This window comes from Zobellia galactanivorans, assembly GCF_000973105.1.
GTDB lineage: Bacteria > Bacteroidota > Bacteroidia > Flavobacteriales > Flavobacteriaceae > Zobellia > Zobellia galactanivorans.
The window spans coordinates 1,515,983-1,573,137 of sequence record NC_015844.1 but is presented as its reverse complement, the minus strand read 5'-3'; the positions used below and the strand labels follow the sequence as shown (position 1 = coordinate 1,573,137).

Sequence of the window (57,155 nt, the reverse complement as noted above, 5' to 3'; positions counted from 1 at the left end):
GGTAGATTGGCCGCAGCCCCTGAAAGATTCACAGATCAACTGGATCGGTAGAAGTGAAGGTGCCGAGGTGGAGTTCGCCTTAAAAGGGTCGGAACATAAGATAGCCGTATTTACGACCCGTCCCGATACTATTTTTGGGGTGAGTTTTATGACCTTGGCCCCAGAGCACGAACTGGTCACCAAGATAACCACGCCCGAACAGAAGGCGGAGGTGGAGGCCTATATAGAAGCTACGGCCAAACGTAGCGAACGGGAACGTATGGCCGATGTAAAGACCATTTCAGGTGCTTTTACCGGAGCCTATGCCGAGCATCCGTTTACCAAAGAGCCGATTCCGGTTTGGATCGGTGACTATGTGTTGGCCGGATATGGTACGGGAGCCGTAATGTCGGTGCCTTGTGGGGATCAAAGGGACTACGATTTTGCGAAGCATTTCAATATTCCTATCCCTAATATTTTTGAAGGGGTCGATATATCAGAGGAAGCCTTTGCCGATAAGGCGACCACCGTTATTGCCAATTCCGACTTTTTGAACGGCTTGGGCTATAAGGAGGCTACTTCAAAGGCTATTGCCGAATTGGAAAAATTGGGTGTGGGAAAAGGTAAGGTCAACTACCGTCTGCGCGATGCCGTTTTTAGCCGTCAGCGCTATTGGGGCGAGCCTTTTCCTGTGTATTATGTAGATGGAATGCCACAGATGATCGCTCCTGAACATTTACCTATAAAATTACCGGAGGTCGATAAATATTTACCTACCGAAACCGGAGAGCCGCCTTTGGGCAATGCTACCGTTTGGGCTTGGGATACAGGGAAAAATGAAGTTGTAGCCAATGATAAGATTGATAATAAAACTGTTTTTCCTCTTGAGTTAAACACTATGCCAGGTTGGGCGGGAAGCTCACAGTACTTTAATAGGTACATGGACCCGCATAACGAGAACGAGATCTTCTCTAAGGAAGCCATAGAATACTGGCAAGATGTGGACTTGTACATTGGGGGAAGCGAGCATGCTACGGGGCATTTGCTATATAGTCGTTTCTGGCAGAAGTTTATGTTCGATCTAGGTTTGGTGCCTAAAGATGAATTTGCTAAAAAGTTGATCAACCAGGGGATGATTACGGGGACGAGTGCTTTTGTGTATGAATTGTTAGGTACTTTGGGCTTGCCAAAGGTTTATTTGTCTTTAAAAGTTAAAAATGATAATAAATTTGAGGTAATAAATAAAGCCTTAAAGGTTGTACATGAAAAATATGGCCCTAATTCGGAGTTTAAGGCTTTGACATTAGGTATTAGGCCAATTAGAGTTGATGTTTCTTTTGTAAACGCTTCAGATGAATTGAATCTAGAGTTATTCAGGAATTGGCGAGAAGAATATGGGGAAGCTGTTTTTATTGGAGAAAATGGGGAGGTGATTGATGGAGATAATGATAAATACATTGTTGGCCGCGAAGTAGAGAAAATGTCCAAGTCCAAATACAACGTGGTCAACCCCGATGCCATTTGTGAGGAGTACGGAGCCGATTCATTGCGTCTGTACGAAATGTTCTTAGGGCCCTTGGAGCAATCCAAGCCATGGAACACTGCGGGTATCACGGGGGTGCACAGTTTCTTGAAAAAACTATGGCGTTTGTACCATTCGGGTCCGGAAGGTGCCTTTGAGGTGTCGGAAGCAGAACCGTCAAAAGACAGTTACAAGACCCTGCACAAGACCATTAAAAAAGTTGAGGGAGATATTGAGAACTTTAGTTTCAATACCTCGGTATCTACCTTTATGATCGCAGTAAACGAATTGAGTTCGCAGAAATGTAACAGCCGTGCGGTATTGGAGCCCTTGGCAATTTTAGTATCGCCCTACGCGCCCCATATTGCCGAGGAGCTTTGGAGCAAGTTGGGCCATGAGGGTTCGATCGCTACGGTATCTTTTCCGAAATTCGAAGAAAAATACCTGGTGGAAAGCAGTAAGGAATACCCGGTTTCCTTTAACGGAAAAATGCGTTTTAAACTTGAGCTCCCGCTAGACTTGAGCAAAGATGAAATTGAGGCGGCGGTAATGGCCCATGAAAAAACGCAACAGCAATTGCAAGGGCGTACGCCTAAAAAAGTGATCGTGGTGCCCGGTAAAATTGTTAACATCGTAGGCTAAGCTATACGGCCATCAACTTGGTATAATATGGACTATATTGAAATTCTCGGGTTGGTGGCCGCTATTTTGACCACGGCCGGCTATGTACCCCAGGTCTACAAAACTTGGGTAGACAAATCTACCAAAGACATTTCGCTTACGACCTATCTGGTGCTATTTGTAGGGGTGGTCCTGTGGCTGGTATACGGTTTGATGATCAGTAGCCTGCCTGTTACCTTGGCCAATGCCGTAACGGCCTGCCTCCTTTTTTTAATGCTGGTTTTAAAGTTCAAGTACAAATAAGCCAAAGACATTTTGGCAGAATCTATCTCGTAAAACCTTGTCAATTTCTTTTGGCGGGGTTTTTGCTTTTGCTAAGGTAACGGATTGCAGAGGGTCTGCCTTCGTCTGGATTATGAAAAGCCGCACTTCGCCTTCACGGGAAGTGAGCCGGTATATGAAATGAAGAGTTTTTGATTATCTTTAAATTTAATTTTAAAAAGGAATATAGTTATGATGGGATATTATATTTTGATAGGAGCCATAGCTTTAGTAAGCTGGTTGGTGAGCAGTAAGCTCAAGAGCAAGTTTAAGTATTATTCCAAAGTGCATTTGAGCAATGGAATGAGCGGTGCCGAAATAGCCGAAAAAATGTTGGCCGACCATGGTATTCGCGATGTTAAGGTTGTTTCTACCGCCGGTATGCTTACCGATCATTACAACCCAAAGAACAAAACGGTAAATCTAAGTGAAGGTGTGTATAACCAAAGAAATGCGGCTTCTGCTGCGGTAGCGGCCCATGAATGCGGACACGCCGTACAACATGCACAGGCGTATGAATGGTTGACCATGCGTTCTAAATTGGTGCCTGTAGTAAGCGTTACCTCAGGAATGTCTATGTGGGTCGTTTTTGGCGGTCTGATGCTAGGTGCTGCCGCAGGTGTCGGTCTTGGGTACTGGATCGCGGTTGCCGGATTGGTTATGATGGGCATGGCCACCCTGTTCAGTTTTATCACCCTACCTGTAGAATACGATGCCAGTAACCGGGCCTTGGCTTGGTTGAAAGCAAAGAACATAGTAACCCCGCAAGAATACAAGGGCTCAGAGGATGCCTTAAAGTGGGCTGCGCGAACCTACTTGGTAGCGGCTATCGGTTCTTTGGCTACCTTGGTCTATTGGGGAATGCAAGTACTTGGAGGAAGGGATTAATTCAAGAAACCATAAGCATATAAAAAAGGCTGTCTAAATATTTAGACAGCCTTTTTCTTGAGTTAGTCTAAGTGTTATGCTGCATTGATACGTTCATCGATCAGTTTTAAGGCGATACCGTCGCGGCCCATCAGTTCAAATAGGTCTAAGATGTCGCGTATTGACTTTTCCTCTTCCAATTGTTCGGTAATGAACCACTGCATGAAGTTTTCAACGCCAAAATCGCTGTTCTTCCTGGCTGTGGCAACTATTCGATTGATCGATTTGCTTACTTCTATTTCTTGGGTCAAGGCCGTTTCGAAAACTTCCTCCAAGGAAGAGAAATCATGGTTGATATTTGTTACTTCGGGTGAAATGGCATTTCCGCCACAATCGTTGACGAACTTGAAAATCTTCATCATATGCTCCCTTTCCTCGGCCGCTTGTTGGTACATAAAGTCCGCGCTGCCCGTATAACCCCGTTGATCGCACCAAGAGGCCATGGCCAAATAAGAGGCAGATGCTTTTCCCTCCATTTGTATTTGGGCGTTAAGCATATCCATGCTTTCCACCTTTATACTCATCTGTTGTCTCGCTATATCTTTCATTGTCTTTTTCTTTATCTGTCTAACGTAAAGTTATCACAAAAGCGTGTACAGAGCTAGTGGGTTAACCAATTTATAACTGGTTTTAGACTGGTTAAAAATAGGAAGGTTTAAATTTTGGAGGTAAGGGAGGGCGTTTGGGCGGCAATACCGAGCACAAAAAATACATCGCTAAGTAAGGCCTTGAGGTCGAGAATTTCCAAGGTGTTCAATACGAAAAGGTGTTCTCTGTTGCAAAGGGTCAGGATCTCTATTCCATGGGGGTTGATTTCCTCGTCAAAGTGATGTTCAATGGTAATGCCCCACACTTTTTGACGCAGCGATAAGAGCTGGCAAAACGATAAACGCACCAACTTCTGACCGAGGTCTATATAAAAACATCTTTCCTTATCCGATTGGAAAAATGAGTAGTATTGTGATGAATGAATGCGTACCATTGAGGACAAAAATAATCCTTATTTAGATTTAATACAAATATTAGATCTGAATTTGTCGATCAATTTGCTGGGCCAAGGAAATAAAGGTTTCCGTACGCGATACCCCTTCTATCTGTTGAATTTCCTTGTTCAGCACGTGCATCAGGTGTTCGTTGTCTTTACAGAGCACTTTTATGAGAATAGACCAATTGCCCGTGGTATAGTGGCATTCCAGTACTTCGGGAATCTTTTCGAGTTGTTTTACGGCAACAGGGTTGCTCATGGCCTTGTCGAGGTATATGCCTATATAGGCCATGGTGGTGTAGCCCATGACCTTGGGGTTGATTATAAATTTTGAACCGGCCAGTAATCCCGATGCCTCTAATTTTCTAAGGCGTTGGTGAATGGCCGCCCCAGATATACCAATGTTTCGGGCAATTTCCAGAATGGGCTTTCTGGCATCTTCCATCAAGTACCTTAGAATCTTTTTGTCGATACCGTCAATTTTTACTTTATCGTTACTTGGTTTCATATCAGGGTTTCAATTTGATGGTAAAAGTAGCTATTATTGTTTGAATTTCATACCGCTAGTAAATGCCGTTTTGGATAAAGCCTAAATGAATATGCTTAATCTTCATTGGACACGGAATCAGGATTATAGCCTAGGTATGGTACTTTGTATTCCTTAAAATGGATCCCATATGATTTAAGTTCTTCTAATATGGGTTGGTACACTTCTTTTTTGATGGGTATTTGTATGCCGGGGGTGCTTATCTTTTTGTTCAGGATGGCCAAGGTGGCGATGGCTACGGGTAGTCCTACCGTCTTGGCCATGGCCGTATGGATTCGGTTCTCGCCAATGACGACCATATTGGCATCGATTTGGTATTTGTGGCCTTGAAGTTCGTAACCTATTTTATGGTACATAACGATCATGTCCTTATCATCGTCGTTGAGGTTCCAGCTCTTTTCCAGTATGTATTGAAGAATCTGGGCCGGGGTGGCATGTTTTAACGGAATGGACTTTTGGTCGTTAAAAAGGTCGAGCTCCAAGAGCTTTTCCCACATAATGTCGTCTTGGTCGATTTTAAGGTAATGCCTAAGTTTTAGTTCTACCGAATCTGTTGGGGAATACGGCAGAAATAGGTTGGTGAACTCGCGGTAAGACATGTCCTCGGAGTTCTCAATGGTATAACTGTCGTCGGTCATGCCCAGTTGTACGAACATGTTCCAGGCTTTTGAAAACCCCACCCGGCGCATCGTACCCCGATAGAGGGTGAGCACATCTTGCAGGCCGTAGGCTTCCCTGTAATTTAAAGAGTTTCGATTGGCGTAGCCTTCAAAACGGCCATAGCCTTCAATGTCGAAAAATTCGGTGCGCCGGAACAGTTTATGGTAGGGAAGATATTTGTAGGTGCCTTCCTGAATAAACTTTGCCGCACCACCTTGACCTGCAAGGACAACGTTTCGCGGATTCCAGGTGAATTTGTAATTCCATAGGTTGTCGTCACTTTCAGGAGCGACCAATCCCCCGCAAAACGACTCAAAAAGCAGTATTTTTCCGCCTTTGTCCCTGATCCTGTCAATGATCTGCATGGCACTCATATGGTCGATACCGGGATCGAGGCCTATTTCATTCATAAATACCAGTCCCCTCTTCTTTACCTCTGCCTCCAAGTCCTTTAGGCTATCGCTTACATAGGAAGCCGTAACCAAGTGCTTGTTCAATGCCAAACAATCGACGGCAACCTTACTGTGCAAGAATGCGGGAAGCATAGAGACCACAATGTCGCTTTCGTCTATGGCTTTCTTTCTTGCGGCTTCGTTCTGTATGTCGAGTTGAATTACCGTACAGTTTTTATGGTCTTTGACGGCTTTGGAAATGGACTCTGGATTGAGGTCGCCAATGGTAAGGTGAAGTTGCTCTTCATTAGATTTTTCGAGAAAATAATCCAGAAGATAGGAGGTAGATTTCCCTGCTCCGATAACAAGTATATTTCGCGACATTTAGTTTTGTACTTTTAATAGGTATAACGAGAGACTAAGGTAGTGATTGTTATATTTATAAAAAAATACATCATATAAGTTATGAACAAAACAATATTTCTAACAGGAATCGTCCTAGGGGCTATGGCTGTCATTTTGGGTGCTTTTGGTGCTCATGGCTTGGAAAAATTAGTAGATGCCGATGCGATTCAAACTTTTGAGACCGGGGTAAGATACCAAATGTACCATGCCTTGCTGTTGTTGGTTTTAGGTAATATGCAAGCATTGCCCGAAGCTAGTAAAAAGTTGGTTTTCTATTTTGTGTTGGTGGGAATTTTTTGTTTTTCTTTCTCTATTTACCTCTTGGCTATGAACAGTCTGACCGATTTTGATTTTAGGGTAATCGGTCTGGTAACCCCATTGGGCGGTACCTTGCTTATTGTAGGTTGGGGCCTATTTGGATATCGGGTATATAAATATTTGTGCTAATAAATTCTCATTTTAAGGCATGTAAAGTTATTATTTTGATAATTTTATACCCGAAAACAAACTCTGAATTAACAATTCACAAAAAATGAGAAAATCTATTTCTTTAAAATCGTACGGTATCACGCACGATAATCTGCATTATCAGCTGTCTCCTTCAGAGCTACATGCCATTGCTCTTGAGAAGAAGATGGGAAAGGAAGCCTCTTCTGGGGCCTTGGCGGTAAATACCGGGGAATTTACCGGTAGGTCACCTAAGGATCGGTTTATCGTAAAAGATAAGATTACCGAAAAAAAAGTATGGTGGGGCGATATCAACCTTCCCTTTGAGCCCTCTAAGTTCGATGCGCTTTATGACAAGGTGATTGCCTATCTGAATGAAAGGGAGTTGTACGTGCGCGATTGTTACGCCTGTGCCGATCCTAATTATCGAATTGATATTAGGGTCATCAATGAGCATCCTTGGGCAAATCAATTTGCCTATAATATGTTCATCAGGCCTACGGAAGAGGAATTGAGAAATTTTGACCCGGAGTGGACGGTGATAAATGCCCCGGGCTTTAGGGCCGATGCCGAAATCGATGGTACGCGACAACACAATTTCGCAATTTTGAACTTCACCCGAAAAATTGTGCTTATCGGGGGTACGGGCTACACTGGCGAAATTAAAAAAGGGATTTTCTCAGCGCTGAACTTTATACTTCCTGTAGAGAAGAAAACCTTGCCGATGCACTGCTCGGCAAATGTGGGTAAAGATGGTGATACGGCTATATTCTTTGGCCTTTCGGGTACTGGAAAAACGACTTTGTCTACCGATGCCTCACGAAAACTTATTGGTGACGATGAGCACGGTTGGAACAATGAGAATGCCGTTTTTAATTTTGAGGGTGGTTGCTATGCCAAGGTCATCAACCTTTCGCAAGAGAACGAACCCGAAATCTTCGGTGCTATCAAAAAAGGCGCCATTTTAGAGAATGTGGTCATGGATGAGGCCGGTAATGTCGATTTTGCCGATACTTCCATAACACAAAACACAAGGGTGAGTTATCCTATCTGCCATATTGAGAACGTGCAACGACCTTCCATGGGTAAGAATCCTAAGAATATATTCTTCCTTACGGCCGATGCCTTTGGTGTATTGCCTCCCATATCGAAATTGACCCCGAGCCAAGCGGCCTATCATTTCATTTCGGGCTATACCGCCAAGGTTGCGGGCACCGAAGCTGGGGTAGTCGAGCCTGTTCCTTCTTTTTCCGCCTGTTTCGGAGCACCGTTTATGCCCTTGCATCCGGCCAAATACGCCGAAATGCTAAGTAGGAAAATGAAAGAAGCCGGGGTGAACGTTTGGCTGGTCAATACAGGGTGGACCGGAGGTCCTTACGGAGTAGGTACGCGTATGAAGCTAAAGTATACCCGGGCTATGATCAATGCCGTGCTCAATGGGGACTTGGGGCTATATACCTATGATGATTACCATATCCATTCGGTGTTTGGTGTTGCACAGCCAAGGGAATGCCCAGGAGTACCTACCAGTGTATTGAGTCCGCGTACGACATGGAACGATGATGAAGCCTATTATACTACGGCCTTTAAGTTGACGAATGCCTTTAGGGAGAACTTTAAGAAGTTTGAAGCCTATGCGAGCGAGGAAATCCGAAGGGGTGGACCGCAGCGCTATGCGTTTTAAATGTCGACCGAAAGACTGGAAATATAGAAAACCCTCTGTTCTTGAACAGGGGGTTTTTTATATGTTTTTGAATCAAGAAGTCTTATTTCTTGTTTACCGTAGTAATGTACTTTTGAAGTGCCATGGTCATAGACGGTGTTTCAGGCGTTGGAGCCTTGATGTCTATGCGTAGGCCGGCTTGGGTAGCGGCATCTATGGTCGAGTTGCCGAATACGGCAATGCGCGTATCGTTTTGCTCAAAATCCGGAAAATTCTGTAGCAAGGATTCAATACCCGAAGGGCTAAAGAATACCAAGATATCATAGTATACATCGCGAAGGTCCGATAAGTCGCTTATCACGGTCTTGTAAAAAATACCACGCTTCCATTCAATGTCCAATCCGTCCAAAATTTCTGGAATGATGGGTTTGAGGGCATCAGATGAAGGTAAAAGGAATTTTTCGCCTTTGTACTTTTTGAACAAAGGAACCAAATCGGCAAAATTTCGCTTGCCGACATAGATTTTACGCTTCCGGTATACTACATATTTTTGTAAATAGTACGCTACGGCTTCCGACTGGCAAAAATACTTCATGGAGTCGGGTACCTTAAAGCGCATTTCTTCGGCAATGCGGAAGAAATGGTCAACGGCGTTGCGGCTGGTCAAGATGATAGCCGTATAGTTTTTCAAATCTATTTTTTGCTGGCGCACATCTTTAGCATCCACACCCTCAACATGAATAAAAGGCCTAAAGTCTACTTTGACTTTTTCCTTGTCAATCAGTTTCGAATACGGTGAGTTTTCCATCTTCGGTTCTGGTTGCGAGACCAAAATCGTTTTTACTTTCATATAAACCTATTGTTTAAGATAACTGCCAATGATAACAAATGGGGAAATTTCGAGAGCGCAAAGGTACAAAATAAAATAGAAAAAGTAGTTGGTGATGAATTTTTGATGATTCCTTAATACTGTAACCCACCCGATTACATTGATTAAGAGGACCAACAATATGGCGATATACACCACGGTTTTCGAGCCCTGCGCAACGTAGGCCAATATAACGTTGGCCAAAAACATGATAATACCACTATAATTTAGGTATGATAATTTTTTAAAAATAAGTTCACCTATGGTCTTTATGGAGCCAAAAATGAAGCCGTTACCTAGCTGTAAGATAATTTTTACGACAATAAACCCAAAAAGACACGCTAAAATAATAGGATATATAAACGGGTAAATGTCTTCGGTGCTTTCCCTTAAAACCTGTCTAGCCAAGAAAATGAACAAGGCAAAGTTGATGACCTGAAAAATGGTAAAAAAGATATGAAACCAGTTCATCAGTTTTTCTTTTTTGCCATACATGAAAATGTACTTGTTGTTGAAGGGCAGTATAATAAAATTCAAGAACCGACTATAGAACAGGCGCTTTGCCAAGACCAAGAATAAGATACTGCCGATAAGTATTATCGTAATCCAGTCGGCTGTTCCCGCGGTGCGTAGTATCGGTTCCATTTATTTGATTTTGGTGTTTTTTCCGTTGATGCCGTAATTCATGCCGTTCTCCATAATACCTATTCTAACGTATTTTGGGTCTTTTAATTTTTTGGGCTCTGGAAATTTAAAGGTGTAGGTGATCGTATCCTTCGCCCCAATGCTCGTTATGTTCGGGTCATTGGGTTTTGGGCTAATGGGCAGGCGGTCAATGACGATCTTGAAATCGGTCATATACGCTACATTAAAGCGCAATTTGCTCAGGTCGATTTCAAAATCGTAGGGATTGTACAGTTGAAAGGTCTGTTCTTTTTCAAGGTTGAAATCGATAGGTCCATCGAGCAAGGTTTTTAGCTTTCTGAACGATTCAAAGTTGTCGATGTATCTGCCGTAGATTTTACTGCCGTTACTTTTTGTGAAAGTAAGGTCGGCATTCGAGGCACGGCCAGAAAGGTAAAGTACTTTTTGGTGCTGCACCTTCGATTCGGAATCGTCTATGGAATATTGGTTTCGGCGATAGCTTTCGTTGTTGAGCGAGTAGGTAGTGTTGCCGGAATAAAAGGCGAACATAGGGGCTTTTCTATAAGAGTTCTCAAAGACCAAGGGCATGTCGCCTACGGCTGCCCGTACATCTTCGGCCAAGGCTATGTTCCCATGGGTTTCATAATAAATGGGCGACATGGGTTCGTATACCAGTCCTACCCTGAGGTATAAGATCAGGGCGATGTTTGTCAGCCCCATTCTATAGATCCATTTTTTCGCCACCTCATTTTCCATCATAAAACGGAATACGATTATGACAAGCGGAATGGATATGACAATGATCCATTGGGTCTGTATTCTTCGGTTAAAGCTTGAGATAAAGAAGAAAATAAGTACCCCGTAAACGAGAAATAATAAGGCCCTTGTAAATTTATCGTTGGCCTTGGTCTTAAAAAGGGCCCAATACACCCATGGAAAGGTGAGGCCGAAGAGCGCCAATAAGTTTACAAAATAGCCGAGGGTGTATTTATTAAAATTATAGGGGTCGTTGGGGCGGTCGAAAAGATGGTAGTTTATGGTAACGAACTCGTTTTCGTAAAGCCAGATGAAATGGGGGGTGTAACATAACAGCGCAATGAATACCGAGAGCCATGCATATTTGTTGAAGACCAGTTTTAGGTTAGACAACAGAATGAAGATGATGACCAGGGCGGCGTGGTATTTACTGTACATCAAGCCTGCCATGGCGATGCCCATAGCAATGCCCCATAATAATCTGGGCTTTTCCAGGAATTTTTTATAGAGGAAGAGCAAGAGTGCCGTAAAGAACAACAATGGGGTGTCGGGCAGTGTAAAAAAACCATAGGCGTTCAAGAGCGTCATCGAGTAGGCGAGTACAAAATAATGCACTACATATTGGTTTTTTTTCGGGTGGTCTATGGTGTTCCACAAAATCAGCAATGTGGCGGTAGACAGTACACAGCTCATAAAACGAACCCCAAGCTCGCCATCAAAGAAAAAGCTGCTGATCTTAATGAGCAGGGCCACTAGGGGCGGGTGGTCAAAATAGCCCCAAGACATCTTTTTTGCAAAATGCCAATAATAGGCCTCATCAAAAATGAGCGGTGTAAAATACGACTGAAGCAGGTTGATCAGAAAACCAATTCCTAGTATAATTAAAAATAATCGGGGTAGTTTAGACTTCATTCTTGGTCGGGATCTCGGGTTTAGGCTTGGCCTGTCACCATTAACAACGCTCAAAATTACAAATTCTGATAGATAGCCAACCTTTAAAAATATCACAATTCGATAGTTGTCATTTTTCGGTGACTTTTAAAATGCTATTTTTGTCAAAACTCAATCGTATCCGTGTCAGATAGTCTAGTTATAATCCCCACCTACAATGAGATAGAGAATATAGAAGCTATAATTCGAGCTGTCTTTGTCCTCAATAAGAAATTTCATGTTTTGATAGTTGATGACAACTCTCCCGATGGGACATCTGCAAAGGTAGAGGAGTTGCAGCAAGAATTTCCGGAACAACTCTTCCTGGAAGTACGTAAAGAGAAATCGGGTTTGGGTACGGCCTACATTCATGGGTTCAAATGGGCCATTGAAAGGAAGTACGATTATATTTTTGAGATGGATGCCGATTTTTCACACAATCCCGAAGACCTGTTAAGGTTGTACAGGGCTTGTGCCAATGGAGCCGATGTGGTGGTAGGTTCCCGATATAAAAAAGGGGTGAACGTGGTCGATTGGCCGCTTCAACGTGTCTTGCTGTCGTATGGGGCCTCGTTTTATGTGAAGATGATTACCGGAATGCGCGTTCACGATCCGACGGCTGGTTTTGTGGTCTATAGGCGTCATGTCTTAGAAAATATCAATTTAGATTCCGTTCGCTTTGTAGGTTATGCTTTTCAGATAGAAATGAAATTCAGGGCCTATCTAAAGAATTATAAGATAGAAGAGGTTTCCATTATTTTTAGGGATAGGGTCAGGGGAAAATCGAAAATGTCGGGATCTATAATAAAAGAGGCCATCTTTGGCGTTTTTATGATGAAAATACGGAGCATGTTTCAAAAATCTAGGTTTTAGTATGGGAAAAATGTTGATAAAGAATGCCAGAATCGTAAACGAAAACTCGATTTTTGAAGGAGACCTTTTGATAAAGGGCGACTTGATAGAGAAGATAGCCGCCAATATCTCAGATGATACTGCCGAAGTAATCGATGTTCAGGGCAGGTACCTTTTGCCGGGGGTAATCGACGACCAGGTGCATTTTAGGGAGCCGGGCCTCACCCATAAGGGCGACATTGCCTCAGAAAGTAGGGCGGCGGTAGCCGGAGGGATTACCACTTATATGGAACAGCCCAATACCACACCTCAGACGACAACCATTGAAAAGCTCGAAGAGAAATTTGAAATGGGCGCCCGGTCTAGCTTTGCCAATTATTCTTTTCTTTTTGGGGGTACCAATGACAACCTGGAAGAGTTAAAGCGATTGGATAAAAATGCCTGCTCGGGAGTGAAACTCTTTTTGGGGTCTTCAACAGGTAATATGCTGGTCGATGACGAGGAGGTTATAGAGAAGATTTTCAAGAACACCGAAATGGTGATTTCCGCCCATTGCGAAGATGAGGGGACTATAAAAAGAAACCTCGCCGAGTATAAGGCGAAGTACGGAGATGACATTCCCGTAAAATACCATCCTAAGATCCGTAGTGTCGAAGCGTGCTACCTTTCGTCTTCGAAAGCCATAGCACTGGCCGAAAAAACCGGGACGAGACTGCATGTATTTCATTTGTCTACCGGAAAGGAAACGGATCTTTTTAGAAACGATATCCCGCTAGAGCAGAAAAAGATAACGGCCGAAGTATGTGTGCACCACCTTTGGTTTTCCGAGGAGGATTATGACACCAAGGGCACCTTGATCAAGTGGAATCCGGCCGTAAAGGCCGCAGAGGATAGAGACCGCTTGTGGAAGGCCTTGCTGGACGACCGTATAGATGTGATCGCTACTGACCACGCCCCACATTTGTTGGGCGAAAAAGATAATGTATATACCAAAGCCCCTTCGGGCGGTCCCTTGGTGCAACATGCGCTTCCCGCCCTGTTGGAAAAGGTTCGGGAAAAGGTGATTTCACTGGAAAAGGTAGTACAGAAAATGAGTCATAACCCGGCCATACTTTTTCAGATTGAGAAACGAGGTTTTATCAGGGAAGGGTATTTTGCCGATTTGGTAGTGGTGGATCTAAATGCGCCTTATCAAGTGACCAAGGAGAACATCGCTTACAAGTGTAAATGGTCGCCTTTTGAAGGCACTACGTTTAAGTCGACCGTTACGCATACCTTTGTAAACGGTCATTTGGCCTATGAAAATGGAAATTTCTCTGCCGAACGCAGGGCAAAGCGACTAACCTTCAATAGATAATATGAGATTTTTAACGATAGCCTTGATGTTTTTGGTTTTGGTCTCGTGCAACGAAACACTTTTAGAGAAGCCGGAAAACCTCATTCCTCAAGAAAAAATGGTTGAGATACTCCAAGACCTGGCTATTGTCAATGCCGCCAAGACGACCAATTTGGAAGTGCTTAGGGAAAACGGCATTGAGCCCATGGACTATATCTTTAAAAAATACGACATTGACAGTCTGCAATTCGTGGAAAGCGACCGTTACTACGCTTCACTTCCCGTAGAGTACGAAAAAATCTATAAAAAGGTAGAGACCAACCTTGAGAAAAAAAGCAAGGAACTGGAAGAGCAAAAAAAACTGAACGACAGTATTCGGGTGGCCAAGGAAAAACTCGAAAGGGAAAAAGCAAAGGCCAAAAAGGCTAAAGACACTCTTCGGTAAACCGCTTACAGCAAAACGATATAGCTTCGTCTAGGGCTTCGAACTCAAAACCAAGGTCGGTCTTGATTTTTTGGTTGTCGTATATTTCCCTATTTTTTAAGGAGCGGATGGAGTTTTTTGTAATCCGGCGCCCATTTTGAAGGAAGAGGTTTTTAAGCCAGTCGAACCACCTTCCGACTTCAAGTTGCCAATATTTTAATGGGGTAGTGGGGGGCTTGATACCCAGTTCAGATGTAATCTTTGTAAGGATTTCTTTAAACGTCAGGTTCTCGGCCACGGCAATATAGCGTTCATTGCTGATTTCGGAACCCATTAACGCCACCATCATTTTAACTACATCGTAAACGGTTATAAAGCCGGTTCCCCCAGGGGGGTAAAAACGATATCCTTTTTGGGCGACGGTAAAAAGGTCGCCACTGCCACTGTTCCAAAAGCCCGGGCCGATAATTACCCCCGGATTTACCATTACTACCGATAGTCCTTCCTGTGAGCCGCGCCAAACCTCCATTTCCGCAGCCTGTTTTGTGAGTCCGTATACATTGGCCTCTCTTGATGTCCACGGGTTTTCTTCGTTGGCCATGGCATTGCCCATGCTTTTGCCGATAGCCCCGATCGTACTGGTGTAGCACAGTTTTTTGATTTTGTGGGCAATACAGAGGTTGACCACATTGGCCGTGCCCTCGGTATTTATTTTTTCGAGGATGTCGAATTTTTTAGGGTCGAAGGAAATAAGGGCAGCGGTATGGTAGACTTGGCTGACCTGGTCAAAGGCGCTTTCAAGGGCGGGAATGTCGGTAATATCGGCCTCGACCCATTCTATTTTATTGAAAAGGGCTTGGGCATCGTCGGTATAATAGCCAAAGACCTTGGCTACGCGCTCAAGATTACTGCCTTTCCTATATATGGCTCGAACGGAATCACCGTTCTGCACCAATTTCAATAAAAGATGTGAGCCTACTAACCCCGTTCCGCCCGTTACCAATACCATGCCTCAAAGTTAGCAAATCGCCGGGAATAATTTCCGCTATTATTCGGGGGTTGGGCGATGATTTACTTTTATATTTGTAGCTCAATTTTCAGAACAGAACGAACATGACTTCAAACTTTGTAGAAGAATTAAAATGGAGAGGCATGTTGCACGATGCGATGCCCGGAACGGAAGAACACCTGATGAATGAAATGCAATCGGCCTATGTAGGTATAGACCCGACCGCAGATTCATTGCACATCGGTCATTTGGTAGGGGTGATGATGCTCCGCCATTTTCAGTTGGCCGGCCATAAGCCTTATGCCCTTATTGGCGGTGCCACGGGCATGATCGGGGATCCTTCCGGAAAATCGGCAGAGCGTAATCTGTTGGATGAAGCTACCCTTCGGCATAATCAAGAAGCCATAAAAGGGCAGTTGTCGCGATTTTTAGATTTTGATGGCGATGCCGAGAATGCCGCCATTTTGGTCAATAATTACGACTGGATGAAAGACTTTACCTTCTTGGATTTTATCAGGGATGTTGGAAAACACATTACCGTAAACTATATGATGGCCAAGGATTCCGTAAAAAAACGACTTTCGGCCGAATCTAAAGAAGGAATGTCCTTTACCGAGTTCACTTATCAGATGGTACAGGGCTACGATTTTCTATACCTCTATCAAAATTATAATTGCACCTTGCAAATGGGAGGTAGTGATCAGTGGGGAAACATTACTACAGGTACTGAGCTGATCCGAAGAATAGGAAATGGAAAAGGCTATGCCTTGACCTGTCCGTTGATTACCAAGGCCGATGGAACCAAGTTCGGTAAGACCGAAGGCGGTAATATTTGGTTGGATGCGGAGCGGACCTCCCCCTATAAGTTTTATCAATATTGGTTGAATACCTCAGATGTCGATGCCGAGAAATACATCAAAATATTTACTTTTCTGAGTAAGGACGAAATAGAGGCATTGATAAAGGAGCATCAAGAAGCCCCACATATGAGGGTCTTGCAGAAGCGCTTGGCAGAAGAGATTACCGTAATGGTGCATTCACAGGAAGATTTGGGGAATGCCCAAAAAGCAAGTAATATCCTTTTTGGAAAGTCGACTTCGGAAGACCTTAAAAACTTGGACGAAAAGACTTTTTTAGATGTTTTTGACGGTGTGCCACAGGCTGAAATTTCGAAGTCTGAGCTCACTCCCGGATTGGATATGATCGGGGCTTTGGCCGATAAGACCGGATTCTTGACTTCCAACAGTGAAGCCCGTAGGGAGCTGAAACAGAATTCCATTTCCGTAAACAAGGAAAAAGTAAAGGCCGATTACCAGATTGGCGAAAACGATCTGATCAATGGCAAATTTGTACTCTTGCAACGAGGCAAAAAGAACTATTTTGTTTTGGTAGTGAACTGATCGGGCGATGTTAATTGCCGGATAATTAGAATAAAAGGGGTTTAAAGGCGTTATCGAACAGTAACGTTTTTAAACCCTTTATTTGATGCGTATTTTTATATTGGTTCTCGCCGTTTTTGTAACGCTCGTTTCTTGTGATAAGTTAGATGAACTCACCAAGTTCGATCTAGAATATAAAAGTCAGGTAACCATTCCTTCTACGGCGGGTGTAGACCTTCCGTTCGACATGTTCACACCGGACATGGAAACCAATTCAGATTCGCAGTTTGAGGTAAACGATACCCGTAAAGACCTTATCGAGGAAATTAAACTGACCCGGTTACAGCTGGTAATCACATCACCTGACGATAGTGATTTTAGTTTTCTTGAGTCCTTGGTCGTTTATATTTCAGCAGAGGGCCTTGATGAGATTAAAATAGCTTCAAAAGAGGTTGTCGATGAAAATGTAGGCGATGTTTTAGATGTAGATGTACTTGATGTAGACTTAAAAGAATATATTAAAAAAGACAAGTTCAACCTTCGTTTAAAAACGGTGACGGATGAATTGATCAGTACGGATCATGAAATTGACGTGAATTCTACTTTCTTTGTAGATGCCAAGATCCTGGGGCTTTAAAGCACCATTAGATTGCATCCCCTTACATCGGAATGATCAAACCTACCGAGCACCTCAAAGCTACCGTTTGTATAGGTTTTGCCTAGGTCTTGCGTTGCGATAAAGGCGCAAGAATCTATATTGGCCAAATCGATGACATTTATGCCTCCCGTTTTTTGATGGCCTTGATAGGTCAATGGATCCTCAGTATCGCGTATTAGTATTTTCATCCAAGGTGGGGTCTCAAAAATACCGTTTCCCTTAGAGTAGCCCTGTGACAGTAGTTCGGTCATTCCGTATTCGGAATGTATGGACTGAACACCGAATCCTTTTTTTAGGATGTGGTGCAATTCTTCGCGGATCAATTCTTTTCTGCGCCCTTTCATCCCTCCAGTTTCCATAACAATGGTATGGTTTAGCCGAAGCGAGTGGCTCTCTGTCATATCGAGAAGGGCAAAAGACACTCCTATCAATAGAACTTTCTGCCCGCTGGCATCTAGGGCGATCAATTTTTCTCGAAGACCATCAAGGTCGTGAAGGTAGAAGCCGCTGTCGGGGTGTTTGCTCTTTTGGATCATGTCGTCTACCATGTAGATGAGCGAAGATCCCTCTCGTTCGAGATAAGAAGGTAGTAGGGCCAATACGCAATAGTCTTCTATGTTTCCATAAAACAGGCTAAAAGCTTTTCGGAAACTCTGCTCGTAAAGGGCGATGCGGTTTACAATATGCGTGCTGGTCTGGCTTCCGGTGGTACCACTACTTGTAAAAATGGCTTCCGGGTGTTTTTTCCCGGAAATGATTTCCTTCGATTTAAAGAAGGAAATGGGGAGGAAGGGAATTTCGCTTATATCCCCGACGTTCTCGGTAGATTTTCCCAAATACGAACAAAATTCACGATACACCTCATTTTGGTCATATTGATGCCTAAAGACTTTGAGGGCCTGTACATCAAATTCACCTTTTGATTCGATATTGAAGATTTGCTTACCGTCCATAATTGAAAATACTTTGGCAAAAGTAGCGATATCCTTTGCCGTATAAAATAAACGATATGGGTAAAAGTGGATAATTTTGTTTACAAAGGCTACTCGCTTAAAACCAACTTCCTTAAATGTTAATTATTTTAACGAATACAGAAAATTATGTTAATGTTTTCTAAATACCTAGGGGGCTGGGGTTAAAGATTTTGTAGCCGTTTTTATACCTGTACCTTTACCGAAATAGTTAAAAAATAGCATTTTGCTGTTTTTTTTTAAAATGATAATATGAGTCAAGTTAAAGAGAACGATAAAGTAAAGGTACATTATACAGGCAAGTTGGCCACTGGAGAGGTTTTTGACAGCTCTGTGGAAAGGGGAGAGCCTATTGAGTTCACCCTAGGTCAAGGCCAGTTGATACCAGGTTTTGAAAAAGGACTTATTGATATGAAGGTCAATGAGAAGAAAACCGTTAATATTCCTAAGGAGGAGGCTTACGGTTTGCCTAGAACCGAGTTGATACAAGAAGTGCCTAAAAGTCAATTGCCTCAAGATATTGAGCCAAAAGTGGGAATGGGACTTGTTTCTCAGACGCAAAGTGGGCAAGAGATCAATTTGGTCGTAACCGATGTAAAGGAAGAGACTATTGTAGTGGATGGGAACCATCCATTGGCCGGTAAAGATTTGGTATTCGATATAGAAGTGATCGAAATCTTGTAAGCCGTACATTATCCCTTAATTTAGGGTAATGCAAAAACATAATACTTGTTTTTTTAATTAGATTGAAGAGCTCCTGAAAGGGAGCTTTTTCTTTGGGATTATTTTATCACCAACTTTCTGTTGCTCGTCTTTTTGTTTTCGGTTACTTGCAAAACGTAGACGCCAGGGACCAAGCCGGATATGTTCAGGTTACTTCTTGATATTTTTTCAGAGAGTACAATTTCCCCGAACACGTCGTAGACCCTTACCTGTTTTAAATGGTTGTCTCTGGTTATGACATTGACAACATCGGTGAAGGCCGGATTGGGGTATATTTTAAAGCCTGGGATTTCTTCGCTTTTCTGATTTTGAAAATCGAAAGCATCTTGGGCGGACGCACCAAGGGTGAATACACACATAAGTATGAAGTAGGTTATACGCATAGATTATTGATTTGGGATCAACGGTCCAAAGGTAGCTAATGAAGGTTGTAGGTCGGCTAAAATGTTGTGAAAATAGACGAACTGTATGGAAAACGGTATAGGGTGGTCCGTTCGTCGTAATTTTGGGACCGTTTATCGAAAGGGGCTCCGTTGGTTTGTCAAACGAAAAAAATAGGGTAATAAGCGCAGGCAAGGCTAATTCGAGTGAAATCGATTGTAATTACTTTACGATCAACTTTCTTGTCGCTACTTTGTTGTTTTGGTAAACGCGTAGGACGTATACGCCGGCATCAAGCTCGGAAAGATTGAGTTCGGTACCGTTAATCTGTGTTTGTAGCACCTGGGTGCCTAACACATCATATATGGCAATCTGCTTGGGCGTACTTTCTGAGGTGCTAATATATACCTTGCCGCTCGTGACGGGGTTGGGATAAAGTTTAAACCCTTTAATATCACCATTACCTTTGGCGTCTTGGCCATAGGAAAAGGAGATACATAAGAAAGTAATTACCAAGTAAAAGTGCTTCATATGATTATGTGAGCAAATAGTATACCACAAATATACGAAATCTTTAGTTTGATCGTTGTTCGATTTTATATTTTGTAGGAATATATGTATGAATGGTGGTGTCCAAAGTATTGCTTATGTATTCTTTTTAAGAAACAGCTTCCTTTTTTTTGGACGAGTATATAGGTTTTATCTTAAAAGGAGCCTATTGGAGCATTCCGAATAATTGACCTTTGGTTTTGCAGGATTTTTGTTGAAAATATAAAACCCCGCATTTGCGGGGTTTTTCATGATATTATGGTAGGGCCTTAAAAAGAAAGGCTATATCCTAAAGAGAATGATACACCCGGATCTCTGTAAGAGTAACGGTTCGTAATTCCTCCGAAAGATTCATAAAGACTTTCACGATCATCACCAAGAATGTTGTTCGCTTTAAAACTTACTTTAGAGCGTTGCTCTTCTCCAAAGGCCTTAGAAATATTAAAATTCAAACTATTGAAAGGTTGCGTATAAACGTCAGCATTTTGACCAAAACCAATAACTTGTAACGTTTTTCCCTGAACGTTAAAAAATGCTCCGGTTTCAAATCCAGTTTCCCTGTTATTATAGTTTAGACCCACATTTACTAAGTAAGGAGATTGCCCTTGAAGCTCTCTCGTTTCTTCAATTGTTTCACCATCTCTAGCAAAAGCAAGTCTAGTTTCATATTCCTGGTTCTCACCTTTTGCCATTTCAATTTTAGAATCAATAACAGAGACATTTAAGTTTATGCTTAAGTTACTAAGTGACTCAGAAATAAATCCAAAATTCTTACGCGCTTCAAGTTCTAATCCAAATATATCGGCAGAAGGGGCATTACGAGGCGTAATCTGATTAGGTGCTACGTTACTGTAAGCAACTATCTCAATAGGATCTTTTAGTTTTTTATAAAAGCTACTGAAAGCCAACATCTGAGCCCTGTCTCCAAAAACCTCATACCTGAAGTCAAAATTGTCAACATAAGTAGGAACCAAATCTAAATTACCAATGAAAAGTGTACCCGTTAAAAGATCTGTAATTTGAACTACCGAAAGTTCTTTAAAACTTGGACGAGCCGTAGTTCTTGAGTATGAAACTCTAAAGTTCATATTTTCCTTAAATCCGTAAATTAAATTTGCAGAAGGAAAGAAATCAAGTTCGTCTATGGTTTTTTCATTATCATAGATTTCACTGCCTGTATTGTTTTGACCTGTAAAATACGTTGTAAACTGCTCAGCTCTTAAGCCTAGTATAGCACGGAATTTCTCCGAAAATTTAAATTCATTGGAAAGATATGCCGCAATGGTATTCTGTTCTGCATCGTAGTTGTTAGCTGGCTGAAAGTTACCGCTAAAATAGGATCCAGAATTATTATCCAAGCTCCATATATTTTCATCTGCCAAAATTAAATCCGGGTCACCGTTTAGGTCCGCTGTTGTAAAATCAAAGAAACGAATTCTATAGTTTTGAATATCATACTCTCTTTGCTTGTAACTGTAAAGGCCACCAAATTTCAACATAGACTTGTTGCCGAACATTTCATAACTCTTAGAAAAATCAATTTTTCCTACAGCATTGGTTTCTTCAAGATTTCTCCAAAGACGTTGAGGAAAGCCAGCATCAGGACTTATAGAGAAACCATTAGGTTCAACAATAAAAGTACTCAACCTTATATCCTTATCATGAACTTTGGCCAAAGTGGGTGACAAACTCCATTCTGTAACAAACGAAGCATCCTCAGACGTATGTTTGCCAGAAAGCAATAAGTTAGTTACCGAACTCTGTGTATATTCAAGGTTATCCTTAACTACCTCAATAGAATTGGAAATTTGTGTTTCTTGATCATAAAGTGCCGCTCTTGACTCTCCATTTTGAATGTGAAGAAAGTTTAAACGGTACTTAGATTTGCCCGTTTTATAAGACAAGCCCGTTAAAATAGATGCCAATATGTTATTAGAACCTATATCCCCTTCTTGCCTTCTGTCAAAACGTAGTTCGTTAACATCACTTTCAGGGTTTTTTTGGTAGATACCGTTTTCAAAGCCCTCGTAGAAAGTAGTGGTGTTTTTATAATCTAAAGATGCAATAAAACCAAGTTTGTTATCGCCTACGTCAAATTGATTTCCGTAACTAAAACCTAGGCTAAAATCGGGTTTCGAATTTTGCCGTTCCGTGGCCATAGTTTTTTCAAAAGAACGTGTAATGCCCTCTAAATTTTCATTCTCCGAAGAAGATGGGCTTGGAATAACCGCCTGTTTAGAAATAGGCAACTCTCTTGTGCCATCATCAAAACCAAGGAAATCGGTTCCACCACCTTCGTAGGATAAATAATTATCTTTAAAGTGCATATTGTTATTATAACCCACAGAAGCAGAAAAAGACATCTGTTTCTGAGCAGGAAAATCTTTGGTAACCACGTTTACCACACCCCCGGTAAAATCTGCAGGTAATTCTGCTGCGGCAGATTTTAAAACGATTACATTTTCTAGAATGTTGGTAGGAAATATATCCATCTGAACTGTGTTTTTATCCGGATCCAAGCCAGGTATATCCATTCCATTTAAAATAGATTTGGTATAACGGTCTCCCAACCCTCTCACAATTACATACTTCCCCTCTTGTACCGATACTCCTGGCACACTTTTAATGGCTGAGGCAATATTACTTGCACCCGTAGTTTTTATAGCCTCCAATGATAACCCATCCATAAGGTTAACTGAATTTTTTTGAAGGTTTAAAACCGAGGCTTCCGTGTTTTTGCTAACCGTAGTGGTAACCACTACCTCATCTAACTGAGCGGAAGCTGGCTGAAGTGTTACATTTACTTCAGTAGCCTTACCAGCTTCAACAACTACATCGGTAATTTCTTTTGATGTGTAACCAATATATGAAAACGAAACTGTGTATGTGCCGGGCTCCACCTCCAAGGCATACACCCCATCAAAATCAGAGGAGCTTCCTATGGTTGTTCCCTTTATCAGGATATTGGCAAATGGGAGGACATCGTTAAACTCACCGTCCATCATTTTCCCTGATATGGTCCCGGTTTGAGCAAAACACCATTGTGCGAAAACAAGGGTAGTTGCAAAGAGTATTTTTTTCAGCATTTTATGTTAATTTATATAGTGCTCAATTATGAACAAAATAGTCCAAAGGCTTAAAATCAAAGCCTTTGGACATTTTTCTTTTTATATTCTTCTAGTGCGTTGCAACTACTCTAATTCACCAGCAGACCATGCCCATGAAAAAGCAGATAGATCAGCACCAACACCTTCAGAAGCATCAGCTGCAGCTGCGATACCATCAGCGTTGTCAGTAAATTTAGTTTCGTCTCCTCCTGCAATATCATCACCAGCTAAAACATCAGCAACAGCAGTGCCTTCAGGAAGAACCATTTCCCAGTTAGAGAAAGTGATACGACCATCAGTAAGCTCTTTAGCAGTATCGGCATCAGCAATATTTACTGTAGAACCTGCAGAGAAACCATAGGCCAAAACATTGTTAAGGTTAACGAGTGTTCCGTCTCTTAGATCCGCATACTTGCTAGTACTTCCGTTTCCTATAAGTGTAATACCTGTCATGGTGAACGCCGTAGCTTCTGTAGCAGCACTACCTGCAGGACCATCAAGCTCAAGACCTGAACCAGATTCACCTTCCATTATAACTACACCGTTAGTAAGAGTTCCGGACCAAGCTTCATCAGTATCAAAACCGTCATCACTTTGTGCCCATACTACAGCATTTGTAACATTTACAGACCCACCGAACCACTCGATACCGTCATCATCGTTAGCAACTACTTCAATATTTTCTACAACCGTACCAGAACCAACACCACCTAGGGTTAATCCGTTGATTTCGTTATCCGGTGCAATTGTAACACCACCGTGACGTATAGATACATATTTAAGAACACCAGAGTTATCTGCTGCATCGGTACCACCGTACTGTCCGTAAGATTCATCAACAGGCAAACCTTCTACCTGTGCAGTTTGAAGGTCTCCGTTTACGGAGATTGGTGCTTTACCAAGAACGATAACACCACCCCAACGGCCTTTAGTGGCAGTGGTAAGTGTGCTTGCAGTTTCTCCTTGAACGATTCCATCTTCTACTGTAGTAAAAATAATCGGTTTATCAGAAGTACCTTCGGCCATAATCATTCCTCCTTGATCCACTACAAGTGCAGAGGCAAGAGTTTCTTCACCAAGCTCACCTTTAATAATAGTTCCTGGCTCAATTGTAAGAGTGACACCTTCGTCTACTACAACTTTACCGTCTAAGATATAAATGTTATCAGCTGTCCAAGTTTCGTCTGAAGTAAGAATACCTGATTTTGTAATTGTAGTTCCTTGAGGCGTAACAGCAATAGCTTGTTCACTAGCAGCTAAAGTCCATGCAAATGCATCTAAATCAGCACCTGTAGTTCCTGTTCCAACAGCCGTAGCGTTATCAGTAAATTTAGTTTCGTCTCCTTCTGCAATATCATCACCAGCTAAAACATCTGCAATAGTGCTTCCTTCTGGCAATACCATTTCCCAGTTAGAGAAAGTGATACGACCATCAGTAAGCTCTTTAGCAGTATCGGCATCAGCGATATTTACAGTAGAACCTTCAGAGAAACCATAGGCCAAAACATTGTTAAGGTTAACGAGTGTTCCGTCTCTTAGATCCGCATACTTGCTAGTACTTCCGTTTCCTATAAGTGTAATACCTGTCATTGTGAAAGCGGTACTTTCAGTAGCAGCACTACCTGCAGGACCGTCAAGCTCAAGACCTGAACCAGATTCACCTTCCATTATAACTACACCGTTAGTAAGAGTTCCGGACCAAGCTTCATCAGTATCAAAACCATCATCACTTTGTGCCCATACCAAAGCATTTGTAACGTTTACAGATCCACCGAACCACTCGATACCGTCATCATCGTTAGCTATTACCTCAATATTTTCTATAACCGTACCGGAACCAACACCACCTAGGGTTAATCCGTTGATTTCGTTATCCGGTGCAATTGTAACACCACCGTGACGTATAGATACATATTTAAGAACACCTGAATTATCAGCTGTATCAGTACCACCGTACTGTCCGTAAGATTCATCAACAGGCAAACCTTCTACCTGTGCAGTTTGAAGGTCTCCGTTTACAGAGATTGGTGCTTTACCCAAGATGATAACACCACCCCAACGGCCCTTAGTAGCTGTAGTAAGAGTTCCTGTAGTTTCACCTTGTTTAATGCCATCTTCAATAGAAGTAAATATAATAGGTTGGCTAGCAGTACCTTCTGCCATAATCTTCCCACCTTGATCCACTACAAGTGCAGAGGCAAGAGTTTCTTCACCAAGCTCACCTTTAATAATAGTTCCTGGCTCAATTGTAAGGGTAACACCTTCGTCAACCACCACTTTGCCATCCAATATATAGATATTTTCGGCTTCCCAGGTTTCGTCCTCCGTAATAATACCCGTTTTAGTTATTTCCTCACCCTCTGGATCAGGATTGGGATTAGGGGTTGGACCACCGTCGTCGCTACTACAAGAAGAAATAATGGCGAGTGACGCAAAGGCCAATAAAGAGAAAAGAGATTTTTTCATTTCGTTACTATTTAGTTTCATTATAAATGTTTGAGTGTTATTTAGTTCTACTCAATTATTAAACAAGGCAAATAACGCTACGTGAGGTAAAAGTCGAGTTATGTGCATGTTAAAACTTTATTGCGATAAGGTTAGCCTAACGTTACTATATTAAATCAACGTTAAGAGACCCCGGAATGTCGGTATTATATTTACTTTTGACGAAATAACCATCTTTACACACCTTATGAAAAAGAAAGACATTAAGATATTATTGGTAGACGACGAGCCGGACATTCTAGAAATTGTCGGGTACAATCTTACTACCGAAGGCTATCAAGTCTTTACGGCCAAGAATGGAGTTGAAGGCGTAGCCATGGCAAAGAAGAAGCAGCCCCATTTGATAATACTGGATGTGATGATGCCCGAGATGGACGGTATAGAGGCTTGTGAGACTATTAGAAACACGGCCGGACTGGAGAACTCTATCATAACTTTTCTTACGGCACGCGGCGAAGACTATTCGCAAGTGGCCGGTTTTGATGCCGGGGCCGATGATTATATTACCAAGCCCATTAGACCGAAAGTTCTGGTCAGTAAGGTGAAGGCCCTTTTAAGAAGGTTAAAGGAAGAAAGTGCCCCGCAGGATGATATTGTTAAGGTGGGCAATATTGTAATCAATAGGGAAGAATACAAAATAATGAACGATGGCCAAGAAATCGTTCTGCCTAGAAAAGAATTTGAACTTTTGGCCCTGTTGACTTCAAAACCCAATAAGGTTTTTAAAAGGGAAGTTATACTAGATAGGGTCTGGGGCAATGAAGTCGTGGTCGGTGGACGTACGATCGACGTGCATATTAGAAAGCTTCGTGAGAAAATCGGAGAGCATCATTTCAAGACCGTAAAAGGTGTAGGCTACAAGTTTGTGCTCTAATAAAATCTACATCGTTAAGTAATACGTCTTTTTTATAGTAATTTTGGGCCGTTCTCCCCTTGATTGGGTTTTGAATGCCGAAAAATGCCCTGAAATGACGTATAAAGGTTCCGTAGCGAATATTAAACACTTTTTTTATGCCTCCTAGATTAAGAAGGTCATACCGCTTTGCGCTACGGTCTTCTTTTATGATTACCGTAATCTTTGTTTTGCTGTTGGCGCTGTTTTTGCTCCTTTTCAATGCTTTTAATTGGGTAGTCATTATCGTTACCTCCTTTTTGTTGTTTCCTATTAGCTTTACCGTTTTACAGGTGCGGATAGAAAAGTTTATCTACCGCCGGATAAAGAAAATATACGATGATGTGGCTATGTTGGAAACGTCTTCGATTGTCTCTGGTCCCATTACTACCGACATGAAAACCCTTACCGAGGAAATCGGGAAATTTGCCAAAGACAAACGTATAGAGATCGATACCCTTAAAATTAGGGAAGAGTACCGAAAAGATTTTCTCGGCAACGTATCGCACGAGCTTAAAACACCGCTGTTTACCGTTCAAGGGTATATAGAAACCCTATTGGACGGGGCCATAGACGATAAAAATGTACGCCGAAAGTACCTTCAAAGGGCCAGTAAGGGGGTGGATCGACTTATCTATATCGTGAAAGACCTTGACCTTATTACCAAGTTGGAGGTAGGCGACCTTAATCTGAAGAGGGAGCCTTTTGATATTATTGAGCTCATTCAAAATGTCTTCGATCTTTTGGAAATGAAATCGGCCAAAAAGAAGATCATACTTACTTTTGATATGGAGTATGACGAGCCTATTATAGTATTCGCCGATAAGGAAAAAATACAGCAAGTAGTAACCAATTTTCTTGTAAACTCCATAAAATACGGACATACCAACGGTACTACCGAGGTAAGTGTGGAAAACCTGATCAAGAACAAGGTAATCGTTAGGGTAACCGATAACGGAGAAGGTATTCCGAAACAACACATACCCCGCCTTTTTGAACGTTTCTATAGGGTGGATAAAAGCGGTAGCCGCAGCGAAGGAGGTTCTGGTCTAGGCCTTGCTATTGTAAAGCATATCGTTGAGGCGCACGGGGAAAAGATATATGTGGAAAGTGAAATGGGTGTAGGTTCGGAATTTTCTTTTACTTTGGAAAAAGCAAAAGAGAAACAGCTGGCCAAAGCCTCACCAAAAATTTAATTTTATACCATTGGGAAGTAAAAACAAACTGAAACGCTTTAAGGAGAACGAGACTTTTCCAAATGTCATTCAACCAAGCAGGGAAGCCGTAAAACAAGGTTTCGGGTTAAGGGGCAAGTGGAACGATTTTTTTAAGAACGACAATCCTATTGTGTTGGAGCTGGGCTGTGGTAAGGGCGAATATACCGTAGGCTTGGCCAAGCAAGACCCCAATAAGAATTTTATAGGTATCGATATCAAGGGGGCAAGGTTGTGGCGTGGGGCCAAGACGGCACTCGAGGATGATCTCAAGAACGTAGCCTTCCTAAGAACACAAATCGAACTGGTAGACGAACTCTTTGCCAAGGATGAGGTTTCCGAAATCTGGATAACCTTTCCTGATCCCCAAATAAAGTACAAGCGTACAAAACATCGAATGACCAACGAAAGTTTCTTGGCCAAATACAGGAAAATATTACTTCCTGACGGCCTAATGCACCTAAAGACCGATAGTGAGTTTATGCACGGTTATACTTTGGGGCTTTTGCATGGTTTAGGACTGACAGTGAATTACGCCAACCATGACGTATACAAAAATGAAGGAAGCCCAAAAGAGGTTTTGGAACTTCAAACTTTCTACGAAAAACAGTATCTTGAAAAAGGGAAACCCATAACCTATATCCAATTTAAGATCCACTAGGCATGTTGCATCTTTTGCTACTTTTTTTTGCTACTTTTTCGGCGGCCTTTATAGCGACGGTACCACCGGGGCTGTTGAATATGAATGCGGCAAAGGTGAGTGTGGAAAAAGGCAAGCTGAACGGAATTATTTTTGGCTTAGGGGTGGCTACCGTAGTCATTCTTCAGGCTACCGTTGCGGTCTATATTTCAAGGTTTTTACATAAAAATCCCGAAGTAATAGACGTGCTCTTGAGAATTGCCCTTGGGGTCTTCGGTTTTTTTATGGTGTATTTTTTTATCGCAGGGCGCAAAAACAAAAAGAAGGCCCCGAAAATTGTCAAGGTCAGCAAGAAGAACAGTTTTTTTAAGGGAATGTTGTTGGCCGCATTGAATCTGTTGACCATACCCTATTATAGCGGACTCAATATCATGTGGAACGCCTCCGGCTGGATCAAATTTCAGGCTTGGGATATCCTTGTATTTATTTTGGCGGCAGGTAGCGGAACCTTTACGGTACTTTATATGTACGCGGTGTACTTCAATAAACTTGAGCATAAATCGAACCGATTTTCAAAGAATAGTAACTATATTATCAGCGCGCTCATGTTGGTCTTATTGATTATAACTATTTTAAGAATCGTGTTTCGGTAATGAATTCTGACAATAAAAATTTCTTTCAGAAAGTATACGAAGTGGCCCGGCTTATACCCGAGGGGCGCGTGACTTCCTACGGGGCCATTGCCAAATATCTAGGGGCCGCCCGTAGTGCACGAATGGTCGGTTGGGCCATGAACGGAGCCGGTAGTATGCCGGAAATACCCGCTCACAGGGTAGTCAATAAAATCGGGTTGCTTACAGGAAAACACCATTTTGACGGTACCAACCTTATGCAACAATTGCTCGAAAATGAAGGGATAACCGTAGTCGACAACCAAATTATCGACTTTGAAAAGCACTTTTGGGATCCCTTTAAGGAGTTGGGTGGCCCGGCTTAAACTTAGTTGAAGGTGGGTGCCTTTTCCTCCATAACTTTATTAAATATCCTAGTTTTTCAAAAATTAGGACAAATTGAAAAAAGCGGATTCTTTTCCATCCCAATCCTGCCAATACCCTAAGTTAAAAAATCGCCTCTCCCCCTAAATAAACAAACCTTAATCAGGAATACCTATCGGCCTATATTACATTTCAATACAAACACTTTAGTTTCTTGCCCTTATGACCTATCTTTGTTCTTTAGAATGAGTTTATATAATGAAGATTGATAAAAAGGAAGTTTTAAAGGCACTAGAGAACATTACCGTACCCGGTGAGGGGCAAAATATGGTAGAAAGCGGTGCGGTTAAGAATATTCAAATTTTTGGTGATGAGGTCGAGGTAGATATTACCATTGGTAATCCTAGCCTGCAGGCACGTAAAAAGACCGAAGTGGAAATCTTGAAGGTCATACACCAGAAGGTGTACGAAAAGGCCAAGATCAAGGTAAACATAAAGGTAGATGCCCCGGCAAAGCCAAAAACGAACGAAATAAAGGGGAAGCCCATACCCGGTATACAGAACATTATTGCAGTCGCCTCGGGTAAAGGAGGGGTAGGTAAATCTACCGTCACGGCCAATTTAGCGGTGACCTTGGCAAAAATGGGCTTTAAGGTAGGGGTTTTAGATGCCGATATTTATGGGCCTTCGATGCCTATTATGTTCGACGTGGCCCTTGAGAAACCCTTGGCGGTCAATGTTGATGGTAAATCAAAAATGAAACCGGTAGAGAGCTACGGCGTAAAGCTGTTGTCTATTGGATTTTTTACCCAGCCCGACCAAGCGGTCATCTGGCGTGGTCCTATGGCGGCTAAAGCCTTGAATCAAATGATATTCGATGCACATTGGGGCGATCTTGACTTTATGCTGATCGACCTTCCGCCCGGAACCGGGGATATCCACTTGAGCATCATGCAGGCCATGCCCGTAACCGGTGCCGTAGTGGTGAGTACGCCGCAGAACGTGGCCCTGGCCGATGCCAGAAAAGGTGTGGCCATGTTTCAACAAGATTCTATAAACGTTCCCGTATTGGGAATTGTAGAGAATATGGCTTATTTTACACCTGAGGAGCTTCCCGATAATAAGTACTATATTTTTGGTAAGGAAGGGGCAAAAAATCTGTCTGAAGATTTAGGCGTGCCTTTCTTAGGGGAAATACCCTTGGTACAGAGTATACGCGAAGCAGGTGATATAGGAAGACCGGCGGCTATGCAAACGGCCACGGCCGTAGAGGAAGCCTTTGAAGAGTTGACCAAGAACGTGGTTCAAGAGGTTGTGGGCAGAAATAAGAGCCTGCCTCCAACGGAAGCAATTAAGATAACAACAATGGCGGGCTGTTCCGCTGTTAAGAAAAAGTAATATGACATCGGAAGAACTAAGGCAGAATGTAGAAAAAGCGCTTGAAGAAATTCGCCCTTTTTTACAAAGTGACGGCGGAGATATATCGTTAATCTCTATAGATAACGAAAATTCCGTAAAAGTAAAGCTCGAAGGGGCGTGTGTAGGGTGTAGTGTCAATCAAATGACTTTGAAGAGCGGTGTTGAAATGACCATTAAAAAATATGCCCCGCAAATCGAAGAGGTGATAAATGTCGCCTAAGAGGCTGATCTTTGTCATATTCTTACCCGTCTTTTAATCTTAATTTCGTCCGAACTTTAATGTAAAACTCAATGATCAAAACAGACATATTGATTATTGGAGCTGGCCCAACTGGGCTTTTTGCCGTTTTTGAGGCAGGCCTGTTACAGCTCAAATGTCATTTAATCGATGCGCTACCTCAAGCAGGTGGACAATGTTCCGAGATTTATCCAAAAAAACCGATTTACGATATACCTGGTTTTCCAGAAGTATTGGCTGGCGATCTGGTCAACAACCTAATGGAGCAGATCAAGCCCTTTGAGCCTGGTTTTACCTTGGGAGAAAGGGCACAGACCATCGAAAAATTGGAAGATGGTACCTTTATCGTAACAACGAACAAAGGAACTAAACACCATGCCCCCATTGTGGCTATTGCAGGTGGACTCGGTAGTTTTGAACCCCGAAAACCATTACTTGAAAACCTGAAAAAATACGAAGATAACGGTGTGGCCTATATCATAAAAGATCCCGAGGTATACCGCGATAAAAGGGTGGTTATTGCAGGAGGAGGCGATTCCGCACTTGACTGGAGTATCTTTTTGGCCGATGTGGCCTCAGAAGTTACGCTTGTACATCGTAGAAACGAGTTTAGGGGAGCACTTGATTCGGTGGAAAAAGTACAGCAGCTTAAGAATGAAGGTAAAGTCAACCTGATTACGCCCGCGGAGATAACGGGTCTTATAGGGGAAGATAAACTGGAAGCCGTTACTATTAGAAAAACAACAGATCCGAGTGAGGATGTTACCTTGGAAGTTGATAATTTTGTACCCTTGTTCGGACTTTCTCCCAAATTGGGACCGATTGCCGATTGGGGTCTTGAAATCGAGCGGAATGCCATAAAGGTAGATACCTTCGATTATCAGACTAACGTACCGGGAATTTATGCCATTGGCGATGTAAACACGTACCCCGGGAAGTTGAAACTGATTCTTTGTGGCTTTCATGAAGCGACCCTCATGTGTCAAAGTGCTTATCAGCGTATTTATCCTGATAAGAAGTACGTAATGAAATATACGACCGTTGGCGGGGTAACCGGTTTTGACGGTAGTAAGAAGGAAGCGCCAAAGGCGGTTGTTAAAAGTATAAATTAAGGACTTAGGTGTTAGGTGTTAGGAAAATATAACTAGCGTAACTGAAATAATGGCTGTTAAAAAATTTGAGGATTTATTGGTGTGGCAAAAAGCACAAGATTTTGCTGTAGCGATTTATCAAAATTTTTCCGATTCTAGAGATTACTCCTTTAAAGACCAAATCCTAAGAGCTTCCATATCTATTTCCAATAATATAGCTGAAGGTCTTGACCGAAGTACGAACCCTGATTTCATTAGTTTTTTATATTTTGCAACAAGCTCAAATAGTGAGGTAAGGTCAATGCTATATTTATCAAAAAGACTGAATTTTTTTTGGACTCTGAAGAGACATCCAAATTTATTGAACAATCAAACGAAATTTCTAAAATGCTTTTCGGGCTCATACAATCAATGACCCGAAGCAAATCAACTAACTCCTAACTACTTACTACTAATTCCCTTATCAATGAGTGATATAAAAATAAAAATTACCGACCGAGATGGTGTTACCCATGAGGTCGACGCCCCAACCGATATGAACATGAACCTTATGGAGGTGGTTCGCTCGTACGAATTGGCCCCAGAGGGAACCATTGGTATCTGTGGCGGTATGGCCATGTGTGCTTCTTGTCAATGCTACGTACAGTCTGACCATCAGCTTCCTGAGAAATCGGATGACGAAGATGCTATGTTGGCCGAAGCTTTCAATGTGGAAGACAACAGTCGTTTGGGCTGTCAGATCCATATGACTCCTGATTTGGATGGCTTGGTAGTGGAATTGGCTCCTGAGAGTTAAATCCTTGCCTGATACGTAAATAGGTTAAAGTACCTGCCTTCTTTGGCAATCAGCTCGTCGTGAGTGCCTTCTTCGGCAATTCTACCGTTTTCTATAACCAAAATCTGGTTGGCCTTGCGAATCGTGCTCAGCCTATGGGCGATCACAAAGGTGGTTCGGCCTTCGGTCAAGGTGGCCAAACTTTTTTGGATTAAGGCTTCACTTTCGGTGTCTAAATTAGAGGTAGCTTCATCTAGTATCAAGATTTTAGGGTCGGCCAAAACGGCTCGGGCTATGGCAATACGTTGGCGTTGCCCGCCCGAAAGTTTAACGCCCCGCTCCCCGATCAAAGTGTCGAGTCCGTCTTCGAACCTATCGGTAAACTCGTTGACATAAGCAGCCTCCACCGCTTGTTGTAATTGCTCTTCCGTAGCATTGGGACGTGGGAAAAGAATATTCTCGCGTATGGTGCCCTCAAAAAGAAAATCGTCTTGTAAGACTACGCCGAGATGCTGTCTAAAACTGTTTAGGTTCACTTGCGCCAGGTCTTTTCCGTCAATGGTGATTTTACCCGATTGGGGATTAAGGAAAGTAGCGGCCAAGCCTGCTATGGTAGATTTTCCAGAGCCTGAGCTTCCTACCAAGGCGACCACGTTACCTGGTTTTACCTCAAAACTGATGTTGTGCAAGACTTCCTTGTCTTCTTCATAGGCAAAGGAAACATCATCGAAAACAATATTTCCCTGAATTTCATCGAGAACAATGGTGCGGTTTTCTTCATCGGATTCCGGTACCATGTTCATAAGCTCTTCGGTACGGTCTAAACCGGCCAAGGCCTCGGTAAGTTGGCTGCCGATGTTGCTCATTTGGACTATAGGGGCCACCATCAGACCCAATAAAAAGGTAAAGGTCAAGAATTCGCCTATGGTCAGCTCGTCCATCATGATCTTATAGCCGCCAATACCCATTATACCTGTTGTGGCAATACCTAAAAGAAAGGTGGAAGAACTGGTCATAAAGGCCGTGGCGGTCAAACTCTTTTTTACGTTCTGAAAAAGTCGGTCGACCCCCTTTTCGAAAATTTTGTTTTCTTGTTCTTCGGCGTTGAAACCTTTAATTACACGTACACCGCCCAAAGTTTCGGTGAGTCTGCCAGTTACCTCGGCATTTATCTTTCCGCGATTTCTAAAAATAGGACGAATGATCTTAAAGGCCTTTAGGGCAATCAGCGCGAAAATGGCCAAGGGTACCAAGGTAAAGATGGTCATGGTCCAACTGATGCGTAAAAGTAATATAAGTGATACTACGGCCGTGATGCTACCCCCTACGAGTTGCACCAGACCTGTGCCGATCAAGTTTCGAACACCCTCGACATCGCTCATGATACGTGATACCAAGGCACCTGATTTGGCGTTGTCGAAAAAACTAATAGGAAGGGAGAGTACTTTTTTCTGCACCTGCGCCCTGAGTTCTGAAATCAAGAATTGGGCCTGTACACTTAATATCTTGGTCAATAAGAAAGAGGTGACCGCCTGCACCAGTATAGCCAATGCTACCGCCCCAACCAGTAATTTTAAGAAGTCAAGGTCTTTGTTGGGTATAATGTCGTCCATTAAATATTTTAAGGACATAGGGGCTACAAAACTTGCGGCCTTACTGATGACAATAAGCACCAGGCCAATAAATACGAGGTTTCGTCTTGGCCAGATTATGGTCTTGAACGCGGTAAGGATGCTAACTTTTTTTTCTGACATAAAGTGCTGGTTAATATAGGTGCAAGTTACTTTAAATCTAAAGAATCAAAGGCTTTCCCCTTGTCGTTTTAAAATTGATCCATATTCTGATAAAGGGTTTATATTTGAAGTAGGTATTATACAAAGCATGCGCAAAAAAGCCTTTACACTTGTTTTTTTACTGGGTTATCTATTTGCTGCCGCACAACAACAATATTACGAACTACGTGATTTTGTTACCGATAGCGCACAAATATTTACCGCTGCCCAAGTTTTCGACCTGAACCAAAAGCTTGTTGATTTTGAAAGGGAAACTACCAATCAATTGGTGGTCGTTACCATCGATAAACTCGATTTTGAAACGATAGAAACCTATGCGAATGGCCTTTTTAACCAAAATGGCATAGGCCAAAGCGGGAAGGATAACGGACTTCTGGTTTTGTTCTCAAAATTCGATAGGGAAGTGCGTATAGAGGTGGGCTATGGTTTGGAGCCCTATATAACCGATGCCGTGGCTTCGCGAATAATACGGAATACAATGATTCCCAATTTTAAAGACGAACGTTACTACGAGGGAATCGATGCTGCGGTAAATCAAATGATCAACTTTTTGAACGATCCCGAGGCCTTGGCCGAATTTAAAAGCGATATTGCGGCAAGTGAACGTAAGGCCAAAACCTTCGAAAACATCTTTTTGGGGGTATTCGCGCTCCTTTTTGTAGGGGTCGGGGGCTTTTCCTTCTTTAGGGGATATCGGACGTTAATTGAGGTGTTTAGAGGTGTTTTTACGGGAAAGTTGGGGGTTTTGCCTGGTTTCGTTATGCTGATTTCGGCTTCGTTCTTTTCGTTGTTGGGACTGGTATTTATTCTTGCCCCGCTCGGAGTAGTCTATAATATCTATACCTCCGAGAGCTATATAGGGTACAACATAGCGAGGCTTATAGACGACCCGTACCTAGGGTTATGGGGATTGCTGCCTTTTTGGGGTATAGCCATATGCATTGCCTTAATCAAACTAAAATTGGGAGGTAAGGAAGATCTAAAACTATCATGGATAAAAAGTGACAAAGCCTATGTGGGAAGAACATTTTCTTCCTCGGGTACACATTCGTTTAGTTCGGGCGGAAGTTCCGGTTCGTTCTCGGGCGGGGGCGGAGGCTCCGGAGGCGGTGGGGCTAGTGGAAGCTGGTAAAATTAATTGAAAAAGGTTAACTTCAGACTTCATAAAACCATTTCAATGAACCGCATTCCGTATTTTTTTGCTTTTTTACTGATTCTTGCCTGTAAGCCCGAAACCACTGGTACTTCGGAAGAGGAACAATGGAAGGCCAGGGCCGAAAATGTCGAAATTATCAGGGACGACTTTGGGGTGCCCCATATTTACGGCAAAACGGATGCCGACGCCGTTTTTGGACTATTGTATGCCCAATGCGAAGACGATTTTAACCGGGTGGAACAAAATTATATATGGGCCACGGGTAGATTGGCCGAGGTAGAAGGGGAGGAAGCCATTTATAGTGATCTAAGGGCCAAATTGTTTATGACGGAGGAAGAGGCGAAGGCGAATTATAAAAAAAGTCCCAAATGGTTACAAGAGCTTTGTGATGCCTTTGCGGATGGCATAAATTATTATTTGTACACCCATCCAGAGGTAAAACCCAAATTACTGGATCGCTTTGAGCCTTGGATGCCCATGTACTTTAGCGAAGGAAGTATTGGTGGGGACATTGAAAGAATAGCTGCCAAAAAAATAAAGGCTTTTTACGACAGTGGGATGGAGCTGCCGGAAATGGAGCTTTTGGAAATGAAGAAAAAAAAGGAAATGGAAGAACCCCAAGGTTCTAATGGTATTGCCCTTTCCGGAAAATTAACGCAATCGGGCAATACCATGTTGCTGATCAACCCACATACTTCCTTCTATTTCAGGGGCGAGGTGCATGTGGTAAGCGAAGAGGGATTAAATGCCTATGGTGCGGTTACCTGGGGGCAGTTTTTTGTGTATCAAGGATTCAATGAAAAGACCGGCTGGATGCATACTTCTACCTATACCGATGTGATGGACGAGTTTAAGGAAACCATTGTAAAAAAAGAGGATAAGCTGTTATATCAATACGGGGAAGAACTGCGCGAAGTAGAATCATACGAAATTGTTTTAAAGTATAAGGATGGTGATTCGTTAAAGGAAAAATCCTTCCCGGCTTACCGTACCCACCACGGCCCCATCACCCATTTGGTAGATGGTCAATGGACGGCCTCGGCCATGATGTGGGAACCGGTCAAGGCCTTGGAGCAATCCTATATCAGGACCAAGCAAGAGGGGTATAAAGGCTTTAGGGATATGATGGATATCCGAACCAACTCCTCCAACAATACAGTTTATGCCGATGCAGAGGGCAATATTGCTTACTTCCATGGTAATTTTGTTCCTAAACGTGATGTGCAGTTTAACTATTCTGAGCCCGTAGATGGCAGCGACCCTAGAACCGATTGGCAAGGGTTGCACACGGTAGACGAGAATATTTCGGTGTTAAATCCGGTAAACGGTTGGATCCAAAACTGTAATTCCACCCCGTTTACCTCGGCAGCGGAGTTTAGCCCTAAAAAAGAGGACTACCCATATTACATGTCCCGTGATCAAGAGAATTTTAGGGGGGTGCATGCCATAGCATTATTGACCGATAGAAAAGGCTACACTTTGGATAGTTTGATCCAATTGGCACACGACCCCTATTTGCCCGCTTTTAAAGCCTTGATTCCCGGACTGGTAAAAGCATACGACGCCCATCCAAAACCAAATTTGAAAGAAGCCATTGAAGTGTTACGGGGATGGGATTATAGAACATCGAAAACCTCCGAAGCTATGACCTTGGCCCATTTTTATGGCACTATTAGTTACCAAAAGGCAAAGAGGCCGAAAGGACTTAATAGTATGGAGTTGATAGAGTTTTGGGGAAGCGATTCGCCCGATACCGAAAAGCTGGGTTTGTTCGAAGAAGTAGTGGGCAATTTAGAAACCGATTTCGGTTCATGGAAAATTCCATGGGGGGAAATCAATAGGTATCAAAGATTGAACGGCGATATAAAACAAGCCTTCAACGATAGTTTGCCCAGTGTGGGAGTTGGCTTTGCTTCCGGTACTTGGGGGGCTTTGGCGGCCTTTGGTGCTAGATATACGGCGCCGGGCGCCAAAAAGATATACGGCACAAGGGGCAATAGCTTTGTGGCGGCCGTTGAGTTTGGCGATAAGGTAAAGGCAAAAACTATTTTGGCAGGTGGACAAAGTGGAAATCCAAAATCGCCCCATTTTGACGACCAGACCGAAAAATACATCAATATCGATTGGAAGGATGCGGCCTATTATCGCGAAGATGTATTAAAACACTCGGTAAAAATCTATACCCCGGGTGCCGGCGAATAGCGTTACTCCTTGGTAATGATCAAGGTAGCCTTTGATCCCTCCGATAGCAACCATTTATTGGCATAGATAAGTTCGCCCTTGTCATCATAGACATTGATCTGAGCGGTGTTCGGGGGAGAGGAGCCAACGTTAAGGGCTTCAAAATCGATACGATTGAATCCTTTTTTTAAATCGACGTTTACGCCTTTAAAAGAGCTGGTTAAAAGAATGTTGGGATCTACGACATCGCCGTTGACATATATTTTTACACGGTCGCCGTCTACAAATTCATGGTCGCGGCATACGATACCGACAAACTTTCCATTGTTCTTGACATCGCCCAAATACATATCGGCAAAGTGTTGTTTAGAACCTTCCTTGGGTTGTCTTGGCCCTACTTTTGGGTCGATTTTCATACCGGCACCGGCCTGTACCAGTTCGCGGTCATCGATCATTTTGACGGGATTGCGCTTCGCAAAATCAAAATCCACTTGGGGTTGGTCGTCTACAACGGATGGAATTTTTAAGGAAGTACCTTGATTGGGTTTTGCGTTATCATCGATTTTGTTGGCCGTATCGATTTTTAAATCTTTCTTTTGGGGAATATCGGTTTGGGCCATTCCCGAAACGGAAAACAGCATTACAGTGAATAACAGTGCCGAATAGTTTTTGATCATCGAATAAAAAAAATCCAAGATAAAGATAACAAATACCTTGCCATGGGGGCTTAAGGCAATGTTAAAACGCTAGTTTCGAGAAAATCGTATCGGCAATCAGGCGTTGTCCGGCTTTATTCGGGTGAATAGGGTCTTTGTCGTAACATGGGTCTTGGCCGTAAAGTACATCGCGGATGTTTATGCGTGCATTGGCATAGGGGTGTTGCATTTCGAGTATGATACGGGTAAACTCTTTTAAGACTTCTTCGTCATATTTTGGATAGGGATTCTTGTAACCGAAGGATGTGGCTTCAGGGTCTTTTCTAGGGGCTATGGCGAGGGCCAAGGGAGGAGGGGTGATCAATATGGTCTTGATATCTCGTTGCCGCATCTTTTCAAGAAAGGAATATACCCCTATTTTAAAGCTGTTGAAGAGGGTTTCCGAAGGTTTGCCGTATATACCGTCGTTCATGCCGTAACAGAAGAGGGCAACGTCTATGTCGTTATTGTCAAGGGCTTGGTCGAGCCGTTCAAAAAGATAAGGTCTTGGTCCAGGATGGTCTTTTTCCGTAAGGCCGGTTACGGTTTCACTGTTTTTTCCGAGGTTTATAAATTTCAGGTTTAGTTCGGGCCTTTCCTCATTGAATTTTTCCTGAAGCATTTCTACATACCCGTTACCTTGGGCAAAGGTAATGCTATCGCCAAAGCATCCTACGACCTGGTTTTTTTCGAATTTGAACCGATTGCGGTTGAAACAGCCAAAAAGCGTGGTTCCGGCCAGGGCCAATACCGATCTATTAATGAATTTTCTTCTGTTCATGTTACTGAAATCTGCCATTGAGGTCTGATCGTTTTAAATAAAAATGTCCAATACAAGCACTCCTATTAGTCCCATTACACCTACCGTTGTTTCCATAACGGTCCATGTTTTTAAAGTATCTTTCACCGATAGGTTGAAATATTCCTTGTAAAGCCAAAAACCGCTATCGTTCACATGCGAGAGCATTAGACTGCCCGATCCGATAGCGAGTACCATCAGCTCCGGACTCACGTTTGTATTGGCGATCAATGGTAAAACAATGCCGGCGGCAGTTAAGCCCGCTACGGTTGCCGAGCCTACACAGACCCTAATAACGGTAGTGATCAACCATGCCAAGACCAGTGGTGAAATAGTGGAGCCCTTGAGCATTTCGCCAATATACTCACTAACGCCACTGTCTATGAGTACTTGCTTTAAGGCACCGGCACCTGCTATGATCAAAAGTACCATGGTTATGCCAGAAACGGCACTTGACACCGAATCCATCACATCTTTCATTTTTTTACCACGAGCCAGTCCTAATGTATATATGGCCACCAAGACCGAAATGAGCATGGCGATTACGGGATTCCCCAAAACATCGGTCGCTTTTCTAAATATATTTTCCTCAGGAAGTAATAGGGCTATTACCGAAGCAAATCCAATAAGGATAACGGGAAGCAATGCCGTCAACATACTGGTTGAAGTACTGGGCATTTCCTCATCGGTCAAAATTCTCGGGTTTAAGAACTCCTTTAGCGGGGTGGCCTCCACATTTTTGATAAAGCGCGATAAAATAGGGCCTGCAACAACAATGGCGGGTATGGCCACAAGAATACCGTAGAGTAGTGTTTTGCCTATATCGGCTTTAAAAATGACCGCAATGCCCGTAGGGGCGGGATGGGGAGGAAGGTAGCCGTGGGTAACCGAAAGTGAGGCCAACATGGGAAGACCTACATATATCAAGGGTAAGCCTGTGGCCGCGGCAACCGTAAAAACCAATGGGATCAATATAACAAAACCCACCGTATAGAACATGGGGATGCCCACGATAAAACCAGTGAGCACTACGGCCCATTGAATGTGTTTTTTTCCGAATTTCTCTACTAATTGGGTGGTTATACGCTGTGCGGCACCGCTATCGGCCACTAATTTTCCCAACATGGCGCCAAGGCCCAAGATGAGGATAAGGTAGCCTAAGGTATTGCCTATGCCCGTTTGTATAGATTGGCTTACCGTTTCAAAATCTAAGCCCTGGGCAACCCCGACCAAAAGGGATACGATGATAAAGGAAATAAAAGCGTTGAGTTTGAAATGGGCGATAAGGATAAACAGAATAAGAATTCCGGCGGTAACAATAACAATTGGCATGGGTTAGATAGGTATTAAGGCTTCTAAGATACTAAAATAGATGATGACAAGTAAAGATGGTGGGCATTACCCCAAAAGGCGATACTAAACTTTATTGGTGTCAATTTTACGAATAGCTCTTAGACAAGCGTTCTAACACCTCAATAGCATTTGCGCCATCCTTAATATCTACAAAAATATGGTCATGGTAATAGGCGGCTATGACGTTACAGCTAATATTGTGTTTGGCCAGTTCCGAAGAAAATAGGGCGGTAAGTCCGACCCCTTCTAGCGATGAATGTATCGATAGGGTAATCCAAGATGCAATATAATCATAGGTGAGTCCTAGTTCGTCGGCTTTTGGTTTTGTAATTACTAGGGTAGTACCTTCGTGTTCCTTGAATTCGCAGAGGATATCTTTACGGGCGATATGGTCGGCGTTTTTGAGGGTTACAAATACAAATTCCCCAGGGTTCAACTTGGGGGTCATTCCCTTTACCATTTCCGCAAGGTTTTTTTCTCCAGCCATAGTGTTCTGTTTTTATTTGGATATAAGGTTTTTCAAGATATGTCCTTCTTTGTGAAGTACTGCTGTTCTATGGGATTTTTTTCGCTCATATCTCTATTTTTGAAAAGAGGTTTTGCTTTACTTTTTTTGATCCTTTTAAAAGGCATTGTCTGTCAAACGTATAAAATTAGTATTTCCGGGGCACAAAAAAACGGCAACTATTTAGGGATGCCGTTTTATAGGGTTTATTTTATGCTTAAAGCGCCCGAAGGGCATTGGGCCACTTGGTCGCGCAGTGCTGCGGTGCTGGCGTTAGCTATATTGACCCAGGGTTTCCTTTTTGGGTCGTACACTTGTGGTAGCATTTTTACGCAGATGCCCGCATGTATGAATTTTTCCGGTTTCCAGAGAATGGTAATCTCATTATTGCCGTATTCTTTTGTTTTCATGTTTTTTAGTTTTCCAGATATCCGAATTTTCCATTGTTAAAATCGTGAAAGGCTTGCATAAGCTCTTCCTTGGTATTCATTACAAAAGGGCCATGGGCCGCTATAGGCTCGTTCATAGGTTCTCCGCTCAATACCAATACCACGGCGTTTTCTGTAGCTTCGATAGTGAAGTTTTCACCCTTGTTTTCCATTAACACCAAGTGGTCGGTAGGGGCTTCTTCTTTCCCGTTTACCACAATGCTGCCTTCAATAACCAGTAGTACGGTGTTGTAATTTTCCGGGAAGGAAAAATCGGCCTTGCCCCCTTTTTTCAACCTAGCGTTGAGCATGTTGATCGGTGTAAAGGTAGAGGCCGTGCCTACGGTATCCTTGTATTTTCCGGTAATTACCTCAATTTCCCCTGTTTGATCGGGTAAAGGGTAGCGGTTGATATCTTCCTTTTTAATGGCTTGATATTTTGGCGCGCTCATTTTGTCTTTTTTGGGCAGGTTTACCCAAAGTTGTACCATTTGGAATTCGCCTCCTTTTTTGGCCCATTCTTCTTCGTGGTACTCTTTGTGGAGTACGCCGCTTGCCGCGGTCATCCATTGTACATCACCTTCGCCTATGACACCTCCACCACCACTACTGTCATGGTGGGCTACTTTGCCCTTGTAAGCTATGGTTACGGTTTCAAATCCTCTGTGTGGGTGTACATCTACCCCTCGAGGCGAGTCGGTAGGCGAAAAATAAAACTTAGAGTTGTAATCCATCATAATAAACGGATCCATGCGCTCCATATCTAACCGAAAGCCGCTCGGAATGAAATTATGTACCCTAAATCCGTCACCTACAAAATGTGGGGCTTTTGGGCTGGCCACTAATTCTACTGCTCTTGTTTTCATATCTTTTAGATTTAATACCACAAATTTATCATCAGTGACCAAGCTGTGCATTGATGTATGGTAAGAACCTATTTTACTCGATAATCGAGATTAAATGCTCTGAGGCTTGCCTCGAAATCAAGGTGTATTTTTTTTAATGCCTCGCGAGCTTGCCCCGAGGTAGTTTACTTGGTTTTTGCGGGCCAGTTCTCGGCGTACCCTGCTCAGGCTTTCGGGCGTGATACCCAAATACGAGGCAACCATCGTTTGGGGCACGCGTATGAGAATGTCGGGATATGTCTTTATAAATTGGAGGTAGCGTTCTTTGGCAGAATCGCTCAATAGGGTGTTTACCCTTCTCTGCAAATGTCGAATATGATTGTGTAGCAGCCTATTGTTGAAATTGGTAAAAGAGGGCACTTTTTCAGAGAGACCTTGAATGAAATTTTCATCGATCAGAACGATTTGACTGTCTTCCAAGGCCTGAATGTAATAGGCGGAAGGAGCATTGAAATAACTGCTTTCACGATCGGTAACGAACCAACTTTCGGGCGCAAAGGCCAATATATGTTCTTTGCCTTTTTCGTCTATGGAATATTGTCTTAGTAATCCTTTTTCAACGAAGAAGGTATGGCTGCAACGTTCGTTTTTCCGCAATAGGAAGGTGTCTTTTTTGACTTTTTTGGTCGTACAATGGGATAGTAGGGTCAGAATATCTTGTTCATCAACATTCAGATGGCTCGTTAAAAACGATTTCAGGCTCGTGCTGTTCATACGCTTCTTTAGTTCTAATACTAAATTAAGCTAAATATGAACCGATAGGAAGCTCGAAGGCCTCTTAATCTCCATCCGTTCAACTTAGGGCTTCTTCCGGCTCGGTTCGGAGCGGAATAGTAAATTTAAATTGGCTTCCCTTTCCTTGGATGCTGTTGGCCCATATTTTACCCCCTATCTTTTCCGCCAAGTCTTTACTGAGAATAAGACCGAATCCGGAGCCTTTTTCTTTGGCCGTACCTATGCGTCCATGGTCTGAATTTATATTGAACAATTTTTGACACTCCTCTTGACTCATTCCTATGCCATTATCGGCAACGGTTACTTCAACCTGTTCTTTGTTAGATACCGTTGATATGTTGATATGGCCCCCAGAAGGGGTGAATTTGATGGCGTTGGAGACCAAGTTGCGTATGATGGTCTTTATAACCTTTGGGTCGGAAACGACTTCAATATTTTTATTTTCAATATAGTTCAGACTGATGTTTTTGGTCTTTGCAATGGCCTTAGATAGTTCTAAGGTTTCATTGACGATTTGGCCGAGGTTTATTTGGTCGGATATAATATCGATTTGTCCCGATTGCGATTTGGCCCAACTCAAAAGGTTATCGAGCAGGCAGATAGCATTTTGGGTAGTGGTGTCGATCAGTTCCAAACATTCTTTACTCTGAGACAGATTATTACTTGCTATGGCATTCGAAGCCATGTCGGAAAGCATGGTAATATTGTTGAAAGGACTTCTGAGGTCATGGGCGATTATGGAAAGCAATTTGTCTTTGGTCTCCCCTATTTTTTTTAATTCTGCCTCGTTTTGGTGGAGGGTTTCCTCGGCCTTTTTACTTTCTGTAATGTCGCGTACCACACAAAGGAGGAACTTTTCTCCATTTTCATCTATAAATCGTGATTTTCGAGTGGATAGAATTCGTTTTTCACCACCTTGAAGTGTCATCGTTTCCTCTCTGATACATTCAATGCCATCGGATAGAACTTGTTGGTCGATTTTTAGGAAGCCTTCGCGTTCTGTCGGGCTTACTATTTCGGCGAGGGTCTTTCCGATGATATTTTCACGGGAAAGGTCGACCAACTTGCAAAAAGCATCATTGACCATTACAATTTTGCTATGTATGTCTTTTACAAATACAGAATCACCCATATTGTTAAGTATGGTCTGGGTATATTTTCCGTCGTGATAAATGCCGTAATCTAATTCCATTTTTTTTCGCAAAGTCAGGGTTTGTGATTGTAGGTTTCGGGGTCTACATAAGAGGCGGATGTCTGTTTTTTATTGGTTCTATGCCGTATTCAGTGTTTCTGTCCAAATGTTAATTTATTGTTCTAAAATTCTGTAAACCAGCTTGTAGTGATGGCTACAATTTAATGTTAAAAACAATAAATTGAAAATTTATGGTGAAATTAATTTGGGTTTGGAAGGTTTTTTTTGAAAAGTATATGAATTCTGCCTGGGTTGAAGGGTGGCTTTTTTACCTCCTGAAATGAGGCTCTAGATAGGTAATTTATTGGAGCACGTACTTGTTAAAAAGGTCGTGCAATTCTTTTTCCGGGTCGAAGCAAAGACCTGGGTGCGGTTCGGAACTTTGAATGATCGTACTTCTTGAAGCGGTGAGCCAACGGAACCGCGAAGGCTGGTCAAGTTTGCCGATAGCCCCGCCCTGGGGTTCGCCCATACATACTTCTTTCCATGCTTTGAGGTATGCTTCAATGGTATTGGGGTCTATATCACTGGCAAATGCGTTGAGGCGTGCCTTGTCAACATGGTATCGTATGTCTAAAAACTTCTTCCTTTTAGAGAAAAGAATAGCTCCTACGTTAATGAATTCTTCACGTTCTACCCTGGGCACCAACCTAATGATGGCAAATTCGTAAACAACCCTATCTTGCATTTTTTGCCTCTTTTACCAGTAGATTCAATTGGGAAAGTCTTGTCTCCAAGAATTGTATATATGCCGCCCTAATGGCATCGGGGCTTAGGGTGTCCGTTTCACTGTTCAGCCATTCTTCGGGTATTTTAGAAACAATTTCGGCAATGGTAGCGGGGTCTATTCGGTTTTCGATTTCCGTTGCGGCCTCTTCCAATTTTGTGGCCCGTTCCAAGAGCACATGGTCTTTTATTGCCGGGAAGGTCCTAGATAGGTGGGTTTCCCATGTCGCCCAATTATGGTGAAAATAAAAACTGGATCCATGGTCTATAAGCCATAGTTCTTTATGCCAGTTCAAGAGGTTCGTGTTTTTGGCGGTGCGGTCAATATTGCTGATCATACTGTCGAGCAGTACCACCTTCGATGCGGTCATGGGGTCGGCAATAGAGACCAGGGGATCGTAAACAATGGCGCCCGATAAAAAGTGTAAGCCTAAATTGAGCCCGACACTGAACTTTAGTAGGTCTTGTATTTCTTCATCGGGTTCGGTCTTGCTAAAGGTGTCGTCTAGGTTCATAAAGACGATTTCGGGTACGTGAAGACCAATGGCACGGGCAAGTTCCCCACCTATAAGTTCGGCTATAAGGGCTTTTTTTCCTTGGCCTGCGCCCCTAAATTTTATGACGTACAAGAATTCGTCATCGGCCTTGACAAGGCCTGGTAACGAACCGCCTTCCCGTAAAGGTTTTAGGTATTGTACCACATCTACCGTTCTGATTTCAATGGGCTTCATGGTGCTAAGGTACTAAAAGAAGTATTTTGAAATCATTCGGAGGGTATTTCTGGGCTATTTTCTTGGTTTTCCTATTGCCCGTTGTAATGAACGTACTTTTTTACTCGGGTGTCTTCACAGATAAAAGCCAAATCTTTATTGTATAAATTTGTATAATCTGAGTAAACTTGATCACAGTTGCTTTCGTTATAATGAACGATGATGACCCGTTTCCCATCTTCCAAAAAACTTTGGGCGCCCGATGTCTCCCACCAATTTTTTTCATCGTGGTATGACTCGTATGTGACCCCGTCAAAGTTTTCGGCATTTTCCACAAAATTTTTCGCCATGCATTTCATGCCTTTTTTGTGGACATAGGCGCAGAGTTCTTGAAAATAGGCTATGCTTTCCTCTTTGGTAACCTCTAAACCGTAGGCTTCCCTTGCATCTTCGTACAGGGCCCAGTCCATATTGTCAAATTCCACCCAATCAAAACCCCAGTCCGCAATTTGGTCGATGCGCGATTTCATAAGGGCTACAATTCCGGTAGTCGTGTTATTTACAAAATATTCGCCGGGCCATTCATTCCATTGCTCGGTGGTCAAGTAAGGCTTAAGGTCGTCAAAATCATCTCTCCAATCTTCACCGGTGCCAATACTGATATAGGCTGCCAATTGATTTCCGTTGGCCTTTATTTTCGGGATAGACTCAATGACACCATCTTCATAGGGGTCTAACAGAACATAGGCTTCCTTTGCATTTAAAACGATTTCACCTACCTGGTCGGCAGTATGGTTTTCGATATATGCATGGTTATAGACCGCTATGGCACCAGTGTTGCCGACCGTTTCTTCTGCAACAATGGTGTCGTCTTTGTCGCTACATGCCACTTGAACGCAAGCTATAAGAACGGTGAGCAAAATTTTCATGGTTCGTGTACTCACAATAAAGAAATTCAGTGTTTTTTGCATGGTCAATAGAGTGTTAAGGGCTTATTTTTTCTTCTTAACACATAGGGGCAATGTTCATGCCGTTCGGTTTTTATTCCGATATTTTTTTGATTTCACCCTCTATGGAACAGATAGACTTAACGGTGTTGTAGATAGTCCCGTACTTTTCAATATTCTTTTTGAGCAAATCGGTATTTAGATTTTGGTCTTGGCTGTATATGTTTAATACATAGTTTATGTTGTCCATCCTTGGAGGCTTTTCAAGGCGGGTCGCGTTTACCCTTATTTCGGCGGAGGAATATTCAAAATTCATTAAAATGGAAAAGCGTTCGACATTTTTAAGAATGCAAGATGAGAAGGAACCCAAAAATAGCTCGGCAGGGTTAGGTAGGCTATCGGCCGATTCAGGGGTAATCCCAAAACTGATTTCGGAGTTTTTGATGCCGATATGCGCATTGCTTTTTGAACTAGAGGAGGCCTTAACGTGATATTCCATAATTTAAATTCAATTAATTGGACTTAAAGACAAAGACAAAGACAAAGACAAAGACAAAGTTGTGCCTTCAATTTTTCTTAATGGACCGATGTTGTCAAAAGGTCGAAAATTAGGGGACGTATTATTTGGGGGTTATGGTAACGATGACCCTTTTGTATCGTGTCAATGGGGGTTCGGCTTTGTCGGTTACTTTTACTATAAAATGCGCGGTTTCCTTTTTCTTCACTTCGGGGGCCGTGAAATAGGCCATATGAACGTTCTCTGCTCCGTTGACCTTTATTAATTTTTTATAGGAGCCGGCCTCTGGATAATTAAACCATAGAAAACTAATGTGGTCACCGTCGGGATCGGTACTTTCAAAAGCATCTAGGGTAAAGCCTTGCCCCGATTTCACAGTGATGTGTTCTGGGTGGCTCAATACGGGAACGGGAGGGTGGTTGGCTTCTTTGTAAGACAGGGTACACCAATCCATACGGGCGGCAAAATCGTTTTGAAAATCATCTCTCCACCGCCATAAGGTAACTTTATCGTTGGTAAATGAAATGGTATCGTGCTTTATGGATCGGCCATACGTCTTGGCTATATAAGGGGTGTAATGATCGATGGCATTGGTCCATATCGGCCTGGTCTCGGGAGCGATGTTTACTATTGAGTTTCCTTCCTTGGTTTTTGAAAAATCGGGTTTGTACAGTTCGTATCGGCCGCCCCAGCCGCCCCATTCAGGATGCTCTGCTGCGTTGAGTCCATTTGGTATAAGGGATAAGAACGCAGGGGTGTCGCCTTCTACGCCCCATGCCACATCAGGGTATACCGCACCCAAGGGGCCGTGGCCTTGTTGTATGTTCTTTGTTATCCAGTGGTTGCTGATACTACTGTTGTCAATACCTTTTACATAGCTGTTCACACCGGTCCAAGTGGCGCTTTCATAATGGTCACCGGGACTAACGATATAAAACAGGTCGGGAAAATTGTTCCTGATCCAAATACCGCTGTCATCTTGGTCGGATATCGTATAGACCCTAAGTTTGGAGATCAACCTTTTGGCCTCTTTTTCTTTTTTGGTGTGTTTGATTTTGTACAGTGCTTGGGCAAGGGTGTTGACGCCACCCCAAGTAGATATCCATAATGGCCGGTCATCATTTTCTTCCAGTACTTTTATGATCCATTCGGAGCCTTCCGAGTCCATTCCTTTGCCAACGCCCTTCATACCGTATTTGGGCAGGCCTTTCTTGATTAGGGAGGATAGGGTTTCTGCATCGGGAAAACCGGCTTCGTGTTTTAAAAGGTTCGGTTGTACTTTGCCATAGGCCGCAATTACTTTTTCAATAGATTCGGGATGTATATTCGAAGTAAGCCAACAAGATGTGGTCGCAACAATCCCTTTGATGTCAATTTGGTTCGCATATAAGAACAAACGGACCAAAGATTGGGTGTCATCGGGGTCGGCTTCAATATCGGTCAATATGATTACCCTGTTTTTTTGTTCTTCCTGGGCAAAAGTGAAAGTAAGGGGCGAAGAAAATAGTAGCAAAAGGATAATGCCTCTCATAATGATAGTTGTTGGTTGGTTATGGACAAATATATCAAATAAGTTGTTGACCTTCTGGGTTTTCTAAATCTACGGAATATGAGCTTGCTGGTTCAACCTATAATATATTCTTCATATTAGGCCAAGCTATTTCATGGGCTATAAATCCTTTTGCCCCGTGTTGTTGTGAAACGCAGTTGTGAGGATACACATTTTATTCCCCCAATTCGGTAATCTTCTTTTCGTAAAGTTTTTTGCTCTCGACAACCGCGACGTTGAGCTCTTGCATAATACCGTCTACACGGCCTTCTATGCTTTTCATCTGGTCGTTTATGTTGTCAAAGGAATTAAGGGCGGCGGCAACCTCTAGGGCTTTTACCACCTCTACGGCATCGCCGTGCAGTAGTTTTAGTTTGTCTATAGCCTTTGAAGTATTGGCCAAGGTGGTGCTGTATTTGGTGCGGGCCTTTTCAATGGCCTTTAAAAGGGTTTTTTTGCTGGTTTCATCACTTAGGCTATTGGTCTGTTTTTCCATGGCGGTAAACAGGTTTGAGGCCTTTTCTTTTAAGTCCTCGTACTCCTTGTTCAGGTTTTGTACACGACGGTCTACTTTTTCCCAATCACCGTAAACCTTGGCAAACTCCTTGTCTTCGTTCTTGGTATCTTCCAAGGCACTTTTTAGTGCATTTAAAGATTCAAGGCCTTTGTTTACGTTTTTGTTGGCGGTCTCTTTTTTGTTTTCAAAGGCGTTGACCTGCGATTTGAATTTGTCTTTTAAACGGATAAGGTCTTCAGGACTTTTGTCTTTCCAGCATGAGGTAAGGGCAAGCGCAATCAAGGCAAGGGATAGTGTTCTTTTAAACATGAAATGTGATTATTAGTTAATGGTGGCGTAAAGATACGTATTCTTCTAAGCTTTTACTTTTTGGTAATCGGTCAGCTTTTGTGGGCCTTCCAATAAAACCCTGACCACCCGTAGGGTGCCATCGTCGGTAGTGGAAATTTGCCACTTGATCAGTGAAATGTGGCCTTTTTCGATTTCAATGCCCGTGATGCTACGGGGGTGTACACAGCTACCATCGTTAAAAAACGGAATGTCGCCCGGTTCTGGGAAACGAGGCCTATGGGTATGTCCTACAATGGTGATCTTTAACTGGTTCTTCAGTATCCACCGCTTAATGCGGCGTTCCATCTTAATGAGTTCCTTGTAGTTTTTTGCCGGGCTTGTAGGGTCGGCAATGCCCCATACTTGAAGGGGCTTCCAGAGTACACGTACTAAAAATCGGCTCCAACGCCAAAACGTGTAGTTCCACCAATCGGCCTGATGGCCATGGGTCAAGAAAATTTCCTGTTGGGTGGTCCTGTGTTTTAGAATGATTCCTTCGTGGTAGGTAATACCTTCAAAGAGCTCCTTAGATTCGCCATCAATGGGTTCGAAATAACTGCCTAGGTTCTTTTTTACATATTCGGGGTCTTTATAGACCATGTCGTGGTTGCCCCATATCATATGCAGCCTGCCGGATAAATGGAATTTTCGCAATAGGCCGTAAACGTTTTTGTGGGCCTCGAAAATAGATTCGAAAAACCGGTTTTCCCAAAGCTCGTCACCATCTCCTATTTCGCAGTAGTCGAAGCCTTCCTTATAGTAGAAATTAAGTGCGTGGTAATAGATATTCCGGTTGTTGGCGAAGTCATCGGCAAAACTATTGTCGCCCCTATGGCAATCACTGAAGAGAATAAACTTAGAGTCATCGTCAAAAGGTACCGTTTTGGCACTTTGGTACGCTCTGGATAACCGGGTATTCGACGACATATTGTAAGTTTGCATAAATATCTGAAAAAAGAAGGGAACAGCGCAAAGATTGCTTTGACAAAACTTTATTGTCCTTTGTAACATTTGACTGGTATTTACGACTGACTAGACGCATGATGAAAGACTGTTACGAAAATAAATTGCCTATTCAGCAGCTCATTAGTTTTGATAAACTTTTGCGGCAGTACGATGTTATGGCTGAAAGTGACGATATGGCAACGGCCAAAAAGGCAAAGCGTATCTTGAAACTGGCTGATCCCTACCCCGAGTTACGCGACGGGTTTAGCGATGTTTCCTTGCTCAAAAAGCACAAAGAGGTCATTAATGTTATTTTGCAGGATATCTTTCCCGAGGTCTTGACCAATAATGAGATCAAGACGGCTTCTTTACCTTATAGCGATGTGATTTTTAATTCATCGCAGCGGTTTAGGAATATATTGAAAGATGCCGGGGGCGAAAATTTCAGGCCACAGATGCGGAACCTGCCCGAAGACCAGATGTATATTGTGGCCTCAACGGTAATTCTTAATTTTCATTACGGCTTCAGTTTTGACTTCAAAAGGCCCTTCTTTTACGATATTCCCGATAAGCATGGGGTAATGCGGCATTATAGGATTTTGTACAACGCCGATTTTATTGAAATTTTACCTACGGATAAGTCCAAGAACCTTACGCAGGAAGATGTAGACGAGCTACTTGATAATTTTGACAATATTGAGCTTTGGAAGGAAAAAATCCCACCCCATAGTTTTGTCGCAAAGGGTTTCGTTGTTTCCAATATGTTCGATGTTACCGCCGAGCATTCGATTTCTGAAATAAAGTCGGGCTTGATTGCCAACGACAAACGGAACGGTGGAAACTTCATGGGCAATTTACAGGAGACCTTTAGGTCTTTCTTTAATGTTCCCAATATCAAGGTGGGCTTTGTTGAGTATAATCCTAAAGATAATCGCTTTGAAAGGGTTTTTGTCAATGGAATGCAGAGTTTTCTCTTAGGGGATGACGAGGTCTTGCCTTGTACCAGTGCCCTATGTAAAAATTCCTACCATAAGCTGCTAGAGGAAAACAGTTATTTTGCCATATCCGATGTGGATCGGCATTATAAGCGTTCGGAAGAGATAATGCTCTATAAAGGGCTCAAGGAGAAAGGAATTAAAAGTGCCATTTTAGCGCCTATAGCGGAAAATGGCAATCTTTTGGGGGTTTTGGAACTCGTGGCCTATGAGCCTAACGTACTCAATAGTGTAAATGCCAATAAGTTGGAAGATGTAATGCCTTTTATCGTATCGGCGGTACTTCGCTCCAAAAACGAGGAAAGCAACTTGATCGATGCCGTGATTCAGAATGAATGTACTTCTGTTCACGATTCGGTATACTGGCGTTTTGAAGAAGAGGCCAAGCGTTTTATAAAAGATAATATAGAAGGGCGACAACCTACGTTTAAGGAAATCGTCTTTAAAGATGTATATCCGCTATACGGACAAATTGATATTAAAGATTCATCGCATGCACGTAACGTGGCCATTCAGCGCGATCTGATGATCCAACTCTCTACCATAAACGAGGTATTGGAGTCTGCTTGGCAAAAACGAAAGCTGCCTATTTACGAAGAGCTGATGTTTAGGGTGAACAACCACATCGACAGTATTAAGGAAACCCTTCATACCAATAGTGAACAGGCGATCTTTAATTTCGTTATGGAAGAGATCAATCCCGTATTCGCCCATTTGAAGCAGTCCGATGAGGCCTTGGGGAATTTGATTCTAAGCTATGAATCTTCGATAGACATGGGTACCGATTCATACTATGATCATCGTCGTAATTACGATGAAAGTGTTACGCGGATCAATATGCGCCTAGCCTCCTTGATCGATAAAAAGCAAAAAGCCGCCCAAGCCATGTTTCCTCATTATTTTGAGCGTTACAAGACCGATGGTGTAGAGCATAATATCTATATCGGTAAGGAAATTGTAGACGATCGAGAGTTTGATATGATCTATTTGAACAACCTTCGGTTATGGCAGTTACAGGTAATGTGCGAGATGGAAAATGCACACTATGCCTTAAAGCCGAAGCTTCCGGTGCCCTTGGATGTGGCTTCGCTGATTTTGGTGTACAGTACTTCATTATCTATCCGTTTTCGAATGGACGAAAAGCGATTTGATGTAGATGGCACCTATAACGCACGCTACGAAATTATCAAGAAGCGTATCGATAAATCCTATATAAAAGGAACCAACGAACGTTTGACCCAAGCCGGTAAGATGGTCATTGTGTATTCGCAGAAAAAAGATGAGCTAGAATATTTGCGCTATATCAAGTTTTTGCGTTCTAAGGGCTATTTTACGGGAAAGGTTGAAATCGTTGAATTGGAAGGACTTCAGGGAGTCAGTGGAATGAAGGCCATACGCGCCGATATCCTCTACAAGAATGGGCAGAAAGACCATGAAAAGACCTATACCTACGAAGACCTTATGAACGAGTTGAAGGCCTAGTGGGGCAATTCAATTATTCTTTCGGGGCCGTAGAATTTCAAGGCCACGAAAAAAGCTATAACCGATAACGTCATTCCAATCATAAATACGGTATACGTCCAACGCAAAAGTTTGTACTTCCTATCCAAAACAAGTCCGAGAAAATAAAGATCCTTGGTCAATGAAGCATAGACGTACTTCTGGTCTTTGATCAACTCTTGAATGGCCCACTCATAATCTTCGAGCTTCATCTTATGGAAGTTGCCGAAGAACAAGAGGTTTACTTTTTTCTGGTTGACATCCTCTTTGGTAAATTCCCCACTGGTAACGTTCGGGCGCGTCGCCATAATCGACATGATCATAGAGGTAACGCTGAAAAGCACAAAAATACCTGCCGGAATGACCAGATAGTCATTGGAAGGGTTATCTAGTTTTGGGATGAGGTTGGTTAGCATCAACGAAATGATAATCGCGTTGACCGACAAAAGGATATTGGCCTTGGTATCGGCAATATCACTTAACTTCAGGTGGTTCCGCATGGTCACCCTGAACATGGTCTGTATACCCCTTTCCGGACTTTGGTTCTTTAATTGGACCTTAAGTTCTTCTTTTTTACGGACCTTTTTTTGCTTTTTATCACGCTTTACCAATTTCTTGAGGTTCGCGTCCTTGCCTTCTTGCCAATGTTTTATGGCATAATCGGTATAAAAACGATGTTCGGTCTGAAACATTTTAATGTTGGCGCGGCGCCACTCCTTTGGTGTGATTTCGGCAATGCCCAATAAGGCTAACTCTTCCCGTAACATTTCACAGGTTTCATCATAACTTGATCGGGCCAAATGCGATGCATCGGCATCACGCATTATTTCTTCCATCAGGTTTTGTGGCTCGTAGCCCTTCTTGGTAGCCATAATAAGACTGCAGACCGTTTCTATGGTCTGTGGGTCGCAATTTTGGTCCGTAAGAAATTCTCTGGCTATGATACAGCTGTTTTCCTCGTGGTTTTCTGCGCCTTTTGTATAACCGGTATCATGTAACCACGCGGCAAGGGTTATTGCATCACTATCCTTGGTATTTAAGTTATAATAGTCCAGTAATTCTTTAGTACTTTTGACCACGCGTTGCGTATGTCTAAGATTGTGGTATAAGTAATTGGTATCTAAATCTTTGGCGAGTAGATGAGTTGCAAATTCCTCGGTTTTCGATAGTAAATCCGGCATGAAAAATGGTTTATGGATCCAAATTACAAAATATTGAGAATGAATAGTCTCCTATTGGGCAAACATTTTGCTCTAATAGTCTTAATCGCCTTATTCACGGGCTGTGCCACATATAAGACGAAATACGCCGATGTATCCGGTGCGCACGATGTGTCTTCCGATAAAAAGGTGGCCCATACGTTCTATCTGATCGGCGATGCCGGTCTTTCCCCTATGAACGATATGAACGATGCCTTGAAGGTTTTTAAAAAAAGCCTCGACAATGCCGATGAGAATAGTACGGCCTTATTTTTGGGCGATAATATATATCCGGCAGGCATGCCCGACCCCAAAGATTCCACGGAAGCTTACTTAAAGGCGAAGAATGATTTGGATGCCCAATTAAAGACGCTCGAAAACTTTAAGGGAAAGCCGATTTTTATTCCGGGAAACCACGATTGGTATACCGAGGGCCTTGTAGGCCTTGAACGCGAACAAAAATATATTCAGGAAAAACTCGATAGCAAAGAGGTTTTTTTTCCTGAGGATGGATGCCCGATAGAGACCATTGAAATCAATGATGATGTTGCGGTTATCGCCATTGATACGGAGTGGTACTTGACCAATTGGAACAAAAGGCCCGATATCAACGATAAATGTGATATTAAAACGCGTGACAAGTTTTGGTTGGAACTAGAGGATGAAATTAAGGACAATCGTCAACGTACCACCATTATAGCCATGCATCACCCGATGTTCAGCTACGGTACCCATGGCGGGTATTACCCTTTACGAAATCATTTTTATCCCAAAGGAAACATTGGTCCTTTGCCTATTTTGGGCACCCTTATCAACGTCTTGAGAAGAACTACGGGAGCTTCTATCGAAGATATGCAGAACAAGCGCTATACCGAGTTGCGAAAACGTTTATTGACCTTGGCGCAGTATTCCGAGAAGGTGATCTTAGCTTCAGGGCACGAGCATACAATGCAATATATAGTAGAAGAGAACACTCCGCAGATTGTAAGCGGTTCGGGCGCGAAAATAGGGGCTACCCGCTTGTTGAACGGAAGCCGGTTTTCTACGGGGCACCGGGGTTTTGCCGCTTTGGAAGTGTATACCGATGGTTCTTCGCGTGTGCGGTATTTTGGCGTGGCACCTAATGATGAAAAGGAATTTTTGTTCACAACGGAAGTGCTGCCCCCGGATCGAACGTTCTCAGAAGAAAAATACCCCGAAAAATTTCCGGCTACCGTTGAAGCTTCGGTATATTCACCGGAAGAGGTAGAGCGAAGCGGTTTTTTTAAGTTCCTATGGGGCGACCGTTACCGTAAATACTACGCTACCAAAGTAAAGGCTCCCACCGTAAACCTAGATACGCTTATGGGCGGACTTGTACCGGTACACAAAGGGGGAGGACATCAATCAAAATCGTTGCGGTTAAGGGATAAGGACGGTAAGGAGTTTGTTATGCGGGCCCTGCGCAAAGATGCGGAGCTTTATCTGCAGGCGATGGCCTTTCAGGAGCAATACGTGATGGGCGATTTTGAAAATACCTATACCGAAAAGTTCCTTTTGGATTTTTATACGGGTTCACATCCTTATGGACCTTTTACCACAGGGGTATTGTCTGATGCGGTGGGGCTGTTCCATACCAATCCGGTCTTGTATTATGTACCCAAACAACCGGCCTTGAAAGAATACAACCAATCCTTCGGCAACGAACTCTATATGATCGAGGAGCATGCCGGGGACGGTCATGGCGACTTAGAGAGCTTTGGCCACTCCGAGGAACTCAAGAGCACGGATAGCATGCTCGAAGACCTGCGCGACGACGAGAAATACTCCGTAGACTCACAGCTATATCTAAGGGCACGGCTTTTCGATATGGTTACGGGAGACTGGGACCGTCATTTGGATCAATGGAGATGGGCCGAATTTAAAGATGAGGAAAATGATAAGGTCGTCTACAAACCGGTACCTAGGGACCGTGATATGGTCTATTCGAAACATGGCGATGGCTTTTTTATGAACTTGGCCACGAGAATCATACCTGCCCTACGTTTAATGGAAGGCTTTAATGAAGACATACGAAACGTAAAGGGGTTTAATTCTTCGCCAAAAACCTATGTGCTCGATATGGCCCTTTTAACGGAAACGACCTCTCAAGAATGGCAAGAACAGGCGCAATTTATACGAGAGAACCTTACCGAAGAGGTTATTGACAGGGCATTTGCCTATTTTCCCGAAGAGGTAAGGGATGAAACGGTTGCCGAAATCAAGCGTATATTGTTGGCCAGGGCGGCCAAGATCGAAGAGACCGCGGAAATCTATTATGGAGTATTGAATAAATACGCGGTAGTTTCTGGGACGGATAAAGACGACTGGTTTGAGGTGAATGTCCTTAACGGGAAGGAAACCCAAGTAAAGGTATACCGTAATATCAAAGGGAAGAAAGACAAACTATTCTTTGAAAAGGTATTTCAAAGGGACGTCACCAAGGAAATTTGGGTCTACGGCTTAGACGACGACGATATTTTTGAAGTGAACGGCGATGTACCCAGTGCGATTAAGGTTCGATTGATAGGCGGGCAGAACAATGATACTTATATCGTGAACGAAGGACGCAACATTGCGATCTACGACTATAAATCGAAAAAAAATACGGTTGAGTCGAAAAGTGGGGCCAAA

55 protein-coding genes (2 of these 55 running past the window's edge) are annotated in these 57,155 nt (G+C 42.8%); 25 read left to right on the top strand and 30 right to left on the bottom strand.

Going from position 1 to position 57,155, the window contains the following annotated elements; all coding sequences use genetic code 11:
• The 3 genes from ZOBGAL_RS06255 to ZOBGAL_RS06245 form a co-directional block, all read left to right on the top strand.
• Positions 1–2,143, top strand: partial view of a leucine--tRNA ligase gene (locus ZOBGAL_RS06255; protein WP_013992684.1) — the 3' portion only. Its footprint begins 794 nt before the window's first position; the window shows 2,143 of its 2,937 coding nt (coding positions 795–2,937); its start codon lies beyond the left edge, outside the window; its stop codon occupies positions 2,141–2,143.
• 27 nt (positions 2,144–2,170) lie between these two features.
• Entirely contained in the window at positions 2,171–2,425 is a 255-nt protein-coding gene (locus ZOBGAL_RS06250) for a SemiSWEET family sugar transporter (protein WP_013992683.1), read from the top strand.
• Positions 2,426–2,635: 210 nt separating this feature from the next.
• Positions 2,636–3,331, top strand: a complete 696-nt coding sequence (locus ZOBGAL_RS06245) for a zinc metallopeptidase (protein ID WP_013992682.1) — start codon at positions 2,636–2,638, stop codon at positions 3,329–3,331.
• Positions 3,332–3,405: 74 nt separating this feature from the next.
• Here ZOBGAL_RS06245 and ZOBGAL_RS06240 read toward each other — a convergent pair whose 3' ends face one another.
• The 4 genes from ZOBGAL_RS06240 to ZOBGAL_RS06225 form a co-directional block, all read right to left on the bottom strand.
• A complete protein-coding gene (locus ZOBGAL_RS06240; protein WP_013992681.1) occupies positions 3,406–3,918 on the bottom strand; it encodes a ferritin in 513 nt (170 codons plus the stop codon).
• 107 nt (positions 3,919–4,025) lie between these two features.
• The gene (locus ZOBGAL_RS06235) at positions 4,026–4,352 is read right to left on the bottom strand and encodes a hypothetical protein (protein WP_046287374.1); all 327 of its coding nucleotides are present in this window, start codon (positions 4,350–4,352) and stop codon (positions 4,026–4,028) included.
• Between the two features lie 40 nt (positions 4,353–4,392).
• The gene (locus ZOBGAL_RS06230) at positions 4,393–4,863 is read right to left on the bottom strand and encodes an Lrp/AsnC ligand binding domain-containing protein (protein WP_013992679.1); all 471 of its coding nucleotides are present in this window, start codon (positions 4,861–4,863) and stop codon (positions 4,393–4,395) included.
• Between the two features lie 95 nt (positions 4,864–4,958).
• On the bottom strand, positions 4,959–6,338 hold the full coding sequence (locus tag ZOBGAL_RS06225) for a saccharopine dehydrogenase family protein (RefSeq protein WP_013992678.1): 1,380 nt from the start codon (positions 6,336–6,338) through the stop codon (positions 4,959–4,961).
• Between the two features lie 81 nt (positions 6,339–6,419).
• Between ZOBGAL_RS06225 and ZOBGAL_RS06220 the strand changes: the two genes are divergently transcribed.
• A complete protein-coding gene (locus tag ZOBGAL_RS06220) occupies positions 6,420–6,806 on the top strand; it encodes a DUF423 domain-containing protein (protein WP_013992677.1) in 387 nt (128 codons plus the stop codon).
• A gap of 85 nt (positions 6,807–6,891) precedes the next feature.
• Positions 6,892–8,490 carry a phosphoenolpyruvate carboxykinase (ATP) gene (gene pckA / locus ZOBGAL_RS06215; RefSeq protein ID WP_013992676.1) on the top strand — a complete coding sequence of 533 codons (1,599 nt, stop codon included), beginning with the start codon at positions 6,892–6,894 and terminating at the stop codon, positions 8,488–8,490.
• A gap of 82 nt (positions 8,491–8,572) precedes the next feature.
• Here pckA and ZOBGAL_RS06210 read toward each other — a convergent pair whose 3' ends face one another.
• Genes ZOBGAL_RS06210 through ZOBGAL_RS06200 form a run of 3 tightly spaced genes read right to left on the bottom strand, consistent with a single transcriptional unit; the run spans position 8,573 to position 11,650 of the window.
• On the bottom strand, positions 8,573–9,319 hold the full coding sequence (locus tag ZOBGAL_RS06210; RefSeq protein ID WP_013992675.1) for a uroporphyrinogen-III synthase: 747 nt from the start codon (positions 9,317–9,319) through the stop codon (positions 8,573–8,575).
• Positions 9,320–9,325: 6 nt separating this feature from the next.
• A complete protein-coding gene (locus ZOBGAL_RS06205; RefSeq protein WP_013992674.1) occupies positions 9,326–9,982 on the bottom strand; it encodes a DUF4271 domain-containing protein in 657 nt (218 codons plus the stop codon).
• A complete protein-coding gene (locus ZOBGAL_RS06200) occupies positions 9,983–11,650 on the bottom strand; it encodes an ArnT family glycosyltransferase (protein WP_013992673.1) in 1,668 nt (555 codons plus the stop codon).
• Positions 11,651–11,812: 162 nt separating this feature from the next.
• Between ZOBGAL_RS06200 and ZOBGAL_RS06195 the strand changes: the two genes are divergently transcribed.
• From ZOBGAL_RS06195 to ZOBGAL_RS06185, 3 genes are read left to right on the top strand one after another with little or no spacing between them, the layout of a single operon-like run.
• The gene (locus ZOBGAL_RS06195) at positions 11,813–12,541 is read left to right on the top strand and encodes a polyprenol monophosphomannose synthase (RefSeq protein WP_013992672.1); all 729 of its coding nucleotides are present in this window, start codon (positions 11,813–11,815) and stop codon (positions 12,539–12,541) included.
• Position 12,542: 1 nt separating this feature from the next.
• A complete protein-coding gene (locus ZOBGAL_RS06190) occupies positions 12,543–13,877 on the top strand; it encodes a dihydroorotase (protein ID WP_013992671.1) in 1,335 nt (444 codons plus the stop codon).
• Position 13,878: 1 nt separating this feature from the next.
• Positions 13,879–14,301: a DUF4296 domain-containing protein gene (locus ZOBGAL_RS06185; RefSeq protein ID WP_046287373.1), complete on the top strand. Its 423-nt coding sequence runs from the start codon at positions 13,879–13,881 to the stop codon at positions 14,299–14,301.
• Here the strand turns inward: ZOBGAL_RS06185 and ZOBGAL_RS06180 are convergent.
• Positions 14,282–15,289 carry an NAD-dependent epimerase/dehydratase family protein gene (locus ZOBGAL_RS06180; RefSeq protein WP_013992669.1) on the bottom strand — a complete coding sequence of 336 codons (1,008 nt, stop codon included), beginning with the start codon at positions 15,287–15,289 and terminating at the stop codon, positions 14,282–14,284. The genes ZOBGAL_RS06185 and ZOBGAL_RS06180 overlap by 20 nt on opposite strands.
• Before the next feature lie 104 nt (positions 15,290–15,393).
• Here ZOBGAL_RS06180 and tyrS point away from each other — a divergent pair, with 104 nt between their 5' ends.
• On the top strand, positions 15,394–16,689 hold the full coding sequence (tyrS, locus tag ZOBGAL_RS06175) for a tyrosine--tRNA ligase (protein ID WP_013992668.1): 1,296 nt from the start codon (positions 15,394–15,396) through the stop codon (positions 16,687–16,689).
• Positions 16,690–16,774: 85 nt separating this feature from the next.
• Positions 16,775–17,305, top strand: coding sequence for a hypothetical protein (locus ZOBGAL_RS06170; RefSeq protein ID WP_013992667.1), 531 nt, complete (start codon positions 16,775–16,777; stop codon positions 17,303–17,305).
• Here ZOBGAL_RS06170 and ZOBGAL_RS06165 read toward each other — a convergent pair.
• Positions 17,302–18,279: a LuxE/PaaK family acyltransferase gene (locus tag ZOBGAL_RS06165; RefSeq protein WP_013992666.1), complete on the bottom strand. Its 978-nt coding sequence runs from the start codon at positions 18,277–18,279 to the stop codon at positions 17,302–17,304. The genes ZOBGAL_RS06170 and ZOBGAL_RS06165 overlap by 4 nt on opposite strands.
• A gap of 270 nt (positions 18,280–18,549) precedes the next feature.
• On the opposite strand from ZOBGAL_RS06165, the gene ZOBGAL_RS06160 reads away from it, so the two are divergent.
• Positions 18,550–18,981, top strand: a complete 432-nt coding sequence (locus tag ZOBGAL_RS06160) for an FKBP-type peptidyl-prolyl cis-trans isomerase (protein ID WP_013992665.1) — start codon at positions 18,550–18,552, stop codon at positions 18,979–18,981.
• 98 nt (positions 18,982–19,079) lie between these two features.
• On the opposite strand, the gene ZOBGAL_RS06155 is transcribed toward ZOBGAL_RS06160, so the two are convergent.
• From ZOBGAL_RS06155 to ZOBGAL_RS06140, 4 genes are all read right to left on the bottom strand, one after another.
• Positions 19,080–19,379: a T9SS type A sorting domain-containing protein gene (locus ZOBGAL_RS06155; RefSeq protein WP_231854801.1), complete on the bottom strand. Its 300-nt coding sequence runs from the start codon at positions 19,377–19,379 to the stop codon at positions 19,080–19,082.
• 244 nt (positions 19,380–19,623) lie between these two features.
• Positions 19,624–19,932, bottom strand: a complete 309-nt coding sequence (locus ZOBGAL_RS06150) for a T9SS type A sorting domain-containing protein (protein WP_013992663.1) — start codon at positions 19,930–19,932, stop codon at positions 19,624–19,626.
• 287 nt (positions 19,933–20,219) lie between these two features.
• Positions 20,220–23,036: a TonB-dependent receptor gene (locus ZOBGAL_RS06145; RefSeq protein WP_013992662.1), complete on the bottom strand. Its 2,817-nt coding sequence runs from the start codon at positions 23,034–23,036 to the stop codon at positions 20,220–20,222.
• A gap of 105 nt (positions 23,037–23,141) precedes the next feature.
• Complete coding sequence (locus tag ZOBGAL_RS06140) at positions 23,142–25,523, bottom strand: hypothetical protein (RefSeq protein WP_046287797.1); 2,382 nt, start codon at positions 25,521–25,523, stop codon at positions 23,142–23,144.
• Between the two features lie 226 nt (positions 25,524–25,749).
• Here ZOBGAL_RS06140 and ZOBGAL_RS06135 point away from each other — a divergent pair, with 226 nt between their 5' ends.
• The 10 genes from ZOBGAL_RS06135 to ZOBGAL_RS06095 all read left to right on the top strand — a co-directional run bounded on the left by ZOBGAL_RS06135 (position 25,750) and on the right by ZOBGAL_RS06095 (position 32,847).
• Positions 25,750–26,436: a response regulator transcription factor gene (locus ZOBGAL_RS06135; RefSeq protein ID WP_013992660.1), complete on the top strand. Its 687-nt coding sequence runs from the start codon at positions 25,750–25,752 to the stop codon at positions 26,434–26,436.
• Positions 26,437–26,573: 137 nt separating this feature from the next.
• Complete coding sequence (locus ZOBGAL_RS06130) at positions 26,574–27,650, top strand: sensor histidine kinase (RefSeq protein ID WP_013992659.1); 1,077 nt, start codon at positions 26,574–26,576, stop codon at positions 27,648–27,650.
• Between the two features lie 10 nt (positions 27,651–27,660).
• Positions 27,661–28,329 (top strand): tRNA (guanosine(46)-N7)-methyltransferase TrmB, encoded by a 669-nt coding sequence (gene trmB / locus ZOBGAL_RS06125; protein WP_013992658.1) that lies wholly within the window; start codon positions 27,661–27,663, stop codon positions 28,327–28,329.
• A 2-nt stretch (positions 28,330–28,331) separates the two neighbouring features.
• Positions 28,332–28,961 carry a LysE family translocator gene (locus ZOBGAL_RS06120; protein WP_013992657.1) on the top strand — a complete coding sequence of 210 codons (630 nt, stop codon included), beginning with the start codon at positions 28,332–28,334 and terminating at the stop codon, positions 28,959–28,961.
• Positions 28,961–29,305 carry an MGMT family protein gene (locus ZOBGAL_RS06115; protein ID WP_013992656.1) on the top strand — a complete coding sequence of 115 codons (345 nt, stop codon included), beginning with the start codon at positions 28,961–28,963 and terminating at the stop codon, positions 29,303–29,305. Before ZOBGAL_RS06120 ends, ZOBGAL_RS06115 begins: the two co-directional genes overlap by 1 nt.
• A 256-nt stretch (positions 29,306–29,561) precedes the next feature.
• Positions 29,562–30,701 (top strand): Mrp/NBP35 family ATP-binding protein, encoded by a 1,140-nt coding sequence (locus ZOBGAL_RS06110; protein WP_013992655.1) that lies wholly within the window; start codon positions 29,562–29,564, stop codon positions 30,699–30,701.
• Position 30,702: 1 nt separating this feature from the next.
• The gene (locus ZOBGAL_RS06105; RefSeq protein WP_013992654.1) at positions 30,703–30,942 is read left to right on the top strand and encodes a NifU family protein; all 240 of its coding nucleotides are present in this window, start codon (positions 30,703–30,705) and stop codon (positions 30,940–30,942) included.
• 71 nt (positions 30,943–31,013) lie between these two features.
• On the top strand, positions 31,014–32,072 hold the full coding sequence (locus tag ZOBGAL_RS06100) for an NAD(P)/FAD-dependent oxidoreductase (protein WP_013992653.1): 1,059 nt from the start codon (positions 31,014–31,016) through the stop codon (positions 32,070–32,072).
• Between the two features lie 49 nt (positions 32,073–32,121).
• Positions 32,122–32,466 carry a four helix bundle protein gene (locus ZOBGAL_RS24025; RefSeq protein ID WP_013992652.1) on the top strand — a complete coding sequence of 115 codons (345 nt, stop codon included), beginning with the start codon at positions 32,122–32,124 and terminating at the stop codon, positions 32,464–32,466.
• A 51-nt stretch (positions 32,467–32,517) separates the two neighbouring features.
• Positions 32,518–32,847 (top strand): 2Fe-2S iron-sulfur cluster-binding protein, encoded by a 330-nt coding sequence (locus tag ZOBGAL_RS06095; protein ID WP_013992651.1) that lies wholly within the window; start codon positions 32,518–32,520, stop codon positions 32,845–32,847.
• Here ZOBGAL_RS06095 and ZOBGAL_RS06090 read toward each other — a convergent pair.
• Positions 32,844–34,580 carry an ABC transporter ATP-binding protein gene (locus ZOBGAL_RS06090; RefSeq protein WP_013992650.1) on the bottom strand — a complete coding sequence of 579 codons (1,737 nt, stop codon included), beginning with the start codon at positions 34,578–34,580 and terminating at the stop codon, positions 32,844–32,846. The two genes, ZOBGAL_RS06095 and ZOBGAL_RS06090, sit on opposite strands and share 4 nt — an antisense overlap.
• 127 nt (positions 34,581–34,707) lie before the next feature.
• On the opposite strand from ZOBGAL_RS06090, the gene ZOBGAL_RS06085 reads away from it, so the two are divergent.
• Both ZOBGAL_RS06085 and ZOBGAL_RS06080 read left to right on the top strand, forming a co-directional pair.
• Positions 34,708–35,751, top strand: a complete 1,044-nt coding sequence (locus tag ZOBGAL_RS06085) for a TPM domain-containing protein (protein WP_013992649.1) — start codon at positions 34,708–34,710, stop codon at positions 35,749–35,751.
• Positions 35,752–35,796: 45 nt separating this feature from the next.
• A complete protein-coding gene (locus tag ZOBGAL_RS06080) occupies positions 35,797–37,977 on the top strand; it encodes an acylase (RefSeq protein ID WP_013992648.1) in 2,181 nt (726 codons plus the stop codon).
• Positions 37,978–37,979: 2 nt separating this feature from the next.
• On the opposite strand, the gene ZOBGAL_RS06075 is transcribed toward ZOBGAL_RS06080, so the two are convergent.
• The 15 genes from ZOBGAL_RS06075 to ZOBGAL_RS06005 form a co-directional block, all read right to left on the bottom strand.
• Positions 37,980–38,633 carry a hypothetical protein gene (locus tag ZOBGAL_RS06075; protein WP_013992647.1) on the bottom strand — a complete coding sequence of 218 codons (654 nt, stop codon included), beginning with the start codon at positions 38,631–38,633 and terminating at the stop codon, positions 37,980–37,982.
• Positions 38,634–38,694: 61 nt separating this feature from the next.
• A complete protein-coding gene (locus ZOBGAL_RS22625; RefSeq protein ID WP_013992646.1) occupies positions 38,695–39,450 on the bottom strand; it encodes an SGNH/GDSL hydrolase family protein in 756 nt (251 codons plus the stop codon).
• 15 nt (positions 39,451–39,465) lie between these two features.
• The gene (locus ZOBGAL_RS06065; protein WP_013992645.1) at positions 39,466–40,782 is read right to left on the bottom strand and encodes a gluconate:H+ symporter; all 1,317 of its coding nucleotides are present in this window, start codon (positions 40,780–40,782) and stop codon (positions 39,466–39,468) included.
• A 106-nt stretch (positions 40,783–40,888) separates the two neighbouring features.
• A complete protein-coding gene (locus tag ZOBGAL_RS06060; protein WP_013992644.1) occupies positions 40,889–41,290 on the bottom strand; it encodes an ACT domain-containing protein in 402 nt (133 codons plus the stop codon).
• Between the two features lie 224 nt (positions 41,291–41,514).
• Positions 41,515–41,718 (bottom strand): (4Fe-4S)-binding protein, encoded by a 204-nt coding sequence (locus ZOBGAL_RS06055; RefSeq protein WP_013992643.1) that lies wholly within the window; start codon positions 41,716–41,718, stop codon positions 41,515–41,517.
• Between the two features lie 5 nt (positions 41,719–41,723).
• The gene (locus ZOBGAL_RS06050) at positions 41,724–42,602 is read right to left on the bottom strand and encodes a pirin family protein (protein ID WP_046287372.1); all 879 of its coding nucleotides are present in this window, start codon (positions 42,600–42,602) and stop codon (positions 41,724–41,726) included.
• A gap of 117 nt (positions 42,603–42,719) precedes the next feature.
• Positions 42,720–43,355 carry a Crp/Fnr family transcriptional regulator gene (locus tag ZOBGAL_RS06045; protein ID WP_013992641.1) on the bottom strand — a complete coding sequence of 212 codons (636 nt, stop codon included), beginning with the start codon at positions 43,353–43,355 and terminating at the stop codon, positions 42,720–42,722.
• 79 nt (positions 43,356–43,434) lie between these two features.
• Positions 43,435–44,568 carry a PAS domain-containing sensor histidine kinase gene (locus tag ZOBGAL_RS06040; RefSeq protein ID WP_013992640.1) on the bottom strand — a complete coding sequence of 378 codons (1,134 nt, stop codon included), beginning with the start codon at positions 44,566–44,568 and terminating at the stop codon, positions 43,435–43,437.
• Positions 44,569–44,869: 301 nt separating this feature from the next.
• On the bottom strand, positions 44,870–45,256 hold the full coding sequence (locus ZOBGAL_RS06035) for a DUF3037 domain-containing protein (protein ID WP_013992639.1): 387 nt from the start codon (positions 45,254–45,256) through the stop codon (positions 44,870–44,872).
• Complete coding sequence (locus ZOBGAL_RS06030; RefSeq protein ID WP_013992638.1) at positions 45,246–46,025, bottom strand: HipA family kinase; 780 nt, start codon at positions 46,023–46,025, stop codon at positions 45,246–45,248. The genes ZOBGAL_RS06035 and ZOBGAL_RS06030 overlap by 11 nt, the downstream gene beginning before the upstream one ends.
• 71 nt (positions 46,026–46,096) lie before the next feature.
• Positions 46,097–46,975, bottom strand: a complete 879-nt coding sequence (locus ZOBGAL_RS06025) for an endo alpha-1,4 polygalactosaminidase (protein ID WP_013992637.1) — start codon at positions 46,973–46,975, stop codon at positions 46,097–46,099.
• A 70-nt stretch (positions 46,976–47,045) separates the two neighbouring features.
• Complete coding sequence (locus ZOBGAL_RS06020; protein ID WP_013992636.1) at positions 47,046–47,450, bottom strand: OsmC family protein; 405 nt, start codon at positions 47,448–47,450, stop codon at positions 47,046–47,048.
• Positions 47,451–47,571: 121 nt separating this feature from the next.
• Positions 47,572–48,999: a DUF1593 domain-containing protein gene (locus ZOBGAL_RS06015; protein WP_013992635.1), complete on the bottom strand. Its 1,428-nt coding sequence runs from the start codon at positions 48,997–48,999 to the stop codon at positions 47,572–47,574.
• Positions 49,000–49,192: 193 nt separating this feature from the next.
• A complete protein-coding gene (locus ZOBGAL_RS06010) occupies positions 49,193–49,843 on the bottom strand; it encodes a hypothetical protein (RefSeq protein ID WP_013992634.1) in 651 nt (216 codons plus the stop codon).
• Between the two features lie 45 nt (positions 49,844–49,888).
• A complete protein-coding gene (locus ZOBGAL_RS06005; RefSeq protein WP_013992633.1) occupies positions 49,889–50,791 on the bottom strand; it encodes a metallophosphoesterase in 903 nt (300 codons plus the stop codon).
• A gap of 116 nt (positions 50,792–50,907) precedes the next feature.
• Here ZOBGAL_RS06005 and ZOBGAL_RS06000 point away from each other — a divergent pair, with 116 nt between their 5' ends.
• Positions 50,908–53,286 (top strand): cell surface protein, encoded by a 2,379-nt coding sequence (locus ZOBGAL_RS06000; protein WP_046287794.1) that lies wholly within the window; start codon positions 50,908–50,910, stop codon positions 53,284–53,286.
• On the opposite strand, the gene ZOBGAL_RS05995 is transcribed toward ZOBGAL_RS06000, so the two are convergent.
• Positions 53,283–54,485, bottom strand: a complete 1,203-nt coding sequence (locus ZOBGAL_RS05995) for a Pycsar system effector family protein (protein ID WP_013992631.1) — start codon at positions 54,483–54,485, stop codon at positions 53,283–53,285. The two genes, ZOBGAL_RS06000 and ZOBGAL_RS05995, sit on opposite strands and share 4 nt — an antisense overlap.
• Positions 54,486–54,524: 39 nt before the next feature.
• Between ZOBGAL_RS05995 and ZOBGAL_RS05990 the strand changes: the two genes are divergently transcribed.
• Positions 54,525–57,155, top strand: partial view of a metallophosphoesterase gene (locus tag ZOBGAL_RS05990; RefSeq protein ID WP_046287793.1) — the 5' portion only. 1,095 nt of this gene lie beyond the right edge of the window; only the first 2,631 of its 3,726 coding nucleotides appear in the window; it begins with the start codon at positions 54,525–54,527; its stop codon lies off the right edge, out of view.

Bases quoted from the DNA above. Each gene is read 5' to 3' on its own strand.
- ZOBGAL_RS06245 (WP_013992682.1), top strand. From the start codon at position 2,636: ATGATGGGATATTATATTTTGATAGGAGCCATAGCTTTAGTAAGCTGG.
- tyrS (WP_013992668.1), top strand. From the start codon at position 15,394: ATGACTTCAAACTTTGTAGAAGAATTAAAATGGAGAGGCATGTTGCAC.
- ZOBGAL_RS06045 (WP_013992641.1), bottom strand. From the start codon at position 43,355: ATGAACAGCACGAGCCTGAAATCGTTTTTAACGAGCCATCTGAATGTT.
- ZOBGAL_RS06065 (WP_013992645.1), bottom strand. From the start codon at position 40,782: ATGCCAATTGTTATTGTTACCGCCGGAATTCTTATTCTGTTTATCCTT.
- ZOBGAL_RS06120 (WP_013992657.1), top strand. From the start codon at position 28,332: ATGTTGCATCTTTTGCTACTTTTTTTTGCTACTTTTTCGGCGGCCTTT.
- ZOBGAL_RS22625 (WP_013992646.1), bottom strand. From the start codon at position 39,450: ATGGCAGATTTCAGTAACATGAACAGAAGAAAATTCATTAATAGATCG.
- ZOBGAL_RS06205 (WP_013992674.1), bottom strand. From the start codon at position 9,982: ATGGAACCGATACTACGCACCGCGGGAACAGCCGACTGGATTACGATA.
- ZOBGAL_RS06190 (WP_013992671.1), top strand. From the start codon at position 12,543: ATGGGAAAAATGTTGATAAAGAATGCCAGAATCGTAAACGAAAACTCG.
- ZOBGAL_RS06030 (WP_013992638.1), bottom strand. From the start codon at position 46,025: ATGAAGCCCATTGAAATCAGAACGGTAGATGTGGTACAATACCTAAAA.
- ZOBGAL_RS06010 (WP_013992634.1), bottom strand. From the start codon at position 49,843: ATGTTTAAAAGAACACTATCCCTTGCCTTGATTGCGCTTGCCCTTACC.
- ZOBGAL_RS06035 (WP_013992639.1), bottom strand. From the start codon at position 45,256: ATGCAAGATAGGGTTGTTTACGAATTTGCCATCATTAGGTTGGTGCCC.
- ZOBGAL_RS06230 (WP_013992679.1), bottom strand. From the start codon at position 4,863: ATGAAACCAAGTAACGATAAAGTAAAAATTGACGGTATCGACAAAAAG.
- ZOBGAL_RS06140 (WP_046287797.1), bottom strand. From the start codon at position 25,523: ATGAAAAAATCTCTTTTCTCTTTATTGGCCTTTGCGTCACTCGCCATT.
- ZOBGAL_RS06040 (WP_013992640.1), bottom strand. From the start codon at position 44,568: ATGGAATTAGATTACGGCATTTATCACGACGGAAAATATACCCAGACC.
- ZOBGAL_RS06015 (WP_013992635.1), bottom strand. From the start codon at position 48,999: ATGAGAGGCATTATCCTTTTGCTACTATTTTCTTCGCCCCTTACTTTC.
- ZOBGAL_RS06075 (WP_013992647.1), bottom strand. From the start codon at position 38,633: ATGATCAAAAACTATTCGGCACTGTTATTCACTGTAATGCTGTTTTCC.
- ZOBGAL_RS06130 (WP_013992659.1), top strand. From the start codon at position 26,574: ATGCCTCCTAGATTAAGAAGGTCATACCGCTTTGCGCTACGGTCTTCT.
- ZOBGAL_RS06160 (WP_013992665.1), top strand. From the start codon at position 18,550: ATGAGTCAAGTTAAAGAGAACGATAAAGTAAAGGTACATTATACAGGC.
- ZOBGAL_RS06170 (WP_013992667.1), top strand. From the start codon at position 16,775: ATGCGTATTTTTATATTGGTTCTCGCCGTTTTTGTAACGCTCGTTTCT.
- ZOBGAL_RS06220 (WP_013992677.1), top strand. From the start codon at position 6,420: ATGAACAAAACAATATTTCTAACAGGAATCGTCCTAGGGGCTATGGCT.
- ZOBGAL_RS06080 (WP_013992648.1), top strand. From the start codon at position 35,797: ATGAACCGCATTCCGTATTTTTTTGCTTTTTTACTGATTCTTGCCTGT.
- ZOBGAL_RS06025 (WP_013992637.1), bottom strand. From the start codon at position 46,975: ATGCAAAAAACACTGAATTTCTTTATTGTGAGTACACGAACCATGAAA.
- ZOBGAL_RS06055 (WP_013992643.1), bottom strand. From the start codon at position 41,718: ATGAAAACAAAAGAATACGGCAATAATGAGATTACCATTCTCTGGAAA.
- ZOBGAL_RS06050 (WP_046287372.1), bottom strand. From the start codon at position 42,602: ATGAAAACAAGAGCAGTAGAATTAGTGGCCAGCCCAAAAGCCCCACAT.
- ZOBGAL_RS06185 (WP_046287373.1), top strand. From the start codon at position 13,879: ATGAGATTTTTAACGATAGCCTTGATGTTTTTGGTTTTGGTCTCGTGC.
- ZOBGAL_RS06020 (WP_013992636.1), bottom strand. From the start codon at position 47,450: ATGGAATATCACGTTAAGGCCTCCTCTAGTTCAAAAAGCAATGCGCAT.
- ZOBGAL_RS06235 (WP_046287374.1), bottom strand. From the start codon at position 4,352: ATGGTACGCATTCATTCATCACAATACTACTCATTTTTCCAATCGGAT.
- ZOBGAL_RS06210 (WP_013992675.1), bottom strand. From the start codon at position 9,319: ATGAAAGTAAAAACGATTTTGGTCTCGCAACCAGAACCGAAGATGGAA.
- pckA (WP_013992676.1), top strand. From the start codon at position 6,892: ATGAGAAAATCTATTTCTTTAAAATCGTACGGTATCACGCACGATAAT.
- ZOBGAL_RS06200 (WP_013992673.1), bottom strand. From the start codon at position 11,650: ATGAAGTCTAAACTACCCCGATTATTTTTAATTATACTAGGAATTGGT.
- ZOBGAL_RS06135 (WP_013992660.1), top strand. From the start codon at position 25,750: ATGAAAAAGAAAGACATTAAGATATTATTGGTAGACGACGAGCCGGAC.
- ZOBGAL_RS06105 (WP_013992654.1), top strand. From the start codon at position 30,703: ATGACATCGGAAGAACTAAGGCAGAATGTAGAAAAAGCGCTTGAAGAA.
- ZOBGAL_RS06000 (WP_046287794.1), top strand. From the start codon at position 50,908: ATGAAAGACTGTTACGAAAATAAATTGCCTATTCAGCAGCTCATTAGT.
- ZOBGAL_RS06225 (WP_013992678.1), bottom strand. From the start codon at position 6,338: ATGTCGCGAAATATACTTGTTATCGGAGCAGGGAAATCTACCTCCTAT.
- ZOBGAL_RS06250 (WP_013992683.1), top strand. From the start codon at position 2,171: ATGGACTATATTGAAATTCTCGGGTTGGTGGCCGCTATTTTGACCACG.
- ZOBGAL_RS24025 (WP_013992652.1), top strand. From the start codon at position 32,122: ATGGCTGTTAAAAAATTTGAGGATTTATTGGTGTGGCAAAAAGCACAA.
- ZOBGAL_RS06095 (WP_013992651.1), top strand. From the start codon at position 32,518: ATGAGTGATATAAAAATAAAAATTACCGACCGAGATGGTGTTACCCAT.
- ZOBGAL_RS06165 (WP_013992666.1), bottom strand. From the start codon at position 18,279: ATGGACGGTAAGCAAATCTTCAATATCGAATCAAAAGGTGAATTTGAT.
- ZOBGAL_RS06145 (WP_013992662.1), bottom strand. From the start codon at position 23,036: ATGCTGAAAAAAATACTCTTTGCAACTACCCTTGTTTTCGCACAATGG.
- ZOBGAL_RS05995 (WP_013992631.1), bottom strand. From the start codon at position 54,485: ATGCCGGATTTACTATCGAAAACCGAGGAATTTGCAACTCATCTACTC.
- ZOBGAL_RS06060 (WP_013992644.1), bottom strand. From the start codon at position 41,290: ATGGCTGGAGAAAAAAACCTTGCGGAAATGGTAAAGGGAATGACCCCC.
- ZOBGAL_RS06110 (WP_013992655.1), top strand. From the start codon at position 29,562: ATGAAGATTGATAAAAAGGAAGTTTTAAAGGCACTAGAGAACATTACC.
- ZOBGAL_RS06090 (WP_013992650.1), bottom strand. From the start codon at position 34,580: ATGTCAGAAAAAAAAGTTAGCATCCTTACCGCGTTCAAGACCATAATC.
- ZOBGAL_RS06005 (WP_013992633.1), bottom strand. From the start codon at position 50,791: ATGTCGTCGAATACCCGGTTATCCAGAGCGTACCAAAGTGCCAAAACG.
- ZOBGAL_RS06240 (WP_013992681.1), bottom strand. From the start codon at position 3,918: ATGAAAGATATAGCGAGACAACAGATGAGTATAAAGGTGGAAAGCATG.
- ZOBGAL_RS06085 (WP_013992649.1), top strand. From the start codon at position 34,708: ATGCGCAAAAAAGCCTTTACACTTGTTTTTTTACTGGGTTATCTATTT.
- ZOBGAL_RS06115 (WP_013992656.1), top strand. From the start codon at position 28,961: ATGAATTCTGACAATAAAAATTTCTTTCAGAAAGTATACGAAGTGGCC.
- ZOBGAL_RS06100 (WP_013992653.1), top strand. From the start codon at position 31,014: ATGATCAAAACAGACATATTGATTATTGGAGCTGGCCCAACTGGGCTT.
- ZOBGAL_RS06180 (WP_013992669.1), bottom strand. From the start codon at position 15,289: ATGGTATTGGTAACGGGCGGAACGGGGTTAGTAGGCTCACATCTTTTA.
- ZOBGAL_RS06150 (WP_013992663.1), bottom strand. From the start codon at position 19,932: ATGAAGCACTTTTACTTGGTAATTACTTTCTTATGTATCTCCTTTTCC.
- ZOBGAL_RS06155 (WP_231854801.1), bottom strand. From the start codon at position 19,379: ATGTGTGTATTCACCCTTGGTGCGTCCGCCCAAGATGCTTTCGATTTT.